The sequence below is a fragment of the Novosphingobium sp. genome, assembly GCF_020852455.1.
Classification (GTDB): domain Bacteria; phylum Pseudomonadota; class Alphaproteobacteria; order Sphingomonadales; family Sphingomonadaceae; genus Novosphingobium.
The window spans coordinates 1-41,655 of sequence record NZ_JADZAT010000011.1 but is presented as its reverse complement, the minus strand read 5'-3'; the positions used below and the strand labels follow the sequence as shown (position 1 = coordinate 41,655).

Annotated in this window: 38 protein-coding genes; 19 read left to right on the top strand and 19 right to left on the bottom strand. The window is 65.5% G+C overall.

Annotation, left to right across the window (positions count from 1 at the left end; genetic code table 11):
• Positions 1-249 precede the first annotated feature (249 nt).
• The 6 genes from IT549_RS06845 to IT549_RS06820 all read right to left on the bottom strand — a co-directional run bounded on the left by IT549_RS06845 (position 250) and on the right by IT549_RS06820 (position 4,741).
• On the bottom strand, positions 250-879 hold the full coding sequence (locus IT549_RS06845) for a DUF4126 domain-containing protein (protein WP_292971220.1): 630 nt from the start codon (positions 877-879) through the stop codon (positions 250-252).
• 57 nt (positions 880-936) lie between these two features.
• Entirely contained in the window at positions 937-1,497 is a 561-nt protein-coding gene (locus tag IT549_RS06840; RefSeq protein WP_292971219.1) for a carboxymuconolactone decarboxylase family protein, read from the bottom strand.
• Between the two features lies 1 nt (position 1,498).
• Positions 1,499-2,683: an acetyl-CoA C-acyltransferase gene (locus IT549_RS06835; RefSeq protein ID WP_292971217.1), complete on the bottom strand. Its 1,185-nt coding sequence runs from the start codon at positions 2,681-2,683 to the stop codon at positions 1,499-1,501.
• 52 nt (positions 2,684-2,735) lie between these two features.
• Entirely contained in the window at positions 2,736-3,185 is a 450-nt protein-coding gene (locus IT549_RS06830; protein WP_292971215.1) for a MaoC family dehydratase, read from the bottom strand.
• Between the two features lie 64 nt (positions 3,186-3,249).
• The gene (locus IT549_RS06825) at positions 3,250-4,644 is read right to left on the bottom strand and encodes a DUF5935 domain-containing protein (RefSeq protein WP_292971212.1); all 1,395 of its coding nucleotides are present in this window, start codon (positions 4,642-4,644) and stop codon (positions 3,250-3,252) included.
• Positions 4,613-4,741: a hypothetical protein gene (locus tag IT549_RS06820; RefSeq protein WP_292971209.1), complete on the bottom strand. Its 129-nt coding sequence runs from the start codon at positions 4,739-4,741 to the stop codon at positions 4,613-4,615. The genes IT549_RS06825 and IT549_RS06820 overlap by 32 nt, the downstream gene beginning before the upstream one ends.
• Before the next feature lie 68 nt (positions 4,742-4,809).
• On the opposite strand from IT549_RS06820, the gene IT549_RS06815 reads away from it, so the two are divergent.
• The 4 genes from IT549_RS06815 (at position 4,810) to IT549_RS06800 (ending at position 14,458) form a co-directional block, all read left to right on the top strand.
• Entirely contained in the window at positions 4,810-6,039 is a 1,230-nt protein-coding gene (locus IT549_RS06815) for a TIGR04063 family PEP-CTERM/XrtA system glycosyltransferase (RefSeq protein WP_292971208.1), read from the top strand.
• Between the two features lie 48 nt (positions 6,040-6,087).
• Positions 6,088-8,139: a hypothetical protein gene (locus tag IT549_RS06810; protein ID WP_292971206.1), complete on the top strand. Its 2,052-nt coding sequence runs from the start codon at positions 6,088-6,090 to the stop codon at positions 8,137-8,139.
• Between the two features lie 236 nt (positions 8,140-8,375).
• Positions 8,376-13,016: a glutamate synthase large subunit gene (gltB, locus tag IT549_RS06805; RefSeq protein WP_292971205.1), complete on the top strand. Its 4,641-nt coding sequence runs from the start codon at positions 8,376-8,378 to the stop codon at positions 13,014-13,016.
• A gap of 5 nt (positions 13,017-13,021) precedes the next feature.
• Complete coding sequence (locus tag IT549_RS06800) at positions 13,022-14,458, top strand: glutamate synthase subunit beta (RefSeq protein WP_292971203.1); 1,437 nt, start codon at positions 13,022-13,024, stop codon at positions 14,456-14,458.
• Here IT549_RS06800 and IT549_RS06795 read toward each other — a convergent pair.
• From IT549_RS06795 to IT549_RS06780, 4 genes are all read right to left on the bottom strand, one after another.
• Entirely contained in the window at positions 14,455-14,982 is a 528-nt protein-coding gene (locus tag IT549_RS06795; RefSeq protein ID WP_292971201.1) for a DUF4199 domain-containing protein, read from the bottom strand. The two genes, IT549_RS06800 and IT549_RS06795, sit on opposite strands and share 4 nt — an antisense overlap.
• Positions 14,983-15,078: 96 nt before the next feature.
• Positions 15,079-15,480, bottom strand: a complete 402-nt coding sequence (locus IT549_RS06790) for a response regulator transcription factor (RefSeq protein ID WP_292971198.1) — start codon at positions 15,478-15,480, stop codon at positions 15,079-15,081.
• 89 nt (positions 15,481-15,569) lie between these two features.
• Positions 15,570-15,971 carry a DoxX family protein gene (locus IT549_RS06785; protein WP_292971196.1) on the bottom strand — a complete coding sequence of 134 codons (402 nt, stop codon included), beginning with the start codon at positions 15,969-15,971 and terminating at the stop codon, positions 15,570-15,572.
• Between the two features lie 43 nt (positions 15,972-16,014).
• Complete coding sequence (locus IT549_RS06780; protein WP_292971193.1) at positions 16,015-16,713, bottom strand: pirin family protein; 699 nt, start codon at positions 16,711-16,713, stop codon at positions 16,015-16,017.
• 107 nt (positions 16,714-16,820) lie between these two features.
• Here IT549_RS06780 and IT549_RS06775 point away from each other — a divergent pair, with 107 nt between their 5' ends.
• The 4 genes from IT549_RS06775 (at position 16,821) to IT549_RS06760 (ending at position 20,789) form a co-directional block, all read left to right on the top strand.
• Complete coding sequence (locus IT549_RS06775; RefSeq protein ID WP_292971191.1) at positions 16,821-17,732, top strand: LysR family transcriptional regulator; 912 nt, start codon at positions 16,821-16,823, stop codon at positions 17,730-17,732.
• 12 nt (positions 17,733-17,744) lie between these two features.
• Positions 17,745-18,632: a hypothetical protein gene (locus IT549_RS06770; protein WP_292971188.1), complete on the top strand. Its 888-nt coding sequence runs from the start codon at positions 17,745-17,747 to the stop codon at positions 18,630-18,632.
• A gap of 116 nt (positions 18,633-18,748) precedes the next feature.
• Positions 18,749-19,657 carry a hypothetical protein gene (locus IT549_RS06765; protein WP_292971185.1) on the top strand — a complete coding sequence of 303 codons (909 nt, stop codon included), beginning with the start codon at positions 18,749-18,751 and terminating at the stop codon, positions 19,655-19,657.
• Between the two features lie 16 nt (positions 19,658-19,673).
• Positions 19,674-20,789: an acyl-CoA dehydrogenase family protein gene (locus IT549_RS06760; RefSeq protein ID WP_292971183.1), complete on the top strand. Its 1,116-nt coding sequence runs from the start codon at positions 19,674-19,676 to the stop codon at positions 20,787-20,789.
• Here the strand turns inward: IT549_RS06760 and IT549_RS06755 are convergent.
• Together IT549_RS06755 and ung are read right to left on the bottom strand one after the other, a co-directional pair.
• Positions 20,786-21,742: an acyl-CoA dehydrogenase gene (locus IT549_RS06755; RefSeq protein WP_292971180.1), complete on the bottom strand. Its 957-nt coding sequence runs from the start codon at positions 21,740-21,742 to the stop codon at positions 20,786-20,788. The genes IT549_RS06760 and IT549_RS06755 overlap by 4 nt on opposite strands.
• A gap of 18 nt (positions 21,743-21,760) precedes the next feature.
• On the bottom strand, positions 21,761-22,447 hold the full coding sequence (gene ung, locus IT549_RS06750) for a uracil-DNA glycosylase (RefSeq protein WP_292971178.1): 687 nt from the start codon (positions 22,445-22,447) through the stop codon (positions 21,761-21,763).
• A gap of 64 nt (positions 22,448-22,511) precedes the next feature.
• Between ung and IT549_RS06745 the strand changes: the two genes are divergently transcribed.
• From IT549_RS06745 to IT549_RS06725, 5 genes are read left to right on the top strand one after another with little or no spacing between them, the layout of a single operon-like run.
• Positions 22,512-23,132, top strand: coding sequence for a ribonuclease D (locus IT549_RS06745; RefSeq protein ID WP_292971176.1), 621 nt, complete (start codon positions 22,512-22,514; stop codon positions 23,130-23,132).
• Complete coding sequence (lptC, locus tag IT549_RS06740; RefSeq protein WP_292971174.1) at positions 23,132-23,779, top strand: LPS export ABC transporter periplasmic protein LptC; 648 nt, start codon at positions 23,132-23,134, stop codon at positions 23,777-23,779. Before IT549_RS06745 ends, lptC begins: the two co-directional genes overlap by 1 nt.
• Positions 23,776-24,357, top strand: a complete 582-nt coding sequence (locus IT549_RS06735; protein WP_292971172.1) for an LptA/OstA family protein — start codon at positions 23,776-23,778, stop codon at positions 24,355-24,357. Before lptC ends, IT549_RS06735 begins: the two co-directional genes overlap by 4 nt.
• Before the next feature lie 13 nt (positions 24,358-24,370).
• Complete coding sequence (locus IT549_RS06730; protein ID WP_292971170.1) at positions 24,371-25,546, top strand: nucleotidyltransferase family protein; 1,176 nt, start codon at positions 24,371-24,373, stop codon at positions 25,544-25,546.
• Positions 25,543-26,772, top strand: coding sequence for a WcaI family glycosyltransferase (locus IT549_RS06725; RefSeq protein ID WP_292971168.1), 1,230 nt, complete (start codon positions 25,543-25,545; stop codon positions 26,770-26,772). Before IT549_RS06730 ends, IT549_RS06725 begins: the two co-directional genes overlap by 4 nt.
• Here the strand turns inward: IT549_RS06725 and IT549_RS06720 are convergent.
• From IT549_RS06720 to mutS, 3 genes are read right to left on the bottom strand one after another with little or no spacing between them, the layout of a single operon-like run.
• Positions 26,769-27,065 carry a hypothetical protein gene (locus tag IT549_RS06720; protein ID WP_292971165.1) on the bottom strand — a complete coding sequence of 99 codons (297 nt, stop codon included), beginning with the start codon at positions 27,063-27,065 and terminating at the stop codon, positions 26,769-26,771. The genes IT549_RS06725 and IT549_RS06720 overlap by 4 nt on opposite strands.
• Before the next feature lie 12 nt (positions 27,066-27,077).
• Positions 27,078-27,263: a hypothetical protein gene (locus tag IT549_RS06715; protein ID WP_292971162.1), complete on the bottom strand. Its 186-nt coding sequence runs from the start codon at positions 27,261-27,263 to the stop codon at positions 27,078-27,080.
• 24 nt (positions 27,264-27,287) lie between these two features.
• Positions 27,288-29,897, bottom strand: a complete 2,610-nt coding sequence (gene mutS / locus IT549_RS06710) for a DNA mismatch repair protein MutS (RefSeq protein WP_292971160.1) — start codon at positions 29,895-29,897, stop codon at positions 27,288-27,290.
• A gap of 109 nt (positions 29,898-30,006) precedes the next feature.
• On the opposite strand from mutS, the gene IT549_RS06705 reads away from it, so the two are divergent.
• Genes IT549_RS06705 through IT549_RS06695 form a run of 3 tightly spaced genes read left to right on the top strand, consistent with a single transcriptional unit; the run spans position 30,007 to position 33,651 of the window.
• Complete coding sequence (locus IT549_RS06705) at positions 30,007-32,268, top strand: NADP-dependent malic enzyme (protein WP_292971157.1); 2,262 nt, start codon at positions 30,007-30,009, stop codon at positions 32,266-32,268.
• 10 nt (positions 32,269-32,278) lie between these two features.
• The gene (locus IT549_RS06700; RefSeq protein WP_292971155.1) at positions 32,279-32,776 is read left to right on the top strand and encodes a GNAT family N-acetyltransferase; all 498 of its coding nucleotides are present in this window, start codon (positions 32,279-32,281) and stop codon (positions 32,774-32,776) included.
• A gap of 8 nt (positions 32,777-32,784) precedes the next feature.
• Entirely contained in the window at positions 32,785-33,651 is an 867-nt protein-coding gene (locus IT549_RS06695) for a CoA ester lyase (protein ID WP_292971153.1), read from the top strand.
• Here the strand turns inward: IT549_RS06695 and IT549_RS06690 are convergent.
• From IT549_RS06690 to IT549_RS06675, 4 genes are all read right to left on the bottom strand, one after another.
• Positions 33,648-34,412 (bottom strand): sulfite exporter TauE/SafE family protein, encoded by a 765-nt coding sequence (locus tag IT549_RS06690; RefSeq protein WP_292971150.1) that lies wholly within the window; start codon positions 34,410-34,412, stop codon positions 33,648-33,650. The genes IT549_RS06695 and IT549_RS06690 overlap by 4 nt on opposite strands.
• 120 nt (positions 34,413-34,532) lie before the next feature.
• Positions 34,533-35,225 carry an aspartate/glutamate racemase family protein gene (locus IT549_RS06685; RefSeq protein WP_292971148.1) on the bottom strand — a complete coding sequence of 231 codons (693 nt, stop codon included), beginning with the start codon at positions 35,223-35,225 and terminating at the stop codon, positions 34,533-34,535.
• 289 nt (positions 35,226-35,514) lie between these two features.
• Positions 35,515-36,198, bottom strand: coding sequence for a DUF6088 family protein (locus IT549_RS06680; RefSeq protein WP_292971147.1), 684 nt, complete (start codon positions 36,196-36,198; stop codon positions 35,515-35,517).
• Positions 36,199-36,350: 152 nt separating this feature from the next.
• Positions 36,351-38,042 carry a phospholipase D-like domain-containing protein gene (locus IT549_RS06675; RefSeq protein WP_292971145.1) on the bottom strand — a complete coding sequence of 564 codons (1,692 nt, stop codon included), beginning with the start codon at positions 38,040-38,042 and terminating at the stop codon, positions 36,351-36,353.
• Between the two features lie 244 nt (positions 38,043-38,286).
• On the opposite strand from IT549_RS06675, the gene IT549_RS06670 reads away from it, so the two are divergent.
• The 3 genes from IT549_RS06670 (at position 38,287) to IT549_RS06660 (ending at position 41,269) form a co-directional block, all read left to right on the top strand.
• Positions 38,287-38,790, top strand: coding sequence for a hypothetical protein (locus IT549_RS06670; protein WP_292971143.1), 504 nt, complete (start codon positions 38,287-38,289; stop codon positions 38,788-38,790).
• On the top strand, positions 38,790-40,034 hold the full coding sequence (locus tag IT549_RS06665) for a hypothetical protein (protein ID WP_292971141.1): 1,245 nt from the start codon (positions 38,790-38,792) through the stop codon (positions 40,032-40,034). The genes IT549_RS06670 and IT549_RS06665 overlap by 1 nt, the downstream gene beginning before the upstream one ends.
• Positions 40,035-40,240: 206 nt before the next feature.
• Entirely contained in the window at positions 40,241-41,269 is a 1,029-nt protein-coding gene (locus IT549_RS06660; RefSeq protein ID WP_292971139.1) for a hypothetical protein, read from the top strand.
• Positions 41,270-41,655 lie beyond the last annotated feature (386 nt).

Sequence of the window (41,655 nt, the reverse complement as noted above, 5' to 3'; positions counted from 1 at the left end):
GGCGGAGGCGTCGACGCGGAGCCGAATTTGGCTCAGCGTGAGGCGCGAGGAGGGAGCCATGCCGTTGCATAGTGACCGACGAGCAACGCGGCGCTGGGCCAAATTCGGCCCGCCCCTGCGGGGTCGCCTCAGGAAGGCCGCTGGCGGCGTCGCGTCGCTTGCAGGGGCAACCAGCTCCTGCCGCACGCCGCGTCTATACAGCGGCCTTCCAGATGCGATGACGATGCCTCCACCTAATCAGGACAGGCTCTAAGACTTTGGCGCTGACGGGGCAGGTTCGTCCTGCACCCGCAAGACCACCCGGCGCAGCACGCGCCAGGCAAGGACCATCAGCGCCAGGGTCAGTACCAGCAGCACCAGGGCCACTGCCCCGGCGGCAACCGGGTTGGTATAGGCCAGATAGAGCAGTCCGGTGGTAGCGACGTCTTCCAAGGTGGACACCGCTACATTGCTGAAGGGTTCGGGACTGGTGTTGACCACCGCCCGCGCGCTGGCCTTGCCCCCATGCGCCAGCAGAGAGGCCCCCCCGCCCAGGATGAAGGCAATTGCCTGGGTGGCCGGATCGGCCGGATCGATTACCGCCAGCGTCAGCAGCGCGCCGCCGACCGGGCGGATAAAGGTGTGGACCGTATCCCAGAGTGAATCGAGCCACAGCACCTTGTCGGCGAAGAATTCCATGAAGGCGGCCAGCCCGGCCACGCCCATCACCCAGGGATTGGCCAGGACTTGCAGCGATTGCAGATGTTCGGGCAGCGGCAGCACCTGGAAATGCATGGCGAGGCCGGTGGCCAAGGCAGTGAGGTAGAGCCGCCAGCCAGAGAGCAAGCTGACCGAGCCCGCGATGCCGAGAATTTCAACGATGCCAAGGCTTTCGGTCATGATGCTGCACTCCCCGTCAGGCGCAGAGAATGCGCTTTGCCCGCAAGAATGGCAAGCTCAGCCCAGATCGGGATCGCGGCGCAGGCCGGGATCGAGCTGGACCCCGCAGCTGTTGAGCAGCATCGAAACCTGGGTGTACTGGCCGACGGTATAGATCAGATCGACCCGGCCGGTATCGCCCAGCGGGGCCAGCTCTGCCCAAGTGGCGTCGGCGATGTGGTGGTTCTGGCCGAGTTCGTCGCAGGCCCGCAGGATCGCCGCCTCAAGCGGGTCCCAGTGGAGCGCATCGGGTCCGGCCTTGATCGCGGGGATCTCGCTTTCGGCAATGCCGGAGTTGAGGCCGATCACCACGTGCTGGGCCCATTCGTAACCGGCCTTGCAGTTCCAGCCGGTGCGCAGGATCGCCAGTTCGCGCTGGCGCGGCGTCAGGCTGTTGCGCGCAGACAAGACGTAGTTGCCCCAGGCAAGGAACGCGGCGAGCGCCTCCGGATTGTGCGCCTGGGTGCGGAAAATGTTGAAGCCGCGGGCGTATTCGGGAAGTGCATCGAGCACCTCCCGCGCCGCCGGAGGGAGCTGCTCATCGCTGAGCGGGGCAATCCGGGGCGCGGGAAGCCTCACTTTACAGAACCTCGAACAGGCCGGCCGCGCCCTGGCCGCCGCCGATGCACATGGTCACCACCACGTACTTCGCGCCGCGGCGCTTGCCTTCGATCAGCGCGTGGCCGGTGCAGCGCGCGCCGGTCATGCCGAAGGGGTGGCCGATCGAGATCGAGCCGCCGTTGACGTTGAGCAGCTCATCAGGAATGCCCAGCTTGTCGCGGCAGTACAGCACCTGCACTGCGAAAGCCTCGTTGAGTTCCCACAGGCCGATGTCGTTCATTTTCAGGCCGTTGCGCTCGAGCAGCTTGGGGATCGCGAAGACCGGGCCGATACCCATTTCATCAGGCTCGGTGCCGGCCACCGCCATGCCGACATAGCGGCCCAGCGGGGTCAGCCCACGCTTTTCAGCGACCTTGGCTTCCATCAGTACGCAGGCTGACGAACCGTCAGACAGCTGGCTGGCGTTGCCGGCGGTAATCGTGTTGCCTTCGCCCATCACCGGCTTGAGGCTGGCCAGCCCTTCCAGCGTGGTTTCTGGACGGTTGCAGTCATCACGGTCGGCGACGACGTCCTTGTACGAAACTTCCTTGGTCTCCTTGTCGACGATCGCCATGGTCGCGCTGCACGGCACGATCTCATCGGCAAACTTGCCAGCTGCCTGGGCTGCGGCGGTCCGCTGCTGCGATTGCAGCGACAGCTCGTCCTGCGCTTCGCGGCTGATGTTATAGCGCTTGGCCACCACTTCGGCGGTGCCGATCATCGGCATGTAGATGTGCGGATGCATTTCGAGCAGCTGGCGGTCCGGCTCGACAAACATCTTGCCGCTGCCGACCACCTTCGAAATGCTTTCCACGCCGCCAGCGACGCAGATGTCCATGTTGTCGACGATGATCTGCTTGGCGGCGGTGGCGATGGTCATCAGGCCCGACGAACACTGGCGGTCGATCGTCATCGCCGGAACCGAGACCGGCAGCCCGGCGCGCAGCGCGGCGAGGCGGGCGACGTTGCCGCCGGTCGAGCCCTGCTGCACCGCGGTGCCCATCAGCACGTCGTCGACTTCGGCGCCGTCAATCCCGGCACGTTCGACCGCGGCGCGGATCGAAAAGGCGCCCAGCGTGGCGCCGGTAGTGTTGTTGAAAGCGCCGCGCGCCGCCTTGGTCAGCGGGGTGCGGGCGGTGGAAACGATGACTGCGTCACGTGCCATGGGTAATTCCTTGATTGGTTATACTGGTGCGGCTCCCCGGGGAGGGAGTCGATCACACGAAGAACATCGTGATCCATTCACAGATCAGCGCGGGCTTGTCTTCGCCTTCGATCTCGATGGTCACTTCGTTGGTCTGCTGCCACTGACCGGGGCGCTTCTCGACCAGTTCGAGCAGCTTGGTGTGGCTGCGCACGCGCTTGCCGGCGCGCACGGGCGAGATGAAGCGGGTTTTGTTGCCGCCATAGTTGACGCCCATCTTGACGCCATCGACGCGCGCGCCCTGGGTCATCGCGCCAAGCACCGGCAGCAGCGACAGCGTCAGGAAGCCATGAGCGATGGTTCCGCCGAAAGGGGTCAGCTTGGCCTTTTCCTCGTCAACATGGATGAACTGGTGATCGCCGGTTGCCTCGGCGAACATGTTGATCCGTTCCTGGGTGACGTGGAACCAGTCCGAAACGCCGATCACTTCGCCGGTCTTGGCCTGCATTTCTTGGGGGGTCATTGGCCTCTCCTTGTCCTCGGAAAGGCGCAGTCATGGCCCAAGCCGCGCTGCGGTGCAACACGCGCTAGCGTGCCGCTACGGCATTGCCGATGCTGAGTGCGGGTTTCGTGCGCAGTTGCGGCCCGGTCGGCGAATCGACTCGCTTGAGATAGGACCACAGCCCGCACTGCAGCCCGATCAGCATGTAGCAGAACGGCTGGAACGCGATTCCGACGAAGGCACCGCCCAGCATGTAGACCAGCAAGGACTGCTGCAACGCGTTGGCCAGCGGCGCCTGCCAGGTTTCGCCTTCGCCGGTGCGGTTCTTCCAGCGGGCGCGGATCTTCTCCATCTGCCACAGCCCCGACAGCAGCAGCCACAGCCACAGGAACAGGCCGGGCCAGCCCTGTTCGCCCAGCATCTCGAAATAGCTGGAATGATAGGCGCGGGATGTCTCTTCAACTTCGGTAACATCGCGCGAGGTGTTGTTGCCTTCGCCTTCGACCTTGACCAGTTCGACCTTGACCTTGTTGCTGCGATAGGCGTCGAAACCACCACCCAGCGGATGGTCTTTCACATAGTCGAGCGTCCACATCCACACCGCCATGCGGGTCGAGGCGGACTGGTCGGCCTGGTGGTTTTCAATCGTGTTCATCCGTTTGGTAAAGCTGTCGGGCAGCAACGGAATGGCGATCACAACAAGGCCGGCCATCATCCCCAGATACAGGAAGCGCCGTTTGACCGTGCGCAGCGACAGCACCGCCAGCAGACCCAGACAGACCAGCCCGGTGCGCGCCTGGGTGCCGACCGGAATCAGCGCACAGGCAAAGATCAGCGCGACCCCGAACAGCTTGACCCGCCAGTCGGGTGGAAAAATCGTCCCGTGCTTCATCAGCCACAGGATCAGCGGAATCACCGCGATCGCAACCAGCGAGATGATCGAGCCTTCGTACAGGCCGAAATTGGTGTCGATCAGCAAGTGCAGCGTGCCATAGCCGCCACCGCCGCCCAGCGTCTTGATCCCGCCGTTGATGATGATCGTGCCAACCGACAGGACCATGACCAGCGCGGCGGCTTCGATCCTGAGGCGCGTGCGTAGCGTCAGCGGCAGGAAGATCGCAAAGACCAGCGCTTTCCAGACCCACGCCCACTTGTCCGCCGCCTCGACCGGGAAGTCGGCAAACATGGTGGTGAGCCCGCAATAGACCAGCAGCACCGCGATGATCCCCTGACGCATGGTGAAGCGGCTGTCGCGCTTGTCATCAAGCACCACCCAGCCGCCAAAGGCCAGCACGAATGCCACCAGCGAAATCGACATTGATGCCAGCAGCCGGTACGAAATCATCTGCGGGCTGAGCGTATCGATATAGAGAAAGGCCAGCACCCACAGGAACGGCTTGCGGAACCCCAGCGCCAGGAACGCCAGCGTGAAAAGGGTGATCGCCAGGTCAAGCACGCGGCTCGTCCCTTTCCGGCGCATTGCCCGGCTCGCGGTCGAGCTCCTGGCGCTGCAGCAATCGCCAGCAGGCAATCGCCAGCAAGCCATGGGTCAGCGCCAGGGAGAAATAGTCGATCATTGTGGGCAGAGCCCTAGCAGCAGCGGGTTGACGCGCCGTTAAGCAGTCTTGGCCTAGGGAATGCGGCCATGACCCGCATCCTGCACGTTCTTGACCATTCGCTGCCGCTCCACAGCGGCTATACCTTCCGTACCCGCGCGATCCTGAAGTCGCAGCAGGCGGCGGGGCTGGAAGTGCGTGGAATCACCGGCCTCAGGCATTTGCAGGACGGTCCCGATACCGAAGAGTGCGACGGAATCCTGTTCCACCGCACCCGGGGTGAAGCCGGCGGGCCGGTGGGCCTGCGCGAATGGCGCGAGATCAACCAGTTGGCCGACGCGATCATCGCGCTGGCGCAGGACTGGCGTCCCGATGTGCTCCACGCCCATTCGCCGGCGCTGTGCGGCAAGGCCGCGCTGATTGCCGGGCGCTGGCTGGGGATCCCGGTGGTTTATGAAATCCGCGCCTTCTGGGAAGACGCGGCGGTTTCGAACGGAACCGGCAAGGAAGGCAATGTCAAATACCGCCTGACCCGCGCGCTGGAAAACCATGTGGTGGCCGGCGCCGATGCGGTGGTGACGATCTGCCAGGGCCTGAAGGACGACCTGGTCCGGCGCGGCACCGATCCGGCCAAGATCACGATCAGCCCCAACGGGGTGGACCTTGCGCTGTTTGGCGAAGCGGTCGCGCCCGATCCGGCACTGCGGGCCGAACTGGGGCTGGGACAGGGGCCGGTGATCGGCTTCATCGGCAGCTTCTATGACTACGAGGGTCTTGATGACCTGATCGCGGCGATGCCGTTGCTGACCGCCCGGATTGCTGACGCACGGCTGCTGCTGGTCGGTGGCGGGCCAATGGAAGGCGCACTCAGGGCCCAGGCCCAGGCCAGCCCGGCGGCTGACGCGATCCGCTTTGTCGGTCGCGTGCCGCACAGCGAGGTCGAACGATATTATGCGCTGGTCGATGTGATGGCCTATCCCCGCAAGAAGAGCCGCCTGACCGATCTGGTCACCCCGCTCAAACCGCTGGAAGCGATGGCCCAGCGCCAGCTGGTGGCCGCATCGGACGTTGGCGGGCACCGCGAACTGATCAGGCATGGCGAGACCGGCACCCTCTTCACGCCCGACGATCCTGCCGCCTGCGCCGCCGCGCTGGCCGACCTGCTCGCCGCGCCCGAGCGCTGGGACGCGCTGCGCGCCGCCGGTCTGGAGCACGTTCGCACCAGCCATGACTGGGCACATAATGTTCATCGTTATCACGATGTTTACCAAAGGCTGTTAGCCCTTTCAGTGGATTGCCGCGTTTCTGCTGCCGCTTGAGGCTGCCGAACCGGGGCGAAGGACGGACTAACAGGGGTTCAAGGCACAGTGGCCAAGCAACAGCGCAAAGCGGCCAAGGGCAAGCCAATCACCAGCCATCAGCTGTTCCCGGCTGTCGTGGCGCTGTGGTTTGGCGCGGCCTTCGGGCTGGGCAGTCTGGCCGTACGGCCATCGCTGATCGAAGGTTTGGTGCTCAAGAGTCACATCGACCTTTTGATTCCCGCCGCCGCACCGCCGCTGGGCGTTACCGCAAGGATCCTGATGGCGCTGCTGATGGCCGCCCTGGGCGCGGTAATCGGCCTGGTGATCGCCCGCCGCATCACTCGGCCCAGACCGGTCGCCCACGAGCGCAAGCGTTCGGGCCGTGATCTTGGCCGCGAGGAACCGCCGGCACCCCGGCATTATGCCGACGCCACCACCCATCCGGAATCAGCCGGTGTTCTGGCTCCGCGCCGCCGCGCGCTGGCAATCGAGCACGAGGAGGAAGATTTCGTGCCCCACGACATGGCGCCGCTGCCTGGCGGCAATCCGCAGGTCTTCGATATTTCAGGCGTAACCATCGAGGATGGTCCGGCTGACTCTGCCCAGCCGCTTGAACTGGGTGCGTTCCCCGAACCGGCGCCGCCGGCCCAGCCGGTCAATCTTGACTGGTCGAACGCCGCCCCTGTCGCGGCGCCGAGTGCACCGATCGCCGCTCCGGCCGCAATCGAGGCGCAGCGTCAGGTCTTCAATACCGAAACCGCAGCACCCGCGCCGTGCCCGGCCAGTCAGGCCGCCCATGCCGATGGCCGTCAGGTTTTCGGCATGACTCTGCCCGAGCCCAAGCCCGAAGCACCGCGCCAGATTTTTGGTGCCGCAATCGAAGACGATCACGTCCCGCAGGATTTCGTCAAGGCCGCCGGCTTCCAGACCACTGTGTTCGAGCAGGAAGAGGCCCAGCCGCTGTTCGCGCCGCGTGCAGTCACCCCCGAAGCCGAGCCTGCTCCTGTGGCGGCCACGGCTCCGCAAGCACCGCCGATCCCGCAGGCCTTCGAGCCCGCGCCGCAACCTGAAATCACCGCCGCACCCGTGGTTGCGGTCGAAGCGCCGGTCGAAGCACCCCGGGCCGAGCCCGAGCCCGAGCCGCTGCCCAGCCCGGCCTCGCTGGGGATGACCGACCTTGCCGCGCGCCTGGCCGAATCGATGCGCCGCCGCCGCGCCGCGCGCACCGCACCGGTCGCCGCCGAGGTCGCACCGGCGGCTGAGGCACCCGTCAGCGATGCCGCGCCGGTCCTGCCCGCCACTGCGGAATTGCCGGTTGAACCGGTCACACCGCTGGTACCGGTTGCCGTCGCCCCTGAACCTGTGACGCCAGCGCCGATCCCGGCCGGCTATGAGGCCCCGCTCGAAGTAGCCGAGGCACCTTTCATCCCGGTGGTCGCGCCCACGGCAGCGCCGATCCCGGTGGCCTATGAAGCAACGCAGCCCGTGGTTGCGGCTGAACATCCGGCGGTCCCGGAAGTTCCGGCTGCCCTGGCCGCCCCGGCCAATCCCGAGGCCTTCGCTCCGGTCGCCGAACCGGAACCCGTCGCACCGGCTTTGCCGCGCGCCATGCAGCCGCTCGCCCTCGATGCCTTTATCGAGGAAGACATGGCGGCCGACCCGAGCCTGCTTCCGCCGCGCCATATCGCCATGCCGGCGATGCCGCCGGTGGCCGCACCAGTCAGCGCACCCGCACCCGAACCGGTCGCGGCCCCCGCTGCAGCAGTCCAGTTGCTGGAAGAAGAGGCGAGCGAGGATGTCGCCAGCGATGACAGCTTCGGCTCGTTGCTGGGGATCGCCGCCAATCGCAATCCATTTGTGCGGATCGAGGATCCGGCTCCGCAGACTGAAGCGGTCGAGCCGGTGGTCATCTTCCCCGGACAGGCTCCGGCCCAGCCGATCCCCTTTGGCGCAGCGCCCGACGCCACGCCGTTCCGCCGCTTCGACGCGCCTGCTGCCGCAGGACAGGCCCAGCCGGTCGCCGCCAACATGGCTCCGCCGGCAGTCGAAGCCGGTGAAGCCGATCAGGCGCTTCGCGCAGCCCTGGCGAACCTGCAACGGATGAGCGGCGCCGCCTGATCCGGCCCTTCGGCCAGCTTTGAAAACCTATTCACAGAAAGGCTTGGCCGCGGCCAAGCCTTTCTTGTTTCTTTCGCAGTTGCAAAAACAGTTTCGTGTCGTCATGGGGGGTCATGGCGCAATTTTTGCTGCGTTTCGCGGCGGGGAATGTTGCGCTTAATTGCCGGAAATCGGCGATTTGCGGGTCCGCGCCTGCGAATCGCCGCGCTTTGGCGCCAACACGGGACGAAATCGAAATGGCATTTCCATCGCCACAAGGGCTGTATGATCCGGGGAACGAGCATGACGCGTGCGGTGTGGGCTTTGTTGCCCATATCAAGGGCGCGAAAAGCCACGGCATCATTACCCAGGCACTGGAAGTGCTCAAAAACCTCGACCATCGCGGAGCGGTCGGGGCGGATCCGCTGCTGGGCGACGGGGCCGGGATCCTGATCCAGCTGCCCGACGCGCTGTACCGCGAGTGGGCAACAGATGCGGGGCTGACCCTGCCGGCCGAGGGCGACTATGCCGTGGCCATGTGCTTCCTGCCGCAGGACGAGGCTGCGCGCAGCTTCGTGATCGGCACCTTCGAAAAGTTCATCGCCAAGGAAGGCCAGCGACTGATCGGCTGGCGCGACGTGCCGGTGAACCCGGACGGCCTGGGCCGCGCCGTGCTCAACGAGATGCCGGTGATCCGCCAGTGCTTCGTCGGCCGGGGCGAGAACTGCGCCGATCAGGACGCGTTCGAGCGCAAGATCCTGACGATCCGCAAGCAGACCCAGAACCCGCTGGCAGCCTTGGCCGAAAAGCATGGCATGCCCGGCCTGACCGAGCTTTACATGCCCAGCTTCTCGACCCGCACGGTGGTTTACAAGGGGCTGCTGCTGGCGACCCAGGTCGGCAGCTTCTACCGGGATCTTGAGGATCCGCGCTGCGTTTCGGCGCTGGGGCTGGTTCACCAGCGCTTTTCGACCAACACCTTCCCCAGCTGGAAGCTGGCGCACCCCTATCGGCTGATCGCCCACAACGGCGAAATCAACACCGTGCGCGGCAACGTCAACTGGATGAACGCGCGGCGCCGCACCATGGAAAGCGAGCTGCTGGGCCCCGATCTCGACAAGATGTGGCCGATCATCCCGCACGGCCAGTCCGACACCGCCTGCCTCGACAACGCGCTCGAGCTGCTGCTGGCCGGTGGCTACAGCCTGGCCCACGCGGTGATGATGCTGATCCCCGAAGCCTGGGCCGGCAATCCGCTGATGGATGCCAAGCGCCGCGCCTTCTATGAATACCACGCCGCGCTGATGGAACCCTGGGACGGCCCTGCGGCCGTCGCCTTTACCGACGGGCGCCAGATCGGCGCCACGCTTGATCGCAACGGGCTGCGCCCGGCGCGGTTCTGCGTGACCGATGACGATCTGGTGGTCATGGCCAGCGAAAGCGGTGTTCTGCCGATCAAGGAAGACAACATCGTGCGCAAGTGGCGGCTGCAGCCCGGGCGCATGCTGCTGATCGACTTTGCCGAAGGGCGGATCATCGAGGACGAGGAACTGAAGGCCCAGCTTTCCGCCGCACAGCCTTACGAGGACTGGCTGGAAGCCGCGCAGTACAAGCTCAAGGACCTGGACCTGATCGAGCCCGAGCTGGCGCAGCTGCCGGTTGAAACCACCACGCTGCTCGATCGCCAGCAGGCCTTTGGCTATACCCAGGAAGACCTCGCGAAGTTCCTTGAACCGATGGGCAGCCAGGGTGACGATCCGATCGGGTCGATGGGCACCGACACGCCGATCGCCGTGCTTTCAAGCCGCAGCCGCCTGCTCTACGACTATTTCAAGCAGAACTTCGCCCAGGTCACCAACCCGCCGATCGATCCGATCCGCGAAGAGCTGGTGATGAGCCTGGTCAGCATGATCGGCCCGCGCCCCAACATGCTGGGCCGGGAAGCCGGGACGCACAAGCGGCTGGAAGTCGATCAGCCGATCCTGACCAACGACGAAGTTGCCAAGATCCGTTCGGTCGAGGCCGCGCTTGACGGGGCGTTCCGGACCGAAACGATCGATATCACCTGGGACGCGGCCAGCGGGGCCGATGGCCTGGAAATGGCGCTCAAGGAAATGTGCTGGGCCGCGACCGAAGCGGTGCTGGCCGACAAGAACATCCTGATCCTGTCGGACCGGGCCCAGGGGCCCCAGCGGATCCCGATGCCGGCGCTGCTGGCCACCGCCGCCGTCCATCACCACCTGGTCCGTCAGGGTCTGCGCATGCAGACCGGGCTGGTGGTCGAAACCGGCGAGGCGCGCGAAGTGCACCACTTCGCGGTACTGGCGGGCTATGGCGCCGAAGCGATCAATCCCTACGTCGCGTTCGAAACGCTTGAGGAAATCCGCCTGCGCAAGGGCCTGCCGCTTGAGGCCAAGGCAGTGCAGAAGAACTACATCAAGGCGGTCGGCAAGGGGATCCTCAAGGTCATGTCCAAGATGGGCATTTCGACCTACCAGTCCTATTGCGGGGCGCAGATCTTCGACGCGGTCGGGCTGTCGAGCGCGTTCATCGACAAGTACTTCACCGGCACCGCAACCACGATCGAGGGCGTTGGCCTGGACCAGGTGGCCGAGGAAAGCGTGCGGCGCCACGCCGCAGCCTATGGCGATAACCCGATCTACAAGTCCATGCTGGACGTCGGCGGGATGTACGGGCTGCGCCTGCGCGGCGAGGAACATGCCTGGACCGCAGACAACGTGGCCAACCTGCAGCACGCAGTGCGCGGCAACAGTCCGGACAAGTACAAGGCCTTCGCGCAGTCGATCAACGACCAGTCGAGCCGGATGCTGACCATTCGCGGGCTGATGGAACTGAAGAAGGCCGATCGCCCGCTGGACGTGTCCGAAGTCGAACCGGCCAGCGAGATCGTCAAGCGCTTTGCCACCGGCGCGATGAGCTATGGCTCGATCAGCTGGGAAGCACACACCACGCTGGCCGCGGCGATGAACGCGATCGGCGGCAAGTCGAACACCGGCGAAGGCGGCGAGGATCCTACCCGCTTCAAGCCCATGCCCGATGGTCGCAACCTGCGCAGCGCGATCAAGCAGGTCGCTTCGGGCCGGTTCGGGGTGACCACCGAATACCTGGTCAACGCCGATGACATCCAGATCAAGATGGCCCAGGGCGCCAAGCCCGGCGAAGGCGGGCAGTTGCCCGGTCACAAGGTTGACAAGACGATCGGCGCAACCCGCCATTCGACCCCCGGCGTTGGCCTGATCAGCCCGCCGCCGCACCACGACATCTATTCGATCGAGGATCTGGCCCAGCTGATCCACGACCTCAAGAACGTCAACGGCGGCGCGCGGATCTCGGTCAAGCTGGTCAGCGAGGTCGGGGTCGGCACGGTTGCCGCAGGCGTATCCAAGGCCCGCGCCGATCACGTGACGATCTCTGGCTATGAAGGCGGAACCGGCGCTTCGCCGCTGACCAGCCTGACGCACGCCGGCTCACCCTGGGAAATCGGCCTGGCCGAAACCCAGCAGACGCTGCTGCTCAACAACCTGCGCAGCCGCATCTGCGTGCAGGCCGATGGCGGCCTGCGCACCGGGCGCGACGTGGCAGTGGCCGCGCTGTTGGGCGCCGACGAGTTCGGCTTTGCCACCGCGCCGCTGATCGCCGCGGGCTGCATCATGATGCGCAAGTGCCACCTCAACACCTGCCCGGTGGGCGTTGCCACCCAGGACCCGGTGCTGCGCGCGCGCTTCACCGGCCAGCCCGAACACGTGATCAACTACTTCTTCTTCGTCGCCGAGGAACTGCGCGCGATCATGGCCGAAATGGGGTTTCGCACGGTCGCCGAAATGGTTGGCCGGGTCGACCGGATCGACACCCGCAGCGCGATCGATCACTGGAAGGCCAAGGGCATCGACCTCAGCCGGATCCTGTACCAGGCCCCGCTGGGCGACAGCCCCTCGCTCGGCTGGTCGCAGACCCAGGACCACGGGCTCGACAAGGCGATGGACGTCGACCTGATCGCGGCGGCCACCGATGCGCTGGACAAGGCATCGCCGGTGCTGATCGAACGCAAGGTGATCAACGTCAATCGCACCGTCGGGGCGATGCTGTCGGGCGAAGTGGCCCGGCGTCATGGCCATGGCGGGCTGCCCGACAACACCATCATGATCAAGCTGACCGGGGTCGCGGGGCAGAGCTTCGGCGCCTGGCTGGCCCACGGGGTGACGCTGGAGCTGACAGGCGACGCCAACGATTATGTCGGCAAGGGCCTTTCGGGCGGGCGCGTGATCGTCCGCCAGCCCGGCCATGTCGATCGCGAAGCGGCCGACAACATCATCGTCGGCAACACCGTGCTTTATGGCGCGATCGCCGGGGAAGCCTTCTTCAACGGCGTGGCCGGCGAACGCTTTGCCGTGCGCAATTCGGGCGCGGTCGCGGTGGTCGAGGGCTGCGGCGATCATGGCTGCGAATACATGACCGGCGGCGTGGTTGCCGTGCTGGGCAAGACCGGGCGCAATTTCGCCGCGGGCATGTCGGGCGGGATCGCCTATGTCTATGACGCGGACGGCCAGTTCGCCGCGCTGTGCAACCAGGCCCAGGTCGATCTGCTGCCAATCGCGGCGGAGCGCGACGAGGAAGACGGTGCGGGCCGGCCCCAGCAGCGTCCGGTCGGCGCCGGTAATTCGGGCATGGGCGATATGCTGCGCCACGATGCCGAACGCCTGCGCGTGCTGCTTGAACGCCACCACCTGCACACCGGATCGAAGCGGGCCCGGGCCCTGCTTGACGATTGGGCCGGGACGCTGGGCAAGTTCGTCAAGGTGATGCCGCGCGACTATGCCAAGGCACTGCAACAACTCGAGGCCGAGCGGCTGGCTGCCGCCTCGGTAGCCGCGGAGTAATCGAAATGGGCAAGGAAACCGGCTTTCTCGAGGTCGATCGTCAGGACCGCACCTATGCGGACCCCAAGGAGCGCGTAGGCCACTACCACGAATTCGTGGTCCCGCATGAGGCACCGGCGCTGCAGGCGCAGGCCAGCCGCTGCATGAATTGCGGCATCCCCTATTGTCACAACGGCTGCCCGGTGAACAACATCATCCCGGACTGGAACCACCTGGTCTATGAGGGGGACTGGCAAGCCGCGCTGGACGTGCTGCATTCGACCAACAATTTCCCCGAGTTCACCGGACGGATCTGCCCCGCGCCGTGCGAGGCCAGCTGCACGCTGAACATCACCGACCAGCCGGTGACGATCAAGAGCATCGAATGCGCGATCGTTGACAAGGGCTGGGACGAAGGCTGGATCGTGCCGCAGATCCCCACCCGCCGCACCAGCAAGAGCGTTGCGGTGGTGGGTTCGGGCCCGGCCGGGATGGCCGCCGCCCAGCAGCTGGCGCGCGCCGGACATTCGGTGGTGCTGTTCGAGAAGAACGACCGGGTTGGCGGGCTGCTGCGCTATGGCATCCCCGACTTCAAACTGGAAAAGCACCTGATCCAGCGCCGGCTGGTGCAGATGATGGCCGAAGGCGTGGAATTCCGCACCTCGACCGAGGTTGGCGTCACGGTCTCGGTCGCCAGCCTCAAGGAAAACTTCGACGCGATCGTCATGGCCGGGGGAGCGGAAGATCCGCGCCCCTTGCTGATCCCCGGCTTCGAACTGCCGGGCGTGCGCTTTGCGATGGAATTCCTGACCCAGCAGAACAAGCGCAATGCCGGCGACGAGGAAGTACGCGCCGCACCGCGCGGCTCGCTGACCGCCACCGGCAAGCACGTGGTGGTGATCGGCGGCGGCGATACTGGGTCTGACTGCGTCGGCACCTCGATCCGCCAGGGCGCCGCCTCGGTCACCCAGATCGAAATCATGCCGCGCCCGCCCGAAAAGGAAGACAAGGCGCTGACCTGGCCCGACTGGCCGATGAAGCTGCGCACCTCGACCAGCCACGAAGAAGGCTGCGATCGCGACTGGGCGATCCTGACCAAGCGTGTGGTCGGCAAGGGCAGCCAGGTAACCGGGCTGGAATGCGTGCGGGTCGAATGGCAGGACGGCAAGATGCAGGAAGTAGAGGGCAGCCTCTTCACGCTGAAGGCCGACCTGATCTTCCTGGCGATGGGCTTTCTGGGTCCGCGCAAGCAGGGCCTGCTCGATCAGGCCAAGGTCGATCTCGACGCGCGCGGCAACGTCTTTGCCGACACCTTCAGCTATCGCACCAGCGATCCGCAGATCTTTGCCTGCGGCGACATGCGGCGCGGGCAGAGCCTGGTGGTCTGGGCGATCCGCGAAGGCCGCCAGGCCGCCCGCGCGGTTGACCAGATGCTGATGGGATCGAGCGAGCTGCCACGCTAGCCCTTGGCCGGCATGAAGCGCGGGTTGCGCAGCAGCGCAGCCGAAATCAGCGGCATCAGCAGCGCCACCGGCGAGATCTCGCTGGCGGTCAGTGCCATGCGGGTAACCGGGTTGGCATAGAGTTCGACATAGCCAGCCATCTCGGCCTTGAGCTGCGCGAGTTGCGCCGCTGAAGCGCCAGCTGCCTGCTGCTGGGCAAGCATCGTCTTGGTGAATTCCGCCATGAAGGTGTAATCGGTTGACCACAGGTAGGCTTCCCAGCCAAGCACATAGAACAGCACGGCCACCCCGGCGATGCCCAGCCCTACAGCAAAGGCCTTGCCGAATTTGATTACTCCGCCCTGCACCTCGTCGCGAAAGCGTTTCACTCCGACGAAGACCATGCTCATCGCGATCAGCATCGACAGGTAACCCAGCACCATGCCCAGGTTGCCGTGGTCGCTGACCAGGCCCATCGTGATGGCGAGCAGCGCCAGTTCGATTGTGCCGGCGATCACTCCGTAAGTCAGGATCATGCGTTGCATTGTCGTTCTCCCCGTTTGGTTGGTGCCGCGGGGCTAAGCCCGCACCTGCCCCGAAGCTATCGCCCGAAAGGGTGATTTGGCGCCCGTCACCGCAATTTACGGCAGCAATTCCAGTTCCCGCGCCTTGTGAACCAGCTGGGTGCGACTGCTCGCCCCCAGCTTTTCGAACAGGCGCGCGGCATGGGTCTTGACCGTGTTGGGCGAGATTTCGAGCCGCCGCGCGATCACCTTGTTCGAAGCACCCTGGGCCAGCAGTTCCAGCACTTCGCATTCGCGCGGGCTGATCCCCAGCGCGGCCAGCGCCTTGTCATTGCGCACGAACGGCACCGCCCGCGCACGCGGGACCAGCCGCGTGCCCAGCCAGATCCCCAGCGCCGCGAACAGCAGTGCGATCGCCAGCACATAGACCGGTGTCGACCAGGCCATGCGGGCCTGTTGCCAGCCGAGCCAATCAACCAGCAGCGCCAGCGCGGCCAGCGCGGCTCCATATGTCAGCATCACACGCGCCATGATGCGCCAGCGTGCCACGAGGACGCGCCGGCCTCAAGTGAAAGGCCGACGCGTCGGGGGTGGGTCGAGCAAGGAGCCTAACGGCGGCCCAGCGCCAGGCGGCCCGGGCCGGTGATCGCCAGTTGCAGTAGCCCGCCGGTGATCGCCACATTCTTCATCAACATGATCATCTGGATCTGGTCGGCGAAATTGGCGTGGAAGCACACGGCTGCGACCAGCGTGAACAGCGCCAGGGCCACGGCGGCGGTGCGCGCGCGGTAGCCGCTGATCAGCGCCAGCCCGCCCAGCGTTTCAAGCAGCCCGGCGCCCCAGGCGCCCAGCGTGGCGGCGGGCAGCCCGGCCGAGGCGATATAGGCGGCAGTGCCGGCCGGATCGGCCAGCTTGCCAAGCCCGCTCAGCAGGAAGATCGCGGCCAGCAGCACCCGGGCGACCAGCGCCACGGCATCGTTGGAAACGGGATTGGTCTGGGTATCGGTCATGGTCTGGTACTCCCCTTGTCAAAAATTCGGGTCTTGGTGAAATTCAGGCCGCATCGACCAGCACCACTTCGCTGTCTTCCAGCGCGGTGATTTCGATGGCGGATTCGCCGGTGATCGCCACGCCGTCGCGGGCCTGGGCCTCGATTTCGCCGATCCGGATCCGGCCGGTGGCGGGGACCAGATAGACATGGCGTTCGGGTCCGGTTTCATAACGGACCGTCTCGCCGGCCCTGATCAGCGCGCCGGCCACCCGGGCCCGGGCGTGGATCGCCAGCGCCTCGTCATCGCCGGGCAGGCCCGAGGCGAGCGTCACGAACTGACCCGAGCGGTCTTCGCGCGGGAACGGGCGGGTGCCCCAGCTGGGGGCATGGCCGCGCGCATCGGGCAGGATCCAGATCTGGAACAGCGTCGTCGCTTCGTCCTCAAGGTTGTATTCGGCGTGCTGGATCCCGGTCCCGGCGCTCATCACCTGGACATCCCCGGCGGCGGTCCGGCCTTCGTTGCCCAGGCTGTCGCGGTGCGAGATCGCCCCGGTGCGGATATAGGTGACGATTTCCATGTCCTGGTGCGGATGCGGGGGAAAGCCGCTCTTGGCGGCAATCAGGTCGTCGTTCCACACCCGCAGGCTGCCCCATTGGGTCCGCGCCGGATCGTGATAGCCGGCGAACGAGAAGTGGTGGTGGGCATCAAGCCAACCGTGGTTGGCCGCGCCCAGGCTGGCAAAGGGTCTGAGTTCGATCATTGTTTGTCTCCATTGGCGTTTCCGCCGGTGTTGAAGCGCCAGATAGGGCTTGCAGCTTGATCGCAAAGCTCAGATAAATTGCGTTCAAATGTTCAGGATATTCGAACATGAACCTAGGCCAGCCATCGCTTGACCAGCTTCGCATCTTCCTGGCCGTGGCCGACGAGGGCAGCTTCAACGCCGCCGCGCGGCGGCTGGGGCGGGCCATTTCGGCGATCAGCTATGGCATTGCCCAGATCGAAGCCCAGCTGGGCCTGACGCTGTTTGAGCGGGAGGGATCGCGCAAACCCGAACTGACCCAGGCCGGGCGCGCGCTGCTCGATGCCGCGCGCACCGTCACCGCCGATATGGACGCGCTGCTGGCCAAGGCGCGCGACCATCACCAGGGGCTGGAGGCAGAACTGACCCTGGCGATCGACGTGATGTATCCCCCTGCGGTGCTGGCGGCGCTGCTCAAGGATTTCATCCAGGCCTTCCCCACGGTGGACCTGCGCCTGCATGTCGAGGCGCTGGGCGGGGTGGCCGCGATGCTGCTTGAAAACCGGGCCGATCTGGGGGTGACCGGGCCGCTTTCGGACGCCTTTCCCGAACTTGACCGCACGCTGATCGGATCGGTTGAACTGATCCCGGTGGCCGCGCCCGGCCATCCGCTCGCCCGGCTCGATCCGATCCCGCCGGGGATCGCCCGCCAGCACCTGCAACTGGTGCTGTCCGACCGCTCGCCGCTGACCGAGGGGCGGGATTTCTCGGTCACCGCATCACGCACCTGGCGGCTGGCCGACCTGGGCGCCAAGCATGCGCTGCTGCTGGAAGGGATCGGCTGGGGCAACATGCCCGGGCCGGCCATCGAAGCGGATCTGGCGGCGGGCAAACTGGTGCGGCTGGCCTTGCCTGAAGCGCCTTCGGTCGACTATCGCTTCCACGCCTTGTGGCGGCGCGATTGCCCCCCGGGACCCGCGCGGCAATGGGTGCGCCGCGCGCTGCAGGAACGGCTCTGCCCGCCCCACCCCGCACCCTGACGGAGCCCGATCTTGCCGCGCATTGCCTTCCTCGCCTGCCCCGAAACCCTGCCCGGATCACCCACCCGCCGCGCCGATGCGTTCGAGCATGACCTGCTGTTCGATGCGATCAATGCCGGGCTGGCCGGGCGCGCCGAACTGGTCGGGATCGACTGGCGCGCGCCCATGGCGGAACTGTCCACCTTCGACCTCTCCTATCTGGGCACGCCGTGGGACTATACCGATGCGAAGGACGAATTCCTGGCCCGGCTGGAAGACCTGGAGGCGGCCGGGGTGACTGTCTGCAACCCGGTTGAGGTGATCCGCTGGAATTCGGACAAGCTCTATCTCAGGGACCTGGCTGAGCGCGGCGCGGTGACGATCCCGACCCTGTGGCCCGAAGGTGCCGGCCCCACCGAAGTGGCGGCGGCCTTCGATCATTTCGGCGCGGACCGGGTGGTGGTCAAGCGCCGGGTCGGCGCGGGTGCGGTCGGGCAGGACAGCTTTTCACGCGGCAACCCGCCCCCGGCCGACTGGCGGCTGGACCAGCCGGCGATGATCCAGCCGTTCCTCTCCGCGATCCAGCACGAGGGCGAGCACAGCTTCATCTTCATCGATGGCCAGTTCAGCCACGGCCTGATCAAGCGGGCGGCGGCGGGCGACTACCGGATCCAGTCGCTGTACGGCGGGGTCGAGGTGGCGGTCGAGCCGGCCCCGGCCGATCGCGCCGCAGCGGAAGCGGTGATGGCCATGCTGCCGTTCGAACAGGCCCCGCTCTATGCCCGGATCGACATGGTCCGGCTGGATGATGGCCGGCTGGCAGTGATCGAGGCCGAGACGATCGAACCCTATCTCTATCCGCTGCAAGGCCCTGAATTCGGGACGCGAATGGCTGCGGCCATGCTGCGAAGGCTGGGATAAGCGGGCTGCAAATGGGGCTGGCCTAGCCCCGGCACTTGGGTTACCCATCACGCGATATAACGATTGCCAGGGCACCGCGAGGGGCGGCGCCCGCAATCCGATGATGGGGTCCGATCATGGCAGACAACCAACCGGCAGCCGAACAAGACGTAACCAGGGCCTGGGCGGCCAACCAGGGGCAGAAGGACGCGGCCAAGAAGCTGCGGATCTATGCCGCGCTGTGCTGGGTGGTGGCGATCGGCACCGAAATTGCCGGTATCGTCCTGCTCAAGCAGGGCAAGTTCCAGTCGGGCAACCTGGCGCTGCTGATCGGCCTTCTGGTCGTGATCGCGGTCTTCGCGATCGGCGGCTCGATGCTGTGGAAGAAGGCCAACACCCACGATCCGGCCAGCCGCGCCGACGCCTTCCGGTTCTTCGTCCAGAACCAGCTGGGCGCGATCATCACCGTGATCGCCTTCCTGCCGCTGCTGGCGCTGATCTTCCTCGACAAGGACATGGATCCCAAGAACAAGAAGATCGCCGGCGGCGTGGGCGTGGCGCTGGCCCTGCTGGCAACCGTGCTGGGGATCGATTTCAAGCCGCCTTCGGTTGAACAGTACACCGAAGACATGAACCTGTGCGCCAGCCAGATCAAATCGGGCCAGCCGACCACTGCCTGTTCACCCGAAGTGGCCCAGCAGGCGCAGGACATTGCCCGCGATTCCAAGGCCGTGGCCGAAGCAACCAAGAGCGATGCGAACCCGAACGGGCTCGACAAGGTTTACTGGATTGCTTCTGAAAAGGCTGGCGAAAAGGCCGATACCGAACACGTCTTCCACCTGTGCAGCGACGTTTCGACCCTGCGCGGCAAGCAGGTCAACAGCGGTTCGGTGACCGAAGCCTACAAGGAAAACGCCAGCCGGATCACCAAGCAGATCGCGATGGAACAGAAGCAGTGCGGCTTCAAGGCCCCGGCCGCTGCTGCCGCCGCTGCCGCCGCTGCTGCCGCCCCGGCTGCGGCAGCTTCGGCACCGGCCGCCAACTGAGGATCCTGACCCGGCCATGACCGATCTTGCCGCCTTCCGCGCTGAAGTACGCCAGTTTCTGGCCGACAACCTGGACGAGGAGCTGGCCCGTGCCGGGCGGCGCCAGACCAGCGTCTTTTCCGAGCCCGAGCATTCGATGCCCTGGCAGGCCAAGCTTCACGCGCGCGGCTGGGCGGCGATCGACTGGCCGGTGGAATATGGCGGGCCGGGCTGGAGCGCGATGCAGAAGTACATCTTCTCCGCCGAATGCGCCCGGGCCGGCACGCCCAGCCTGATGCCGCAAGGGCTCAAGATGGTCGCGCCGGTGCTGATGCATTACGGCACGCAGGAGCAGAAGGACTTCTTCCTGCCGCGCATCCTCAACGGCGAGCATTACTGGTGCCAGGGCTTTTCCGAGCCGGGTTCGGGATCGGACCTCGCCTCGCTCAAGCTCAGGGCGGATCGCGATGGCGATCACTACGTGCTCAATGGGTCGAAGATCTGGACCACCCACGCGCACCACGCCAACTGGATGTTCGCGCTGGTGCGCACGTCGAGCGAGGGCAAGCCGCAGGCCGGGATCAGCTTCCTGCTGATCGACATGGCGACGCCGGGGCTGAAGGTCGATCCGATCATCAGCCTGGCCGGCGAGCATGAGCTGAACCAGGTGTTCTTCGACAATGTCCGGGTGCCGGTGGCCAACCGGCTGGGCGAGGAAAACGACGGCTGGTCGGTCGCCAAATACCTGCTGACGTTCGAACGCGGCGGACGCTATGCCCCCACCCTGTTCGCCCAGCTGGGCAAGCTGCGCGAGGAAGCGGACGACGATCCGGTGTTGCAGGACCGGCTGCGCCGCGAGGCGGTGACGGTTGAGGCGCTGGAAGCGATCGAGATGAAATCGATCGGTGCCAAGGGGGCCGAAGCGGCGCTCTATGCCTCGGTGCTCAAGGTCCAGGGAACCGAGGCCGAACAGCGGATTGCGGTGCTGGCCTGCGACATTGCCGGAGCGGAAGCCTGGTGCGTTCCCGATGGCCAGTCGAACGACCGGCTGGCGACCGCCGTGCCCCGCTATCTCAACGGCCGCGCGGCGACGATCTATGCCGGCTCGAACGAGATCCAGCGCGATCTGATCGCCCGGGTCTCGCTGGGTTAGACCAGGGTCCCCGCATGGCGCGCCAAGTGCGCGCTGCGGTTGCCGAACCCTGCGGCGATGGTCAGGCCGCGCTTGAACATGCCGCCCAGTTCCAGCTCCTCGGTCACGCCCATCCCGCCGTGGAGCTGGATCGCGCCTTCGCCGACCAGCCGCACCGCATCGCCGCATTCGACCACTGCGGCGCTGACCGCGTGATCCCAGCCGGGCGTGCCTTCGGCCAGCACCGCGCGCTCGATCAGCCCGCCGGCCTTGAGCAGGGCCATGTGCATGTCGGCCATGCGGTGGCGCAGCACCTGGAAGCGGGCGATCGGCTGGCCGAATTGCTCACGCTGGTTGAGGTAGGCCGCAGTATCGGCATGCATCCGCGCCATCAGCCCCAGCGCTTCGGCGCAGCGCCCGGTCAGCGCGGCGTTGCTGGCCCAAGGCCAGACGTCAACGCCGCCTGCCAGCGCTTCTCCGGCGTCGGCCGAAAGCGTGAAATCGGCGGTTTCGGTCCCATCGAACATCGCCCGCACGCGCCGCTCGGCCGCAGCGGCCGGCACCAGCCGGGCCCCCGCCGGGGTCACTGCCAGCAGCCAATCGGCCCCGGCCCCGCCCGGCACCTGGGCAAAGGCCCGTGGATCATCGCCCAGTGCCAGCGAAATCCGCTGCTCCCCGCTCGCCAGGTCGCCCAGCAGCGCATGACCGGGCGCCAGCCGGGCAAGCAGCGTGGCGGCCAGGCTGTGCGACAGCCAGTCACCCGCGGCCAGCGCTGGCCCCAGCGCCTCGGCCACCAGCGCGCGTTCGATCGCGCCGCCACCGGTTCCGCCCTGGTCTTCGGGAATGCCGACCCCCATCAGCCCCAGATCCCGGGCCAGCCCCGACCAGTCGGGGCGGGGCACATCGGCCAGGTAACGCTGGATCGCATCGCGCAGCAGCGCGGCTTCGTCGGTCAGGGGAAGGTCAAGAGCCATGGCGCCACTCTGCCAAGTTCAGACCCGCCAGTCCACTGTTCCGCGCCCCTTGCTGTCAAGGAAGGCATTGGCCTGACTGAAATGGCGGCAGCCCAAAAAACCTGAATGCGCCGACAGCGGGCTGGGGTGCGGCGCGGTGAGCACGAGGTGATGGCCGTGTGCCAGTCCAGGTACGTTCATCGCCTTCTTGCGGGCATGGCTGCCCCACAGCAGGAACACGCAGGGATCGGCCTTGGCGGCCACGGCGGCAACCACCGCATCGGTAATCTCTTCCCAGCCCTTGCCCTGGTGCGAAGCGGGCTTGCCATCCTCGACCGTGAGGCTGGCATTCAACAGCAGCACACCTTGCCGCGCCCAGTGCGAAAGGTTGCCGTGGCTGGCGCGCGGCAAGCCCAGGTCGCTCTCCAGCTCCTTGTAAATATTGACAAGACTGGGCGGCACCCGGACCCCTTCCTGGACCGAGAAGCTGAGCCCATGGGCCTGGCCGGGGCCGTGGTAGGGGTCCTGCCCCAGGATCACCACCCTGACCGCATCAAGCGGGGTCAGCTCCAGCGCCGCCAGCCGCGAGCCGCGCGGCGGATAGATCGCCTTGCCGGCGGCCTCCTCAGCCTGCAGGAATCCGCCCAAAGCACGCGATTTCGGACTGGCCAGCACCGGCTCAAGCGCTGCGCGCCAGCTATCGGGGACGGCATCAGAACTGGCCACTTTGCGCTCCCATCCAACGCGGGGCTTTCCTCCCCGCGGCAATCGGCCTAAGCACTTTGCCGATATGGCTGTCTATCTCCACGAAGAAGATCTCCCCGAAGGCGTATTGGGGCCGGGACCGGTTGCGGTCGATACCGAAACGATGGGGCTGCAAACCCCGCGCGACCGGCTGTGTCTGGTCCAGATTTCGGACGGCGGCGGCGATGAACACCTGGTGCGCTTCGCCCCGGGTTCAAGCTATGCCGCGCCCAATCTGAAGGCGGTGCTGGCCGATCCGGCGCGGGTCAAGCTCTACCATTTCGCCCGGTTCGATCTGGCCGCGATCGAGCATTACATGGGCGTCACCGCCGCGCCGGTGTTCTGCACCAAGATCGCCAGCAAGCTGGTGCGGACCTATACCGACCGGCACGGCCTGAAGGATCTGGTCCGCGAACTGCTGGGCAAGGAACTGTCCAAGCAACAGCAGTCGAGCGACTGGGGCGGCCCGGAACTGAGCGAGGCGCAGCGCGAATATGCCGCATCCGACGTGCGCCATCTCCACGCGATGCACGCGATTCTGGTCGAACGGCTGGCGCGCGAACACCGCAGCGAAGCCGCGCAGGCCGCATTCGATTACCTGCCGCATCGCGCCCGGCTTGACCTGATGGGCTGGGCCGACAAGGACATCTTCAGCCACGAGGCTTGATGAGCCAGCAAGCCGACATCATCCGCGACAAGCGCCAGCACTGGGCCACGCCCGGCGGCTCGCACGATCGCAAGGTCAAGTTCCTGGCGATTGTCCTGCCGGGGCTGGTCGGGGTTGTGACCGCTGCCATGGTGGTCGGCCCTCTGTTCGCACGCGGCGAAATCAGCTTCCTGCTGGACCGGACAAAGGTGGCGATGACGCAGGAACGGGTCAGGGTGGCCGACGCCATGTACCGCGGCGAGGATGATCAGGGCCGGCCCTTTACCGTCACTGCCGGCAATGCAGTGCAGGTTTCGGTCAAGGAACCGGTGGTCCTGCTCGACCGGCTGGCCGCGCGGATCCTGCTGAGCGACGGACCGGCCGAACTGACCGCTTCGCGCGGCACCTACAATTACGAAGCCGAACAGGTCAGCGCCCAGGGTCCGGTCAGCTTTGCCGCTGCCGATGGCTACCGGATGACCACCCAGAACGTCTCGATCGACCTCAAGACCCGCCGCGCCAGCGGTACGGGCGGGGTCAGCGGGGCGATACCGTCTGGCACTTTCAGCGCCGACCGGGTAAGCGCCGATCTCGACAACCGGGCGCTCTACCTTGACGGGCATGTGCGCCTGCTGATCCAGCAACACTCGTTCAGGATGCCGCGATGAGAGCTTTGACCATGACCCCGCTGCGCCGCACCGTGCTGCGTTCGGCCCTGGGCGGTTTCGCGATCAGCACGGCCGCCCTGCTGGCGCTGGCACCGGGCCAGGCCCAGGTCTTTGGCGGGCACAACAGCGATGCTCCGGTCAGTGTCTCGGCCGATCATGGCGAACTGCTGGGCCGGCAGGACCGCGCGACGCTGGCCGGCAATGTGGTGATCAGCCAGGGCAACCTGACCCTGCGCGCGGCGCGCACCACGCTGGCCTTTTCCAGCGATGCCGGCAGCTTCAAGATCCACCGGCTGGATGCGACCGGCGGGGTCCAGGTCACCAAGGGCGACCAGAGCGCCACCGGCGATGTCGCGATCTATGATTTCGACCGGCGGATCATCACCATGGCCGGCGGCGTCGTGCTGAAGCGCGGAAATGACCGGCTGACCGGAGGACGGCTGGTGATCGATCTCAACAGCGGGGTTTCGACGGTCGATGGCAGCGCCGGCGGCGGGTCCTCGGCACTCGGCACCCCCGGCGCGGGATCGCGCGGCGGGCGGATTACCGGCACTTTCACGGTTCCCAAGCGCAACTGATCGAGCACGGGCGATGAACCTCGCCAGATTGCGGCACCAGCTGCTGGATATGCTCGCGCCCGGTGGCGGCGCGATTCCCGCAGGGCTTGGCGCCACTGATTGGCAGGCGCTTGACGCGATGGCCGCGCAGCATCGCCTGCGGCCGCTTCTGCACGCCCGCTTCAAGTCGATCGCCGGTGTCCCGGAGGACGTTTCACAGGCCTGGCGGCAAAGCCACCGTCTGGCAGCGATGGAAGCGCTGGTGGCCGATCAGGACCTGGCCGAAACCACCGCAATCCTTGGGCAACTGGGGCATCAGCCGATCGCGCTGAAGGGTGCCTGGCTGGCCCGGCACGTCTATCCCGAAGCGGCGCAGCGACCGATGCGCGACCTTGACCTGCTGCTGGAGCGCGACGGGGTGATTGCGGCCTATCACGCGCTGAAGCAAGCCGGTTACAGCGATGGTAAGGCCCCGGAAATGGCGCTTGAGGATGTGCTTCGGCTCGACAAGCACATGCCGCCGCTGGTTGCCCCGCGCGGAACCTGGATCGAGCTGCACCACCGTTTGTGGGAACCCGATGGCAAGCTTGACCATGCCACCCCGCACGGCGACGAAGCCGGGTTCAGGGCGCGTTCGACGCTTGGCTCCGATGGAATTCGCTATCCTGATCCGCAGGACATGCTGGGGCATCTGATCGTCCACGCGGTCTATGGTCACCGGCTCAACTGCGGGCCCTTGCTGCTGACCGATCTGGATTTCCTGCTCGCCCGTCATGCGATCGACTGGCCCCGGTTGTGGCAGCAGGCGCAGGCCGAACGCTGGCGTGATGGTGCCCGGCTGGTGCTGGACCTGCTGATGCAATGGCATCCGGGTGCCCCGGTCGATTTCTCGGCCGACCAGGGCAAGCCGTCACCTGCTGTCCTGCTCGATACCTTGCCCGACCTGCTGCTGCAGGATCTTGACACCCGGCGCAGCGCGGGCCTGATCGCGGCAGCGCTGAAGGGTGGCCCCGCCCGTCTGCTGCGGCGGCTGCGCGGACGGCAAGGCGCCAACGGCCAGGGCGAAGTGCAGCGCGACGTGTCGCGCGAAGGTGGCAAGCTGGGCTGGGCCGCCTCGCGCGCCTGGCGCTCGCTCAGCGAACTGGCCCGCGCCGACGTGCGCCGCCAGTCGCGCCAGCTTGCCGCACTCAGCAAATGGCTTGATCGATGAAGGGGCGCCGGGTTCTGATCGTGGGGATCAATTATGCCCCCGAACCGGTCGGTATCGGTCCCTACACCCAGGGCCTGGCCGAAGCGCTGGTGGCCGCCGGGGCGCAGGTCGAAGCCGTGGTGGCCAAGCCCTATTACCCGCAATGGCGGACCATGGCGGGCTATGCCGGAGGCGGATGGCGGCGCGCGCAGGAGCAGGGCGTCGATCTGGTCCGCTGCCCGATCTATGTCCCGGCTGAACCCAGCGGGCTGAAGCGGATTATCCATCTGGCCAGCTTCGCATTGTCCGCGCTGCCCTTTGCCCTGCGTGCCGCCCTGCGCCGCCGGGGCGAACGGCCCGAGCTGGTCGTGGTGCTGGCCCCGGCGCTGCTCAGCGTGGTCACCGCCTGGCTGGCCGCCCGGATCGCCGGGGCCCGGCTGTGGATCCACGTCCAGGATTTCGAGGTTGAGGCCGCGCTGGCCACCGGTCTGATGAGCGGGGGAAGCTGGCCCGCCCGGCTGGCCCGCTGGCTCGAGGCGCGGCTGCTCGGTCTGGGTGATCGGGTCTCGACGATCAGCCCGCAAATGTGCGCCAAGCTGCGCGACAAGGGGATCGCCGCCGAACGCGTGTTCGAAATGCGCAATTGGTCCGATGCGCGGTTCGCACCCGATCCCGCCGGTGCTGCGGCGATCCGCGCCGAATGGGGCCTGGGCGCGCGCAAGGTGGCGCTCTATTCAGGCAATATCGCGCGCAAGCAGGGGATCGAGATCCTGGTCGAGGCCGCCCGCCAGCTGCAAGAGCGCGAGGATATCGCTTTCGTGATTTGCGGCGAAGGCCCCAACCGGGCCGAACTTGAACGGCTGGCGGCAGGGCTGGGCAACGTGCAGCTGCACGATCTGCAACCGGCCGAACGGATGGGCGCGATGCTGACCATGGCCGACCTGCACCTGCTGCCGCAGATCGCCGGTGCCGCCGATCTGGTCTTGCCGTCGAAGCTGACCAACATGCTCGCGTCCGGCCGCCCGGTGGTGGCGACCACCGAACCCGGGACCGGGCTCTATGCCGAAGTCGATGGCTGCGGCACGATCACTCCGCCCGGCGATGCCGCAGCGCTGGCCACAGCCGTTGCCGAGCTGGCCGACAATCCGGCGCTGCGCGAAAGCGTGGGCCGCATGGCCAGCCAGCGTGCGGCCGAACGCTGGAGCAAGGACGCGATCATCGCCCGCGCATTGGGAGCAGTAGGCTAGGAGTCCGTGCCCTCGTCGCCAGCTTCGGAGCCTGGCGTGCCACTGGCGGACGGGCCGGCGTCAGGCTTGGGCGGTGCGCTGTCGACCGCCGGCTCTTCGTCTTCGGGCAGCGCATCAAGCGTCGGTGTGCTGGTGGGTTTTGGTGCGGCCACGGCCGGGGCTGCGTCGGTTGCAACCGGCGCAGGATCGGTCGAGCCACTGTCTTCCCCCAACAGAAACGCCCCGCCGATCGCGGCCAGTCCCAGCAGAGCCAGGGCAATATATTTGACCCGGTTCGGGATCAGTTCATCCATCGGACTTCCCCTTCAGTCCTTCGCCCAGGGCGACTTGTGGGCCGCCTTGACATGGGCGGCCTTGGCCGCTTCGTGCTGGCGCGCCTGGTCGGCCATCGGCACGGTGCAATAGGCAGTCAGCAGGATACCGATCGACCACGTCACCGCTTTCCAGCGGCTGGCGAAGACCTGGTTCATCCGGGTGCCGAAGCCAAACATGCCCGGAATTCTAGCCCCGGAGGGTTAAGGAAGTCTCGCCGCCTCACGCTTCAGCTCATAGAGCAGATCAAGCGCCTCACGCGGGCTGAGGGCATCGACATCGAGAGCATCCAGCCGCTGCCGCAAATGATCGACCACCTCTTCCTGCTGCTCGGCCGCGGCGGCGAACAGCGGCAGGTCGCCCAGCCCCGCCGCGATCCCGCCAGTTTCGGCGCGGCCTTTCTCCAGCCGGTCAAGCACAGCCTTGGCCCGCGCCACCACTGGCGCGGGTACGCCCGCCAGCTTGGCCACGGCCAGGCCATAGGAGCGGTCAGCCGGACCTTCTGCCAGTTCATGCAGCAGCACCAGATCGCCCTGCCATTCGCGCGCGCGGACGTGGTGGAGCGACAGCGCCTCACAGCTTTCGGCCAGCCGCGAAAGTTCGTGGTAGTGGGTCGCGAACAGGCAGCGACACCTGTTCACGCCGTGCACCGCCTCGACCACCGCCCAGGCCAGCGCCAGACCGTCATAGGTCGAGGTGCCGCGCCCGACCTCATCGAGGATCACGAAGCTGCGCTCGCTGGCCTGGGCCAGGATCGCCGCGGTCTCGACCATCTCGACCATGAAAGTCGAGCGCCCGCGCGCCAGGTTGTCGGACGCACCGACCCGGCTGAACAGTCGATCGACCAGCCCGATCCGCGCGGTCTCGGCAGGCACGAAGCCGCCGGCCTGCGCCAGCAGCACGATCAGCGCGTTCTGGCGCAGGAAGGTGCTCTTGCCGCCCATGTTGGGACCGCCGACCAGCCACAGCCGGTCCTGCGGCGACAGCGTGCAGGCGTTGGCGACAAAGCGTTCGCCCTTGGCCGCCAATGCGGCTTCGACCACCGGATGGCGCCCGCCTTCGATCACCAGCACCGGTTCGGCGGCGATTTCGGGGCGTGACCAGCCGCCTTCGGCTGCTCGCTCGGCCTGACCCGCTGCGACATCGAGCCGGGCCAGCGCCGCGGCGGTCGCCGCGATCGCATGGCGCGCGGCCACTGCCAAGGCGGTCAGCTCTTCGAAATGGGCTTCCTCGGCTGCCAGGGCATGACCGCCGGCCTGGGCGATCCGGCTGGCTTCCTCGTGCAGCGCCAGCGCGTTGAAGCGCACTGCCCCGGCCATGGTCTGGCGGTGGGTAAAGCCGCTGTCGGGCGCCATCAGCGGATCGGCCGAACGCGCGGGTACCTCGACGAAGTAGCCCAGCACGCCGTTGTGGCGGATCTTCAGCGCGGCGATCCCGGTGTCGCTGCGATACCTGGCCTCAAGCGCGGCGATTGCGCGGCGGGCATCGCCCGAGATCCGGCGCAGTTCATCGAGCGCAGCGTCATAGCCCTCGGCGATGAACCCGCCCTGGGCGCGTTCGGTCGGCGGGCTGGCAACCAGCGCCCGGGCATAGAGATCGGTCAGCGCACCGTGCCCGGTCAGCGCCGGGAGCAGCGCATCGAGCAACGCCGGGCGTTCGCTGCGGCCCTTGAGGAAATCGTGAATCCGCCGCGCTTCGGACAGGCCATCGCGCAGCTGGCCCAGATCGCGCGGAGAGCCGCGCCCCGCCACCACCCGGCCCAATGCGCGGCCCAGATCCGGGATCGCGCGCAGCACCGCGCGCAGATCGCCGCGCAGCAGCGGATCGGCGTGGAGCCAGCCGACCAGCGCCAGCCGCGCTTCGATTGCGGCGGCATCGGTCAGCGGTGCGGAAAGGTCATCGGCCAGTTGCCGCGCGCCCGCGCCGGTCACGCAGCGATCGACCGCCTCGATCAGGCTGCCGCGACGCCCGCCCTGGCTTGAGGCAAGGATTTCAAGGCTCGCCCGGGTCGCCTCATCCATCGCCAGGTGCGCTTCGCCCGCGCGCGCGACCGGCGGCAAGAGCAGCGGCAGGCTGCCGCGCCCGACATGGTCAAGATAGGCCACCAGCCCGCCCGCCGCCGCCAGCATCGCCCGGGTAAAGCTGCCGAAGCCGTCCAGCGTCGCCACTTCGTGCAAGGCCTTGAGCCGCGCTTCGCCATGATCGCTGGAAAAATCGCGTGCCGGCCGGGCAATTGCCTCGGCCGGGGCATCCGCCAGCCCCTCGGGCGCGACCAGTTCGCTTGCCCCCAGCCGGGCAAGGGCGGCGCCCAGCCGGTCGGGCGCGCACTCTTCCAGTTCCATCCGCCCGGTCGAAATATCGCAGGCGGCAATCCCGAAGGTCCCGCGCACTTCGCAAACCGCTGCCAGCACATTGGCCCGGCGCGGTTCGAGCAATGCCTCTTCGGTCAGGGTCCCGGCGGTGACGAAGCGGACAATGTCGCGTGCGACCAGCGCCTTCGATCCACCGCGCTTCTTCGCTTCCTCGGGCGTTTCGGTCTGGTCGGCGATCGCCACCCGGCAGCCGGCCTTGATCAGCCGGGCCAGATAGCCCTCGGCCGAATGCGCCGGCACCCCGCACATCGGGATCGGCACGCCCTGATGCTCGCCCCGGCTGGTCAGCGCGATATCGAGCACCTGCGCGGCCAGCTTGGCATCATCGAAGAACAGTTCGAAGAAATCGCCCATCCGGTAGAACAGCAGGCAGTCCCCGGCCTCGGCCTTGAGCGCGAGATATTGCGCCATCATTGGCGTGGGGGCGGCAGAACCGGACATCGGGGATGACTAGCGCCAGATTGGGCGATTCGGGAGGCTTGCCGGTCAACCTTTCCCCTATCGCGTTGCGCCCTGCTGGGTTAGGGCGAGGCTGATTGCAGGAGTTACCATGTCCGAGGAAAGCAACGTCCGTTTCACCGAACGCGAAGCGCTGTTCTATCACAAGACGATCCGGCCCGGAAAAATCGAGATCATCGCGTCAAAGCCGATGGCGACGCAGCGTGACCTGAGCCTCGCCTATTCGCCCGGCGTGGCCGTGCCGGTCCAGGCGATCGCCGACAATCCGGCCGATGCCTATGAATATACCGCGCGCGGCAATCTGGTGGCGGTGATTTCCAACGGCACCGCGATTCTGGGCATGGGCAACCTTGGCGCGCTGGCCTCAAAGCCGGTGATGGAAGGCAAGGCGGTGCTGTTCAAGCGCTTTGCCGACGTCGATTCGATCGACATCGAACTGGCGACCGAAGACCCGGACAAGTTCATCGAAGCCGTCGCGCTGATGGAGCCGAGCTTTGGCGGGATCAACCTGGAAGACATCAAGGCGCCCGAATGCTTCGTGATCGAGCAGGCGCTGCGCGAACGGATGAAGATCCCGGTGATGCACGACGACCAGCACGGCACCGCGATCATCGCTGCCGCCGGTCTGGTCAATGCCTGCCACATCACCGGGCGCAAGTTCGAGGACGTGAAGGTGGTGGTCAACGGCGCGGGTGCTTCGGCGCTGGCCTGCACCGCGCTGATCAAGTCGATGGGCGTGCGGCATGAAAACGTCACCGTCTGCGATACCAAGGGCGTGATCTATGTCGGGCGCGAAGGCGTGGACCAGTTCAAGTCGGCCCATGCGACCCACACCGAAAAGCGCACGCTGACCGAAGCGCTGGTCGGGGCCGACATCTTCCTGGGCCTGTCTGCCGCTGGGGCGGTGACGCAGGACATGGTCAAGGGCATGGCCGCCCAGCCGATCATCTTCGCGATGGCCAATCCCGATCCCGAAATCACCCCGCCCGATGCCAAGGCGGTGCGCCCCGATGCGATCGTCGCCACCGGGCGCAGCGACTATCCCAACCAGGTCAACAATGTGCTGGGCTTTCCCTTCATCTTCCGCGGCGCGCTTGATGTACGGGCCACCGCGATCAACGAAGAGATGAAGATCGCCGCAGCCTATGCCATTGCCGAACTGGCGCGCGAAACCGTGCCGGAAGAAGTCGCCGCGGCCTATGGCCAGAAGTATCAGTTCGGCCCTGACTACATCATCCCCGCGCCGTTCGATCCGCGACTGATGGAAGTCGTGTCCTCTGCCGTCGCCAAGGCGGCGATGGATACCGGTGTGGCGCAGAAGCCGATCGAGGATTTCGATGCCTATCGCACCAGCCTGAAGGCACGGCTCAACCCGACCACCTCGGTGCTGACCCAGGTCTATGAAGCAGTCAAGGCCAGTCCCAAGCGGATGATCTTTGCCGAGGCCGAGAACGAGATCGTGCTGCGCGCGGCGATCCAGTACCGCGATTTCGGCTATGGCGAGCCGGTGCTGGTCGGGCGGACCGAGGCGGTCCGGACCAAGCTGGCCGAGCTGGGCGTGGGCAATCCCGAGGCCTGGCAGATCGAGAATTCGGCCATGAGCGAGCACGTGCCGGCCATGGTCGAACTGCTCTATGACCGGCTGCAGCGGCGCGGGTTCATGGAACGCGACGTGCGCCGGATGGTCAACCAGGATCGCAACGTGTTCGCCTCGCTGCTGCTCAAGCTGGGGATCGGCGATGCGATGGTCACCGGCATGACCCGCACCTTTGCCCAGACGATGCGCGAAGTGCGCCAGGTGCTGGAACCGCATGAGGGCCGCCTGCCCTTTGGCATCCACCTGATGATCGGCAAGAATTACACCACCTTCCTGGCCGATACGACCGTGAACGAACGCCCCAGCGCGCAGGATCTGGCGGTGATCGCCAAGGAAACCGCTGCGGTCGCCCGGCGCCTGGGCCACGAACCGCGCGTCGCCTTCCTGTCCTATTCGACCTTCGGCAACCCGCCCGGCCGCTGGCTGGAGGGTATCCGCGAGGCAGTGGCGATCCTCGATGCCGAAAACCCCGGTTTCGAATACGAAGGCGAACTGGCCCCCGATGCCGCGCTCAATCCCACGGTCATGGCCAACTATCCATTCTGCCGCCTCTCGGCTCCGGCCAACGTGCTGATCATGCCGGGGCTGCAATCGGCCAACATTTCGGCCAAGCTGCTGCGCGAGCTGGGCGGTCAGGCCACGATTGGCCCGATGCTGATCGGGATGGAAAAGCCGGTCCAGATCGCCCCGATGACCGCGATTGCCCCCGACGTGCTGACGCTGGCGGTGCTGGCGGCAGCCGGGGTCTGCGGCTGACCCGGCGATCATGCTGGTGCTGCGGCCGACCGGGGCGGACGATGCGGCGGCAATGCTGGCGCTCTATCGCCGCGCCGCCGACGGCCCCGGGCTGGCGCGCTATCCGGATGAGCTGGACGAGAGCTTCCCCCAGGCGGTGCTGGCCAGGGCGGCCACTGCCGGACTGTCGATCGGCGCCTTTGACGGGGACCGGATGCTGGGCGAAATCCACGCCTGGCGACCCGGTCCGCGCAAGTTCGCGCATGTGCTGGGTGATCTGACCGTGGCAGTCGATCCCGATTGTCAGGGCCAGGGTATCGGCGGCAAGCTGTTCGAAGCGCTGTTCGCCGCCGCCCGCGAGATGCAGCCGGCGATTCAGCGGATCGAGCTGTTCGTTCACACCGGCAATCCCGCCGCACGGCGACTCTATGAGCGCCTGGGCTTCGTCGAGGAAGGGCGGATGCCTGGCCGCCTGCGGTTCGACGATGGCCAGGTTCATGACGATTTCGCCATGGCCAAAACCCTGTGAGTACCAAGATGAGCCAAAGCCCTGCCCGTCCGCGCCGCTCAGCGCTGTACCTGCCTGCGTCGAATGCCAAGGCGCTGGCCAAGGCGCGGGAACTGCCGGTCGATGTGGTGATCCTCGATCTGGAGGATTCGGTCGCGCCCGACGGCAAGCTGGAAGCGCGGGAATTGGCGCTGGCGGCACTGCGCGAAGGCGGGTTCGGGCGCCGCGAAGTGGTGGTCCGCGCCAATGGACTCGACACGCCCTGGGGCGCCGACGATCTTGCCGCGATTGCGGTGGCAGGGCCCGATGCAGTGCTGGTGCCAAAGGTCAGTTCGGCCGAGGATGTGCTGGCCTATGACCAGGCACTTGCCGCCGCGCCAACGCAAACCCGGCTGTGGATCATGGTCGAAAGCTGCGCGCTGGTGCCGCGGATCGATGCGGTTGCGGCGCTGGGCACCTCGACCCGGCTGTCCGGCATGGTGCTGGGAATCAACGATTTTGCCAAGGAAATGCGCGCCCAGCTGCGCCCCGGCCGCGCGCCGTTCCTGCCGATACTGACCGCAACCGTCTGCGCCGCGCGGGCCCACGGGCTGGTGGTGCTCGACGGGGTCTGCAACGAATTCCGCGAGCTCGACCTGTTTACCGTCGAGGCCGAACAGGGTCTTGAATTCGGCTTTGACGGCAAGACCCTGATCCACCCGGCGCAGGTCGATCCGTGCAATGCCGTGTTCTCACCCGGCGCGGCCGAGCTGGCCTGGGCCAGCGCCGTGGTCGCAGCCTTCGATCTGCCCGAAAACCACGGCAAGGGCGCGATCAAGGTCGATGGCAAGATGGTCGAGCTGCTGCACCTTGAACAGGCGCGGCGGGTGCTCGCCATCGCCCAGGCGATCGCTTAGCCCCAGGCGCGGTAAACCCCGTAAAGGCTGGTGGCGGTCAGCACGAGCCCGACCAGCACCAGCATGGTCTTGGGATTGAAATGCTTGGCCGCCCAGGCCCCGATCGGTGCCGCGGCAATCCCGCCGATCAGCAGGCCCAGCGTGGCGCCAGCCAGATCGGCAAAGCCCAGGTGCCAGATGAAGGCCGCGCTGATGGTCAGCGTCAGGAAGAATTCGACCGCGTTGACCGTGCCCACCACCTTGCGCGGATCGGCCCCCTGGATCAGCAGGTTTGAAGTGACCACCGGCCCCCAGCCGCCGCCGCCGGCCGCATCGAGGAGGCCGCCCAGCAGCCCCAGCGGGGCGATCATGCGCGCTTCCTTCTGCTGCGGCGGGTAGAGGATCCCGCGCGCCAGGATGTAGAGGCCGATTGCAGTGAGGTAGAGCAGCACGAACGGCTTGACCACGCCGGCATCCAGACTGGTCAGCAGGTAGGCCCCCAGCACCCCGCCCGCGACGCCTGGCAGCAGCAGCCGGAAAAACAGCTTCCGGTCGATATTGCCGTGCAGCAGGTGGCTGATCCCCGAGGTCGCGGTGGTGAAGCATTCGACGACATGGACCCGCTGCGAGGCGAGTGCGGGCGGAATCCCCATCACGCCAACCAGCAGGGTGTTCGAAATCACCCCGAACGCCATGCCCAGCGCGCCATCAACCAGCTGCGCGGCAAACCCGACACCGATGAACGGTAGCAGGGCGGAGAGGTCAAAATGGGTCAGGTCCATGGTCGTCATCTCCCGGCAAGGCGATTCTCGACCAAAATGCTAGAGTTGAGCCTGCGCGATTGCGACAAAGAAATTCCGCGCCGCGCCCAAACGATTTCTTTGTGCGGCAGGGTGCCGGTTTCAACCGAGCGCGAGCTGCACCGCAGCCTGGGCATGCAGGGTGGTGGTATCGAACAGCGGCACCGCGGCGTCATCCTGGCTGACCAGCAGCATGATCTCGGTGCAGCCCAGGATCACGCCTTGCGCCCCGCGCTGGATCAGCCGGGCGATGACCTGGCGATAGGCCTCGCGCGAGGCATCGCGGACCATGCCGGAGACCAGTTCTTCATAGATCACCCGGTGAACCAGCGCGCGGTCTTCAGGTTCCGGCACCAGTACCTCCAGCCCGTGGTGCTGGGTCAGTCGGTCCTTGTAAAAGGCCTGCTCCATGGTGAAGGCCGTGCCGAGCAGGCCAATCCGCTCGATCCCCGCCGTCCTGACCGCCGCGCCGGTGGGATCGGCGATGTGCAGCAGCGGCACGCCGGCCGCCGCCTCAACCCTGTCGGCCATCAGGTGCATGGTGTTGGTGCAGATCACCAGCGCTTCGGCCCCGGCTCCGGCCAGGCGCTGCCCGGCATCGCACATCAGCGCTTCGAGCCGCGCCCAGTCACCGGCATGTTGCAGCGCCTCGATCTCGGCAAAATCGAACGACCAGAGCAGGCATTTCGCCGACGCGGTCGGCCTCCTGGAATCGCGGACGCCCTGGTTGATCAGGCGGTAATAATGGGCCGAGCTTTCCCAGCTCATCCCGCCGATCAGGCCCAGCAGCTTCATGCCCGGCGCCGGAAGCGGAAGTACCAGATTTTGTGTCGCTTTTCAACCATCTATCTGACTCCGCGTCGTTTTTTGCCTGTTTTGGTGGGCCTGAAACTGCTCCAGCAATCACCGGGTAATCACCGAAATTGCTGTCGGCAAATGTCCGTTTGAGGAGCCAGGCGAGAAGATCGGCTGAAAGAAGCTCGTCACGGTTGCCGCCCCTGAGCGTTCAAGTCGGCCTCCAATGTGGCAATAGCATCAATCACTGCATCGAACGCGGGTGGTTCTGCGCCACTGCGCGCAGCATTCATGCGGCGGATTCTTCATCGGCGATGAGTGGCCGCAGCATTTCCTGCATCCAGGCCGGAAGTGTCGTCATTCCGTCGGTAAGATCGTCCCGCAGGTCTGCCCCATGCACGGGATCAGCCAGCAGACTGGCCAGTCGCTGGCGCCATTGACCATCATCGTCGCCCGGTATCGTGTCGCGCAGCCAGTGGAGGGCTTGGACGACGCGCATGGCGGGGCGACCCGCCCAATGAAGTTTGCTGGCAGCCGTGTGCTTGAATGTGATGGAGAGATTGCCGAGTTTGATCGACTTGGGCCGGGCTTCGCTGTGCACGACGATTTTTGCCGGCACGGCATTGGTGAAGCCGAGATCGTTGGCAGCAGTCATACCGTCAACCAGCACGCGGATCTGGTCGCGCCTGGCAACGGCGTCGATGACTGCCCTTGGATCGGGAGCGCTTTGCTGCTGGGTCAGGCTGTTGAACTGCGGCTTGTCATAGAGGCCACGGTCGATCCGCCGCAATTCACCCCATTTGACGAGGCGCTGGAGCGTCTTGTCTACCGCGTCGCGTCCGCCAAGATCGAGGAAATCAGTGGGCGTCCAGACAGCCCCCGCCACGCCTTGGCCAATGCGGTCGAGGATGAGGGCTTTGAGGCGGGGCGATTGAGCATCCATGTCCGAAATTTGTATCACAATTTCGGACATTGTCTATTCCGGAGTGTCCGAAAAATGTAAACATATTTCGGACATAACACAGGTGCTCGCTGAAAGGATTCCTATGTCGAACCCTGCTTCGGTTGATGGAGCACGATCCGGTCGCCCTCCGAAACGATACACATGGCTATGCGCACGCCAGTTCAGACTGTGCCATTGCCACCCATCCAGAAACCCAGTTCCTGATGGCGCGCCCCACCCGCCTTCCACCCGTCGAGTGGCGCATAAATATGCCCCGCATTGCCACCACCGACGAGGTAAGCGCGCCACGAATAGCCGTCATAGACGCCGTTGATGTGCACGGCATAGGCCTGCGCCAGAGCCTTATTCCCCCGGATGATCACCAGGTTCTCATCGTTCTTTTGCGAAGCCGATGGCGAGAAATTGTGCGACCCGGTGATCACCACGCAATCGTCGGAGAACGGGTCGATCACAATCGTCTTCGAATGGACGATCGCCATCAGGTGCTCGGCCCGCATTTCCGCCACATTGAATTCCGTTTCGGCCCAAGACGGACGGTTGTTCTCACGAACACCGGAGGGAACCAGCACATCGTTGTGGAATCCCTTTGCCGCAGCGCCGCTCTTGATCACCTGACTGCTGACCCGGACGATCTTACCGGGCGCGTCCGACCCGTCGTCAGCCTGCGCTTCCACACTCGAAACAACGCTCCTGACATAGATCTTGTTCTCCGCTGCACGCGCAAGGATCTCGGTCAGCAGCGGCGATTGACCGGGTGTGAACATCAGCGCCATCACGCCTTGCTGGGCGTTCCGGATCGCTTCGATCACCGGCGCGAATTCTGCCTGCCCCCTGGTCGCAGCAAAGTAGAGGGTCACATCGCCGTCGTCTTTCGGTTGCGTGTTGGCGTCGACAAGGTCAGCTGGCATGTCGTCGCGAGCCGCGACGAGTGCGTGCCATTGCTTGAGGAACCGGTCGGCAACGTCGGGACGGTCGAGAATGACAAGGTTGTTGAGCTGAGTGCACAGGCCAGTGACGGTCCAGTTGGTGCTACCGGTCAACGCGCGCAGCGCCTTGCCGGCGGGCGTGACTTCAACCACGAACTTGTTGTGGACGCTTGGCGAGGATTTCCCGCTCTTCGACAGGTCGCGGTGGAACAGCTCGAATCCCGCGTCGTGGAGGTCAGTCATCACCCAGTTCTCGGTGGCGCCGCCATTCCCCATCAACAGATGACCGCGCGCACCAAACGGCTTCAGCCCCTGGACCAGTTCCGCGTCGTTCATTTCGTAGATGGCCGCATAGATCGAATTGCCGCGCCGATCGGCGTCGGCCAAAAACCCGAGCAATTCACTGCGCAGATCGCCCGACAGATAGCGCCGCCCCACGTAACCAGGATCCTTGAGTTTGGCGAGAAAGGTCCGCAGCGATTGAGCTGATGCATCGCCGCCAACCAGCCGGCTGACGACTTGCGACATCAATGTTCCGCGGTTGAAAAACGCCGAGATCCCGTCAGCGGTGCGGCCCGTAACCAGCGACGGCTGGGTCCAGACCGATGCATTCGCGTCATCCCGGTCAAACCCAGCGGCAGTTTCAATCATCGGGATGACCCGATAGGAAACCTGATCGGTCAGGCCCACACTGTGGTCGATCCAGATGCAGCGGCGGATTGGCGAATCAGCGGATGAAATTCCGTCCTGTCCTACGGCCGCCTCTCCGGCCTTTGGTGGAATGCGGTTTTTGAGCGGCGCAATGTCATGGGTCCGCTCGTCGCGCTTTTCGACGCAAAAGCCTGCCCAGTTATCGTTCCATGCGGCCGGTTCCCAAGCGATCAAAACATCGTCAGCACACGCGAAGGCATTTACCGTGATTGCCATGCTGCTCTTCCCCCGCTTCGATACGAACCAATTCTGATTATTATGGACACTGCGTGGTGCAGGAAGATGTCCTGCTTTGTTGTTCGCCGCAACCCCAAGGAGCTGCAGCAGAATCGGTCCAGAATTGCGGTGCGGACTCTTGTGACTTGGCTATTCGGCATAGAGCACGAAGGGTGCAAGCTCGCGCACCTGCATGGTCTCTCCATGTCTGGCTGCCAGATGCAGTGTCATGTAGAGAACCTGGATGATCGAATTAGAGCCCCTTTCTGTTCCGCAACTGCTGCTTCTTCACGCAAGGCTCCTCGAGGAATTGCGTTCGCGCGGTGTTTTGCGAACCGCGAACAACCCGACCGGAGACTTGGCTGAGTACCTGTTCTGCAAGGCGTTTGGATGGCGCCAGGCCGCAAATTCCGAGAAGAGCTACGATGCCCTCGATGCTAACGGCCTGCGCTATCAGATCAAGGGTCGGCGGCTGCACGCGCGCAATGGTTCCCGCCAGCTCTCCGCGATTCGAGATTTGGACGGTTTTGATATGCTGGCCGCAGTCCTTTTCGATGAACACTACCGCGTTGCCCGGGCCGTGCTCATTCCTGCGGCGCTCGTCCGAGAGCACTCAACTTTTGTCCCACACACCAACAGCCACAAATTCCACTTGCGGGAGTCCAACTGCGTTTTGCCCGAAGTCGTCGATGTTACCGCCCGGCTTTCAGACGACGGTCTCACTTCCGCCGATACGGGGACCGCGTAATGGTGCAGACAGTCTTCTGGTCATGGCAGAGTGATCAGCCATCCCGCGAAACGCGCAATATCATTCGCGATGCGCTGGTCTCCGCACTTGATCGCATTGCCATCGAAATGGAAGAGGCCGAGCGCCCCGAAATCGATCACGACACGAAGGACGCGCCTGGGTCCCCCGATATCGTCGCGACGATCCTCGCGAAGATCCAGCAGGCGGCAGTATTCGTTGCCGATGTCACCCCCATCGCGGTCTCGGACGGCGGTAAGCAGGTCGCCAACCCCAATGTGCTGATCGAACTGGGTTACGCGAAGCGAGCGCTCGGAACCGAGCGGGTCATCACCGTCTGGAATACGGCGCTCACCAATGCGCGCCCGGAAGATTTACCGTTCGACATGCGTCATCGTCGAGGACCTGTCGCATTTGCTCTGCCTCCCGGGTCCACGACCGATGAACTGCGCAAAGTGCGCACGGACCTTACCAAACAGCTTGAGCAAAGAATCCGCGCTTCGCTCGGCGCTGTGCCTGCCGTACCGGCAGAGCCATTGCGCTGGCAGAAATCTCAGCCAGAATTGCCGGGTCTTTGGGATCGAGGCGGCGAACCGCTCATGGTCAATCTGGGCCTTGACGGATCAACGGGAATCCAGCCAGCCGGAGCACCGTTCGGCTTTGCTCGTCTGTTGCCCACTTCGTGGTCGTTGTCGCCTTCAGCAGCAAAGGTCCTCGACAGCGCTACAGGCCACCCGTTGCCGCTCGGTCGCTGCAGCGGCATAGACTATGGGCCGACGACAGGCGGCTTCATCGCCTTTCGGTCCAGTGAAACTGTCCGCGAGCAGGGCGTGACGCCGACTGCGACACGCTGGTTCCGGGAAACCGGCGAACTTTGGGGCATCGCCACCAGTTACTTCGCTGGCGGCAACGACGCGATGGTGCTTGCCACCAAATACGCAATCGAACGCTGGGTCGCCTGGATCGAAGGCAATGTCCGAGTTGCAACCATGCTCGGCGGCAAAGGCCCATGGCACGTGAAGCTCGGCCTGGAAGGGCTCGCCGGAACTGCTTGGCCGAACCGTTTCGGCCGAGGCGAAGGCACGACCGTGGCGCTCGAAGATCGGGTCGAATGGGGTTTCGTTCTGGATGAAGTTACCACCGCAACGGTAACCGATGCTGTCCGTGATACCTTCAACAAGGTACTCGAAGCTTACGGACTTGATCCGATGGATGCGAACGAGTTCGGTCATTTTTCAAGGTCGTGATGGGGAGTAGGGGAAAGCCTTCCCCTGAGCCGGAGCCATCTGGCTGTCTCCGCCTACCCCTTCTGCGGGGGCACCCCGCAACGCCCCGGAATCCGTGCGCCCCACACTGGCCAGTCCTTGCGTAGTAACGTCGCCATTTCTCTCGCTATTCGCGATGCCTCGGAATATCGTTGCAAGATCAATCATGTGCGAGGCCTATGCAGGAAATGCCGATACTCTTCTGCAACATTGCCTGGATGAAGCACTACGCCGGCAGGAACAGCAAGGATCCTCCGCTCGGCGGCGGCGGTTTTCCGAGATCCGAAGGCTATTGCGGCGAGGAACTGAACTTCCTGAAGTGCAACGACGGCTTTGTTTATGGCCACTTCGAAACCATCAAAGGTGACGATGACCGGCAGGTCTGCATCGAGCGGCTCGGCGCGGGGCGGAGCGACCAATATCTCGACGGTGTGGATATCGTCTGGACCGCGCCGGTTGAAGGGCATGACCCTCGCTGCATCGTCGGATGGTACCGGAACGCACGGATCTACCGTCATCGGCAATTGTTCAACGGCCAATACCCGACTGCCCGGCACAAGGATGATGAAATCCAGTCATTTCGCGTGAAGGCCAGAAACGACGATGCCGTACTACTGCCGACCAAGGAGCGCACCCTGACGCTAGGGCGAGGACCTGGCTGGAGCGGTCAGGCCAGCTGGTGGTACGCACAGGACACGCAAAATGCCGATGCACGCCGGTTTGTTCGCGGCGTTCAGAAACTGCTGAACGGCGCAGCCGCACCTTCCAGCACGGACCGAAATGGCGGACGTGGTGGCGGAAAGGCGGGACGCGCTACGCCGGATGATTATTCGCGCTACGTGAACGCTTATGAAGCAGTCATCAGCCCTCGCCATGACAAGCTCCAGAGGCGTTTCGAGGCGTTTTTGAGCCGTACCGACCCAGGGGTCAGGTTCCTGCAAACCTTCCGGGATGACCTCCGCTATGTCGACAGCAAGGGCCTCGCTGTCATGGCCGAAATCAAACCCACCGAGCCCGCAACCTTGAGGTTCGCGATTCGCACCGCGATCGGTCAGTTGCTTGATTACAAGCAGCAACAGCAATGGCCGAGCAGGCAGCTGATCGTCGTCGAAACCGCAGTGTCGAATGCAGACGACCGCGCGCTCGCATTTGCGAGCGGGTTCGGCCTTGCATGGCCCGATGAAGATCGAGGTTTCACAATCATCTGGCCGAAATAGACGGAGCGGGGGAAGTCGCGCTCTGTCCCGCGCGCCCTTGCGGACGCGCTCCTGAGGGCGCGGCGTATGTCGGAAGCCCCGCGCGCACTCTGAACCGGCGATCATGGTTTCTTGTGCAGGCGGAAAGGCGACAAGCCCCGCCTTTCCGCCTGCAAGGGCGAGGTAATCAATCCCCGCCTACTTTCAGGGTGCAGATTCTTGCCTTGGCAATCTCGCTAGCCGCTCGCGCGACCGGACCCATGAGAAGGTGAGAGTGAGAGGCTGGCGGGCTTCGCCGTGACGGGATGAGGGTCGAGAGAGAGGCTCCCGGCCGCCCGTCATGGAGATGTTCCCATGAATATGCAGGTTCTCGATACCCGCCGCGATGCGGGCGGTGGTTACAAGGT

Bases quoted from the DNA above. Each gene is read 5' to 3' on its own strand.
- IT549_RS06845 (WP_292971220.1), bottom strand. From the start codon at position 879: ATGACCGAAAGCCTTGGCATCGTTGAAATTCTCGGCATCGCGGGCTCG.
- IT549_RS06835 (WP_292971217.1), bottom strand. From the start codon at position 2,683: ATGGCACGTGACGCAGTCATCGTTTCCACCGCCCGCACCCCGCTGACC.
- IT549_RS06830 (WP_292971215.1), bottom strand. From the start codon at position 3,185: ATGACCCCCCAAGAAATGCAGGCCAAGACCGGCGAAGTGATCGGCGTT.
- IT549_RS06825 (WP_292971212.1), bottom strand. From the start codon at position 4,644: ATGCGCCGGAAAGGGACGAGCCGCGTGCTTGACCTGGCGATCACCCTT.
- IT549_RS06820 (WP_292971209.1), bottom strand. From the start codon at position 4,741: ATGATCGACTATTTCTCCCTGGCGCTGACCCATGGCTTGCTGGCGATT.
- IT549_RS06815 (WP_292971208.1), top strand. From the start codon at position 4,810: ATGACCCGCATCCTGCACGTTCTTGACCATTCGCTGCCGCTCCACAGC.
- gltB (WP_292971205.1), top strand. From the start codon at position 8,376: ATGGCATTTCCATCGCCACAAGGGCTGTATGATCCGGGGAACGAGCAT.
- IT549_RS06800 (WP_292971203.1), top strand. From the start codon at position 13,022: ATGGGCAAGGAAACCGGCTTTCTCGAGGTCGATCGTCAGGACCGCACC.
- IT549_RS06795 (WP_292971201.1), bottom strand. From the start codon at position 14,982: ATGCAACGCATGATCCTGACTTACGGAGTGATCGCCGGCACAATCGAA.
- IT549_RS06790 (WP_292971198.1), bottom strand. From the start codon at position 15,480: ATGCTGACATATGGAGCCGCGCTGGCCGCGCTGGCGCTGCTGGTTGAT.
- IT549_RS06785 (WP_292971196.1), bottom strand. From the start codon at position 15,971: ATGACCGATACCCAGACCAATCCCGTTTCCAACGATGCCGTGGCGCTG.
- IT549_RS06780 (WP_292971193.1), bottom strand. From the start codon at position 16,713: ATGATCGAACTCAGACCCTTTGCCAGCCTGGGCGCGGCCAACCACGGT.
- IT549_RS06775 (WP_292971191.1), top strand. From the start codon at position 16,821: ATGAACCTAGGCCAGCCATCGCTTGACCAGCTTCGCATCTTCCTGGCC.
- IT549_RS06765 (WP_292971185.1), top strand. From the start codon at position 18,749: ATGGCAGACAACCAACCGGCAGCCGAACAAGACGTAACCAGGGCCTGG.
- IT549_RS06760 (WP_292971183.1), top strand. From the start codon at position 19,674: ATGACCGATCTTGCCGCCTTCCGCGCTGAAGTACGCCAGTTTCTGGCC.
- IT549_RS06755 (WP_292971180.1), bottom strand. From the start codon at position 21,742: ATGGCTCTTGACCTTCCCCTGACCGACGAAGCCGCGCTGCTGCGCGAT.
- IT549_RS06745 (WP_292971176.1), top strand. From the start codon at position 22,512: ATGGCTGTCTATCTCCACGAAGAAGATCTCCCCGAAGGCGTATTGGGG.
- lptC (WP_292971174.1), top strand. From the start codon at position 23,132: ATGAGCCAGCAAGCCGACATCATCCGCGACAAGCGCCAGCACTGGGCC.
- IT549_RS06735 (WP_292971172.1), top strand. From the start codon at position 23,776: ATGAGAGCTTTGACCATGACCCCGCTGCGCCGCACCGTGCTGCGTTCG.
- IT549_RS06730 (WP_292971170.1), top strand. From the start codon at position 24,371: ATGAACCTCGCCAGATTGCGGCACCAGCTGCTGGATATGCTCGCGCCC.
- IT549_RS06725 (WP_292971168.1), top strand. From the start codon at position 25,543: ATGAAGGGGCGCCGGGTTCTGATCGTGGGGATCAATTATGCCCCCGAA.
- IT549_RS06720 (WP_292971165.1), bottom strand. From the start codon at position 27,065: ATGGATGAACTGATCCCGAACCGGGTCAAATATATTGCCCTGGCTCTG.
- IT549_RS06715 (WP_292971162.1), bottom strand. From the start codon at position 27,263: ATGTTTGGCTTCGGCACCCGGATGAACCAGGTCTTCGCCAGCCGCTGG.
- mutS (WP_292971160.1), bottom strand. From the start codon at position 29,897: ATGTCCGGTTCTGCCGCCCCCACGCCAATGATGGCGCAATATCTCGCG.
- IT549_RS06705 (WP_292971157.1), top strand. From the start codon at position 30,007: ATGTCCGAGGAAAGCAACGTCCGTTTCACCGAACGCGAAGCGCTGTTC.
- IT549_RS06700 (WP_292971155.1), top strand. From the start codon at position 32,279: ATGCTGGTGCTGCGGCCGACCGGGGCGGACGATGCGGCGGCAATGCTG.
- IT549_RS06695 (WP_292971153.1), top strand. From the start codon at position 32,785: ATGAGCCAAAGCCCTGCCCGTCCGCGCCGCTCAGCGCTGTACCTGCCT.
- IT549_RS06690 (WP_292971150.1), bottom strand. From the start codon at position 34,412: ATGGACCTGACCCATTTTGACCTCTCCGCCCTGCTACCGTTCATCGGT.
- IT549_RS06685 (WP_292971148.1), bottom strand. From the start codon at position 35,225: ATGAAGCTGCTGGGCCTGATCGGCGGGATGAGCTGGGAAAGCTCGGCC.
- IT549_RS06680 (WP_292971147.1), bottom strand. From the start codon at position 36,198: ATGTCCGAAATTGTGATACAAATTTCGGACATGGATGCTCAATCGCCC.
- IT549_RS06675 (WP_292971145.1), bottom strand. From the start codon at position 38,042: ATGGCAATCACGGTAAATGCCTTCGCGTGTGCTGACGATGTTTTGATC.
- IT549_RS06670 (WP_292971143.1), top strand. From the start codon at position 38,287: ATGATCGAATTAGAGCCCCTTTCTGTTCCGCAACTGCTGCTTCTTCAC.
- IT549_RS06665 (WP_292971141.1), top strand. From the start codon at position 38,790: ATGGTGCAGACAGTCTTCTGGTCATGGCAGAGTGATCAGCCATCCCGC.
- IT549_RS06660 (WP_292971139.1), top strand. From the start codon at position 40,241: ATGCCGATACTCTTCTGCAACATTGCCTGGATGAAGCACTACGCCGGC.